Origin of the sequence: Bradyrhizobium sp. SSBR45G (genome assembly GCF_030159255.1) — a bacterium.
Classification (GTDB): Bacteria; Pseudomonadota; Alphaproteobacteria; order Rhizobiales; family Xanthobacteraceae; genus Bradyrhizobium.
Window position 1 is genome coordinate 1 of the sequence record NZ_BSCT01000030.1, and the last position, 57,671, is coordinate 57,671.

Genomic DNA, 57,671 nt, shown 5'->3' on the forward strand with positions numbered 1-57,671 from the left:
CATGTTGGAATCACAACTGATTCTTCGCCGCAAGTCTATTTTAGCGCCTATGGGCCTTGAGCCGGGACCCATACCCACAGGGAGTGGTTTGAGGCACGCTGGTCATTGGCATTTTGCCCATCACGACGCCCGCGGCGTATGGGTCGCGGATCGGCACCGCGCCGCGCTGGATTATGGTGACAGTGCTGGACTGCACACCTCAAGTGAGACGCGATAATTTCTGTGATTGGTGTTGCCGGCTTGCCAGATTTTCTGGTTCACAACGATCTTAAGAGCGGACGACCTGTGGTGATCGGCGAGCATCAATCTTGCGCCAAAGCCGAGATATATTGTGTGGCCACGTCACAAATCAAGCTCACCACGTATGCGGGCCCTTCGAGAGTTTCTCGAAGATGCTCTTGGCGAAAGCCCCGGCGTTTAGTTGGCGTAGGCGAGTTCTGCCTCAGAACCCAGTCTCATACATCGGTCAATTTCACCTTGACGACGAAATCTATCAGATGATAGACTTTTTATATCGGGCGATAGGTATTGGGAGCTGCCGATGTCATTCCTTGATAGCGTGCCCACGCATCTTCGACAGAAGATCGAGGGCCAAGTTAATCTGGTTCCCGGTATTTATTCTCATGTTGATTTCTCGATTGCGCCTGAGAGGTTTGCCGAAGAGCCCGCGGCTGACACCGCGATGCGTCGCGCCTTCAAGGGCAGACGTGCTGAGCTTTTGCGCAATCGGGAAAGAGTAGAGCTTATCAAAGCCTATACAATGATAGGCGATGCCGTCGCCGACGCTTATGCGGCTCTGATGCCCAAATACGGTTTTAAGGGATTGGTCGGCATGCTGGACAAAGCCTGCGAGGGGGGCATTGGGGCAGTAGCTGACGCGCCGCAGGAATTGAATGAGCTTATTCGGGACATGGAACGCGTGCCTGACTGGCTCAACATGAAGCTAGTCCGCGAGGGGGCTCGCCTTGAGCGCAATTCTTACGCGCATCTGGCGCCTCTCGTTATCAGAGGTGGTCTCCTTGCCACGTTCATGAACAAGTACTCTGCTTTGCCCATGGCGCTGACGGGAACGTTCTCTAATTCAACGGCCGCGAAACGGGTGTTGGAGACGGCGACGTTTTTTACGACAACGGTTCAACCTGGAGCCCTCGAGCGCAACGGCGAGGGATTCAAGGCAGCCGCCAAGGTCAGGCTTATGCATTCAATGGTCCGCTTTAATATCATGCGCCATGGAACGCACTGGGATGCGAAGGTGTTTGGAGTTCCCATTCCGCAGGTGGATCAGATGCCCGCGGGCCTGGTGTCCTGTTTTCTAATGTCGATTCAGGTGCTGAAGAAGGGCCGCACGTCATTCAACGAGACGGAAAGTGCTCGTGTAGAGCTTGCGCGCTACCGGTGCTTCCTTCTTGGCTTACCCGAAGAACTGCTGGCAAATAACCCGCGTGATATCATCGATTTGATGCTGACCCGCCACGCGACCCTGCGCAAGGGATTCGACGACGCCACCTGCGGAGCGCTCATTCGCGCAACGCTAAATGCCAAGCTTTCATCTGACGATGGTGTTTGGGGCCGCATCCGCCAGCGAATGGAGCAAGGTTTTTCGAAGCTGTTCTTCGTCAGGAATTTCGCGGACAGTGACTTCGAGTTCGCCGCCCGGCTTGGTATCAAAATCAGCGTAAGCGACCGACTGTGGGGGGCTACGGCTGCGCTGCTTGCGTTCGTCCAAATGAGCGCATATGCGATCGCCGCCAAGTTGCCAGGGCTTCGCCAAGCGGTAGACGCTGCGCTGGTCAGGAAGGTTGATAGACTTCTGAGATCCTACGGAAAGGCGGAATTTACTACGGATGCCGCCGCCTATCGGCCGGCCCACACGACCTAAGGACAGCGTTTCTGATGCTTAAAGATAAAGTTAGCGGAACGACGCGCAATCGGCATTCGCAGCGCTATTCTAAAGGCGCTGATACGCGGCGCCAACTGCTGGAGGTCGCAATTATCGCCTTTGGAGAATCTGGATATGCCTCGGTAACTACACGGCAGATCGCGGATACGGCCGGCGTCGCGCTCCCCGCGATACAGTATTATTTCGGGAGCAAGGAAGGCCTTTATCTCGCCTGCGCCGAAGAAATCGTGGGGCGTTATAAGACCACAACATCTGAGACTGCTCAGTTCGCATATACGCTGCTCAAGCGCTCGGTTGCACCTTCCGAAGCGCGCGATCTACTGAAACGCATCTTTTCGGGACTGACGACGCTTCTGGTCACGTCCGAAAACTCCCAGTTATGGGCGACGTTCGTGGCTAGGGAAATCAGAGAGCCTGGTCCTGCCTTCGAGATTCTTTTTAACAATCTTTGGAAGCCCGGAACGCAGCTCGTTGCAGAACTCGTCGCTAGGGCTAAGGGCCAGCAGCAGGCGGACGAAGAAGCAACGATTGACGCATTACTTTTGATTGCAGCTCTTGTACCGTTTCAGACGGGTCGCCCAATTGCAACGAGGACTTTGAAGTGGCGCCAGATTGGCGATGCGCAGCGGGAGAAGATCTTAGCAGCAATCAATCGCCAGATCGACCGGATCGCAGCCAGCAAGGCGAGCGCCGCCTGATGCCGAAGATCGTCATGTGCCGCGAGCTCGGCTCGCCCGAGTCCTTGCGGCTGGAAGAAATTCCGTCGGTGCCGTTGAAGGCCGGGGAAGTGCGCGTCGCCATCCGCGCCGCCGGCATCAATTTTCCTGATGTGCTGATGGTGGCCGGCGAGTACCAGCTGAAGCCGCCGCTGCCGTTCACGCCGGGCGTCGAAGCTGCGGGTGATGTCGTGGAAGCGGACGCTGCCGCAAGGGGCGTCGTGGTCGGCGACAAGGTTATCGTCAAGATGCGTCATGGCGCCTATTGCAGCGAGGCGGTGGTGACGCCGGCGCAACTGACGCCGATGCCCTCGACGTTCGACTATGCGGAAGCCGCGACCTTTCTCGCTGGCCACGGCACCGCCTATCATGCGCTGGTTGATCGCGGCCAGGTCAAGCCTGGCGAAGTGCTGCTGGTGCATGGTGGAGGCGGCGGGGTCGGGCTTGCCGCCGTCGAGATGGGCAAGATGCTGGGCGCGACGGTCATCGCGACTGCGTCGAGCGACGAGAAACTCGCGATCGCGAAATCGCGCGGCGCCGATCATCTCATCCGTTACGACCGCGAGCCGTTCCGCGACGCCGTCAAGCGCATCACCGACGGCCACGGTGCGGATGTGGTGTTCGATCCCGTCGGCGGCGAGGTGTTCGAGAACTCGATGCGCTGCATCAACTGGGGCGCGCGGCTGCTGGTGATCGGCTTTACCGGCGGCATCGGCCAGGCGAAGACCAATCTCCTGCTGATCAAGGGCGCCAGCGTGCTCGGCGTGCGCGCGGGCGAGACGGTGCGCAGGGATCCCGCGCTCGGTGCAAGGCGGCTGAAGGATCTGCTGGCATGGGCGGAGGCGGGGAAGCTGCGGCCCAACGTGTCGCACCGTCTGCCGCTGGAGGAGTACGCCAAGGCGATGCGGCTGTTGATCGAGCGCAAGGCGATCGGGCGCGTGGCGCTCGTGATGAATTGATGCGAGAATCGTAGGGTGGGCAAGGGGTGCGCCAGGAAGCTGGTGCGATCGGCTGGTGGAAGTCCAGCCCAGGTAAGGTGCAGCACACCGCCTGGAAACGAGTGTTGCACTTCAAGCTGGAATCCGCCGGGCTCATCTCGCCTTCGCACGTCCTGGCGCGCCGCCGAGTTCGCGGCCGGTTTCCAGCATCAAGGTGCGTAGCCAGATCGAGCCCGGTTCGACCTGCGCCCTGGTCGGATAGAACATGTATTGTTCGTCGATGCCGGGATCGAGCGGCGGCGCGACGGTCGACAGCGACAGGGGCTGCGCCAGCGCCGCGATCAGGCGGCGCGGCACGAAGGCGACGAGATCGGTGCGGGCAGTGACATGCAGCGCCTCGATGTAGCTCGGCACGACCAGCGCGATCCGCCGCTCCCAGCCCTTGCTGCGCAGCCAGCCGTCGATCAGGTCCTCAGCTTGGCCGCGCAAGACCACCGCGACATGCCGGGCGGCCAGGAAGCCGTCCTGCCGGCTCAGTCGCCGGCCGATCGGGTGACCGCGCCGCACCGCCAGCGCATCGCTGTCGGTGTAGAGCAGCTGGCGATGGAAGCCCTTGAAGGCGTTGCCGATCGAGATCACCATGTCGATGGTGCGGGCGAACTCGGCGTGGAAGATCGCGGGTCCCCGCCACGGCACGACGTCGATGCGGAGGTTGGGCGCGGCACGCGTCACCTTGGCCATCAAGGAAGGCATCAGCAGCTCGACTGCGAGATCAGGCATCATCAGGCGAAACTGGCGATCGCTGCGCTCAGCGTCGAACGCGTCGGGCGTGAACAGGCCGCGCACCTGGTCCAGCGCCTGGGCGAGCGGGGCCTGCAGCGCAAGGGCGCGCGGGGTCAGCTCCATCCGCGCGCCGGTACGCACCAGCAGCGGATCGCCGAGCAGGTCGCGCAGCCGCTGCAGCGCGTGGCTTGTGGCCGGCTGGGACAGCCCGATCCGCAGCGCGGCCCGGCTGACGCTGCTCTCGCGGAGCAGCGCGTCGAGCGCCACCAGCAGATTGAGGTCGAGCGCGGCCAAATTCATGAGATGAATTGATATCATATCCGATATCGATTGGAAGAATGCGCCGCCGACGGTCATGCTTTGTCCATCGCAGAAGAGATCGGGAGACGGATGTCATGACCGCAAGCGCCAACAAGCAATTGATGCAGGAGCTGCTCGCCAAGGCCGTTGTCGGCGACCGCGCGGCCTATGTCGCGGCCACCGCCGACGACGTCACAATGGTGATCACGGGACACTATTCGTGGTCGCAGACGATCAGGGGCAAGGAGGCGTTGCTGCGCGATCTCCACGGCCGTCTCGCCAGCCTGCTGGCGGAGGGACGCCGCGCCATTCCGCTGCGCTTCATCGCGGAGGACGACCTCGTCGTGGTCGAGGCCAAGGGCGAGATGCGGACCAGGTCCGGCCAGCCCTACAACAACGACTACTGCCTGATCTATCGGCTGCGCGAGGGCCGCATCGTCGAGATCCGCGAATATTGCGATTCGGTGCTGACGGAAGCGGTGCTGGGACCTTATCCGGCTGCGCTCAGGCAGGCGGGTTGACGCGACGATGACCGAAGTCAAGGAGGATTTGCCGATGAGCGCCTTAGAAGCCAAGGGGCATGACAACAAGCGGATCGTGCAGCATATGTTCGACGAGTTGGCGAAGAGCAATCCGCAGCCGCTGCTCGATCATCTCGCGGATGATTTCCGCTTCGTCATCATGGGCAGCGGATCCTGGTCGCGCAGCTATGACGGCAAGGCGACGGTTCTCGCCGAGTTGTTCGCGCCGCTGCGGGCGCGGCTCGGCCGCATCACCACCATCCCGATCCGGCTGACGGCCGAGGACGACCGCGTCGTGGTCGAGGCGCGTGGCCGCAACACCACGAGCGACGGCAAGGACTACAGCAACAACTATTGCAACGTCCTTCGTCTCAGGGACGGTTGCATCATCGAATGGATCGAATATTGCGACACGCTGCTGATCGAGACCGCACTCGGTCCGCCGCCGACGTCATGAGACGGTCGGGCCTGCGACGTCCGGGGAGACTCGGGTGGTCCGTAGGGTGGGCAAAGGCGCGCCACGCTGCTCATGAGTTCAGCGAGAGATGTCTCCCGCGCCGTGCCCACCATCGCGACAACGCGTCCGCAGTGAGACGGTGGCGCGCCGCCGTCTGCGGCGGCCGCTTTGCCCACTCTACGACGACTCATGATCAAACCGCCTTGATCTGGTGGTGCTTGGGAATGCGCAAGCCGTGCCTGGCAATCTCCGCCTGCAAGTCGTCGGAGAAGAGAACGTTGGGGCGGCTCAGCCGGCGTTCGCGCCAGAGATGGGCGCCGGCGGCAGCACTGTTGGAAACCGTCAGATTGCTGCAGTCCTTTTTTGTTGGACCCTTCGCATAGTAGAGATCGAAGACCTCTCCCTCCGCCCCCGTTGCCTGACGGACATCGCTGTGCTCCGGCAGAAAGCTATCGAGGAATCGACCGATGATCATGCCATGATGCTGCCCGGGGAAGTCCTGGCCTTTCGGCAGGGTGATGCGCAGTGGCCAGAACTGGTGCACGCCCGGTTCCAGCGCCTCGATGATCTCCTTCAACGTCGCATCGACGGCGAGCAGACGATTGGTCAAGACAATGAGCGAGCCGAGCGACTTGCGCGCTTCACTCATCCTGAACTCCGATGGGCGCTCATGCGGCGCGATCGGTCCCAGGTCTTCGGTGAACTTGCGGGACAATTCGCACCTGTAGACGATATGCGAGTTGCGGAATGCCTGCCTTTCCTCGGCCGCCATGGTCTCCCAGAAATATCGCTGGGTTCCTTCCTCCCAGCCGACATAGTCGCCGTTCGGGAAGAAGTCGCCGAAACTGTTTGGCTCGATCAATCCCCACACTATCCTAACGTCCTCTTGCGTCTCGACGCTCCACCCCGTCGACCGCCGCATCGCCATCTCCTTCAGCGACCCGGCTGTCTTACAATCGTCGATCTCAATCGAATACAGCCAACGAATTGACTTAGAGTGAAACTTCTTCGCTGTGCTCGTCCAGGTCGAATTCGTTAGCCTTCGTTCTTGCATCATGCCGTTTCCGTTTTTTAGAAATTTTGTTGACTCTCCCCCCAAATCAGGTGTCTTATCCGCTCCGTTCCGTCCCAACAGGAGGGCGTACGCGTCGTCACGACACGCGGGGCGGGATGCGGTGGCTGCGACGGCGTCGTCTGGACGAGCGGCGTCGACCGGTCTTGTGCAGGGCTGCGGCGGCTTGCCGTCGTGGTTCGGGTGCGGGGTCTTTCGCGGGCGTTGAAATCGTGTGGTCCTGGCATCCCGACGCTGATGCCAAGCTGGTGGTGATGATGATCCGCCGGTGACGGGGGCAAGACAGCCGGTCCCCGGGGAGATCACGTATAAGACGGAAGCCCATCGCGCAGGGAATGCCGGATGTCCGGCTGGACCTGTGGTGACTGCCGCCTGCTTTTCTTTCTGCAGGCGGGCCATGGGTTGCGGCCAGCACCCGGCATTCCCTGCGCCCTCTTCTTCGTGAGGGTTCTTCTCGGCATCACCTCGGGCGCGCCGCGCCGCGAGAGCGGTGAGGTCATGTCTGACGTCATCTCGCGATCGATCGTTGGGGCGCGTGTCCGCATCCGCGCGGGTCAGGCGCGCAGCATGAACCATCAGGCTCTTGCAAATGGAACCCGCGCCGCCGGCTGCGCGATCGAATTTGCAGACGGTCACGGGCAATGCACGCAGCTTCGCGCCTGCAGCGCTGAATCCTTTCGCTCGGGTTGTCTTTTACGTTGCGACTGCCTTGCGGATGTAGATAATCTAAGATTGTGTCTGATGGTCGCGCTCTTGGAGCGCGCAGATCTATTCCGAACTGCTGACCCTCACCCTGAGGAGCCCGCCGCAGGCGGGCGTCTCGAAGGGCGAGGCCTGGGTCTTGGCCTCATGGTTCGAGACGGCGCTGTGCGCCTCCTCACCATGAGGATCAGGCGCCGAGCGCGGCGCCGCACACCGGACGACGAACACGCCGAGGGGCGTGTTCGTGGAGAGGGTTGAATGGGCGCTGAACATCGTCATGAGCAGGGGGCTCATCGAGAGGGGAAGGCTCGGCAACTCGGCGAACTAACGACAACATTCTCAATAGCTCGGACCAACGCGAGCGTAGATCGATTTGGGGAGGCGTAGATGACGAAGTTTGAGGGATTTTCACGTCGTTCGATGCTCGGCCTTGGTGCCGCCGCAGGACTCTACGGACTGTCCGGCATGTCGAGCCCGGTGCTCGCCAAGGGCCCGTTCCTGAACACGCAGGCGCCGACCTTCTTCCGCTTCAAGCTCGGCTCGGCCGAGGCCACCATCATCTCCGACGGCGTGCTGCCGCTCGGTGATCCCCATGCGGCGTTCCTCGGCATCTCCCCCGGCGACCTCGATTCGATGCTGACGAACAACTTCCTGCCGGTCGGCGCGGCGACGCTCGAGCAGAACATTCTCGTGCTCAACACCGGCGACAAGATCATCATCTTCGACAACGGCATGGGCGTCTCGAAACTGTTCGGCGACACCACCGGCAAGATGCTGCTGACCTTGAAGCAGGCCGGCATCGATGCCAAGGACGTCGATGCTCTGGTGATGACGCATGCGCATATCGATCATTGCGGCGGCGTCATCGGCCCGGATGGCAAGCCGAGCTTCCCCAATGCCGAGCTGTTCATCTCCGAGGCCGATTTCACCTTCTGGACCGACGAGGCCAAGGTCGGCCCCAATTACAAGGCCTTCTACGAGCAGGCGGTGCGCAATCTCCTCCCCGTGAAGGACCGCATCACCTTCTTCAAGGACGGCCAGGAGTTTTTGCCGGGCGTGCAGGCGATGTTCACGCCTGGCCATACGGTCGGGCATACGATCTTCCTGATCCAGTCCGGCAAGGATCAGCTCGCCTATATCGGCGACATCTCGCATCATCCGGTGCTGCTGATCGAGAAGCCGCTGATCGAGTTCGCCTACGACACCGATCCGAAGCAGGCCGCCAAGACCCGCGTCCGCGTGCTCGACATGCTCGCGACCAACCGGACGCGCATCCTCGGCTATCACTTCCCATGGCCGGGCATCGGCCACATCGGCAAGCTCGGCGACGGTTTCCGCTACTACCCGACAGCGGTGCACACGATGGATGTCGCGCCGATCTGAGTTGTCTCACCCGTATCTGAAACCAGGTGGCTCGCGACCAGGCCGCGCGCTCGCGCATTTCGGGCGCTCGCGTCAGCCATGGGCTGTCGGAGCGAGCACCGCTGCAAAGCAGGAGGGGATCATGCGCGTCGCGGAGAAGTCTCGTCACAGCGGCCGATCGGTCCGCACCGCAGCTCTCGCCGGGCTCGGCCTGCTGATGCAGGCGACGCTGGCGCAGGCCGGGTCAGGCGTCGATTGGCCGGCCTACAACAACGACCATCTCGGCCAGCGCTATCAGCGGCTCAAGCAGATCACCACCAAGAACGTGGCGGACCTCAAGGAGGTCTGCCGGGTGCAGCTGCAGGAGGGCGGCTCGTTCCAGACCGGGCCGGTGGTGATCGACGGCGTCATCTATCTGACGACGGCGCGGCTGACGTTCGCGCTCGATGCCGCCACCTGCAAGGAGAAATGGCGGCATACTTACGAGTCCGCGCGCGAGGATGTCTGGCCGGTCAATCGCGGCGTCGCCGTCATCAATGGCCGCATCATCCGCGGCACACCGGACGGCCATCTGCTCGCGCTGGACGCGCAGACCGGCGCGCTGATTTGGCAGAACATGGTCGGCGATTCCCTGCGCGGCGAGTTCCTGTCGGGCGCGCCGGTCGGCTGGAACGGCCTCGTCTTCACCGCAACCGCCGGCTCCGACTGGGGCGTGCGTGGCCGCGTGATGGCGTTCGACGTGCTGACCGGGCGCGAGGTCTGGCGCTTCGAGACGATTCCGACCGGCGATCAGCCGGGCGCCGAGACCTGGCAGAACAAGAAGTCGGCGCTGACCGGCGGTGGCGGCTCGTGGTCGACGCTGTCGCTCGACATCGCCACCGGTGAGCTGTTCGTGCCCGTCGGCAATCCGGCGCCGGACATGTTCCCGGAATATCGGCCGGGCGACAATCTCTACACCGACTCGCTCGTGGTGCTCGATGCGCGGACCGGCGCGCTGAAATGGTATCATCAGGTCAAGGCCAATGACGGCATCGACCACGATCTCGGCGCTGCGCCGACGTTGTTCCGCTCGCCGGATATCCAGGACATCGTCGTGTTCGGCGGCAAGGACGGCTTCGTTACCGCAATTGATCGCGCGACGCGCAAGCCGATCTACCGCGTGCCGGTGACGACGATCGACAATGTCACCGCGCGGCCGACCGAGGCCGGCGTGCATGTCTGTCCGGGCCTGCTCGGCGGCGTCGAATGGAACGGCGGCAGCTACGACCCGGTCAACGGCTCCCTGTATTTCGGCGCGGTCGACTGGTGCGGCACCTTCAAGAAGGGCGACGCCAAATACGTCGCCGGCGAGTTCTTCTTCGGCGGCGAGCCGACGCTCGATCCTCCGGATCAGGCCGCCGGCTGGGTGACCAGCCTGAACGCGGTCAGCGGCGAGGTGAAGTGGAAATACAAGACGGCCAAGCCGGTCGTCAGCGGCATCACGGCGACATCGGGCGGCGTGGTATTCGGCGGCGACACCGCGGGCAATTTCTTCGCCCTCGACAGCCAGACCGGCAAGCCGCTCTACACGCTGGCGACGCAAGGCATGATCGCCGGCGGCGTCGTCACCTACCAGGCCGGCGGCCAGCAATATGTCGCGCTGACCTCGGGCAACGTCTCGCGCTTCACCTTCGGCGAGCTCGGCAATCCCACGCTGATCATTCTGGGGTTGCCGAATTGAGCGAGCACGTTGGAGCAAGGGCTTTGACCTCTCCGATGTCGTTCCGGGGCGCGCGGAGCGCGAGCCCGGAACCCATACTCCCAGGACGCGGTGTGAGGCAGGCGCGTGGGCTGGCATCTCGGCCTCCCACATCGTTTCGTGGTTATGGATTCCGGGCTCATTCGCGCTGCTTCAAAATGGCCTCGCCATTTTGCGCGCGAATGCCCCGGAATGACGAAACGACCTGGACGTCTCGGTCTCTCAATGGGCCATCGCGTCAACATCGCAGTGAGGCAGCGTGAGCCGTCGATCTCGAATGCTGGTCACCATCGTCTGTTTGATCGTGTCCGGGTTCGCCGTCATGGCCGCTCGCGAACCCGCGTCCGCAGGTCCAGCCTCCGACCTCGGCGAAGCCCAGTTCAAGAAGTTCTGCGCGATGTGCCATTCGCTCGAGCCCGGCCGCAACAAGCTCGGGCCGTCGCTGTTCGGCGTGCTCGACCGCAAGGCCGGCACGGTGGCCGGGTTCAACTACTCCTCCGCCAACAGGGCCTCGGGCCTGGTCTGGACGCGCGAGACGCTCGATGCCTATCTGGCCGATCCGCAGAAGATGGTGCCGGGCACGCTGATGGCCTTTCCCGGCGTCAAGAACGCAGGCGACCGCGAGGCGCTGGTCGAATTCCTGGCGGGCCAGCATGAGTGACGAGGCCGGTGTGCGCGCGCAGGGGTGGACGGCCAGAAGCGGCGTCGCTACGGTCCGGCGTCATTCGTCAGGGGGGACCATGTTGAAATTCTACACCGCGCCAGGGACCTGCGCCCTCGCCACGCACATCACGCTCGCCGAGGCCGGCGCCGCCTATGTTGCCGAGAAGCTCAGCTTCAAGACCAACCAGCAGAACAGCCCCGACTATCTCGCGATCAATCCAAAAGGTCGCGTGCCGGCGCTGGTGACGGAGCAGGGCGTCCTGACCGAGACGCCGGCGATGCTCGCCTATCTCGCGCAGCGCTTTCCCGACGCGCGGCTCGCGCCGCTCGACGATGCCTTCGCCTTTGCCGAGGTGCAGTCGTTTACCAGCTACCTGTGCTCGACCGTCCACATCGCCCACGCCCACAAGATGCGCGGCTATCGCTGGGCCACCGAGGAGTCGTCCTTCGCCGACATGAAGCGCAAGATCCCGGAGACGATGGGCGCCTGCTTCGCGCTGATCGAGCAGAAGATGCTGCGCGGCCCCTGGGTGATGGGCGAGCAGTACACGATCTGCGATCCCTATCTGTTCACCATCGCGCAATGGCTCGACGGCGACGGCGTCGACATCAACGCCTTCCCCAAGGTGGCCGACCACTTCAGGCGCATGTCCGAGCGGCCGGCCGTGCTGAAGGCGCTCGCCGAGCTGGCGGCCTGACGGAGGACGCCGTACGGCGCCCAGTAAGGGAGCGGCCGGAACCAGGCTCACTGCGAGAGCCGCGGCATCATGTCGGAAAAAGGAGCTGAAGCGGGAACTCACGGCGTCGAGCAACGTTGCATGAAGCCGTGGCGTGCCTGCGTCCGACCTCTCTTTTCCGAGCCTCTTGATGCCGCTGGCTGCCATGTCCGACGACCAACTTTTCGCTGGTAGCACCAACGGCCTGCGTGACAGATTGAAGGCCGCGACCGCTGCGGCCCACCATGCGCTGGATGAGCGCCTCAGCCAGTTCGATCTCACCACGACCCCGCATTATCGCCGCTTCCTTCAAGCCAGCGCGGCCGCCGTGTTGCCGCTCGAGCAGGTGCTCGAGCAGGCCGGCGTCGGCGAGATGCTCTGCGACTGGGCCGGGCGTCGTCGTGCCGAGGCGATCACGACCGACCTTGCCGACCTCAACGGCAGCGTCGTTCCGATCGAGCTGCCGACGCCGCCTCTCGACCGTCCATTCGTATTCGGCACGCTCTATGTCCTGGAAGGATCGCGGCTCGGAGCGGTCTATCTGTTGCGGGTCGTGACCGCTTCGGCTGATCCCCGCGCGCGACGCGCGACGCGCTATCTCCGTCATGGTGCAGGCCAGGGGCTGTGGCGCAGTTTCCTGGAACGGCTCGCACGAGAGCCGCTGACGCCGGACGATGAAGTCAGGATGATTGCGAGTGCACGCGCGGCGTTCGCGGTATTTGCGAAGGCGGTGGAATCAGCATGAACGAGCCGGTCAATCTCACCAATTGCGATCGGGAGCCGATTCACGTTCCGGGCCACGTCCAGCCGTTCGGCTTCCTGCTCGCGCTGGTGTCGGACTTCACGATCTGCATGGCCTCGGAGAACGCGCCGGACTACCTCGGCGGCGATCTCGGCGCGCTGCTGCAGCGGCCGCTCGCCGCGGTGTTTTCGGCGGCAGGGATCGCCGCGATCCGCGCGCGCGTCGACTATCTGAGCGGCCCCGACGCGGTCGAGCGCGTGTTCGGCGTCGATCTGCAGGGCCAGGGCCGGCTGTTCGATCTCGCCATCCACTTTTCCGGGGCCTATCTCGTCGTCGAGGCTGAGCCGAGCCTGATCGAGCCGGGCGTCAATTCGGGCGAACTGGTCCGCCTGATGCTCGGCCGCATCCGCAAGACGGCCGGCATCATCGATCTTGCGCAGGAGGCCGCGCGCCAGCTCAAGCTGCTGACCGGCTTCGACCGCGTGATGGTCTACCGCTTCCATCCGGACGGATCGGGCGAGGTCATCGCCGAAACCGCGGGGATGGGCCTCGAGCCGTTCCTCGGGCTGCATTATCCGGCCTCGGACATACCGCGCCAGGCGCGCCAGCTCTATCAGCGCAACTGGCTGCGCATCATCGCCGATATCAACGCCGCGCCGTCGCCGCTGCTCTCGATGCCGGCGTACAATGCCGGTCTGCTCGACCTGTCGATGAGCGTGTTGCGCGCAGTCTCGCCGATTCACATCGAGTATCTTCGCAACATGGGCGTCGGCGCGTCGATGTCGGTCTCGATCCTGCGCGACGGCAAGCTGTGGGGGCTGTTCGCCTGCCACCATTATTCACCGCGCCATTTGTCGTTCGAGACGCGCACCGCCGCCGAGCTGTTCGGCCAGATGTATTCCTGGCTGCTCGAGGCGCGCGAGCGCGAGACCGACGTGAGCTATGAGACGCGGGCGCATCAGATCCAGGAACGCCTGATCGAGCGTGCTGCTGCGCAGGCGCACAGCAAGCGCGCCATCCTCGGTTTCGTCGCCGACTATCGCCAGATGATCGAATGCGACGGGATCGCCGTGTGGTCGGACGACGAGATCACGCTGGACGGCGAGACGCCGACCGAGGAGGAGGTGCACGATCTCATCGGCTTCATCAACCGCACCACGCCGGGGCGCATCTGCGCCAGCGCCGAGATCGCCAAGATCTATGCGGCCGGTGAATCGTTTCGCGACCGCGCCGCGGGCTTCCTGGTGATCCCGATTTCGCGCACGCCGCGCGACTGCCTGATCTTCTTCCGGCGCGAGGTGCTGCGCTCGGTCAATTGGGCCGGTGATCCCAACAAGACCTACGCCGAAGGTCCGCTCGGCGCGCGGCTGACGCCACGCAAGAGTTTCGAGCTGTGGCAGCAGACGGTGGCCGGCCAATCGAAGCCGTGGAGTGCGGCTGACCTGCGCATTGCGGAGAGTCTGCGCGTTACGCTACTCGAGGTCATCCTGCAATTGTCGGAGCTCGCCGCGCGCGAGCGCCGCGGCGCGCAGGAACGGCAGGAGCTGATGATCGCGGAGCTCAATCATCGCGTCCGCAACATCCTGAGCCTCGTGCGCGGCCTGGTCGCGCAGAGCAAGGACACGGCGACCTCGGTTGAGGAGTTCGCGTCCGTGCTCGGCGGGCGGATCCAGGCGCTGGCGCGGGCGCACGACCAGATCACCAACCTCAATTGGGCGCCGGTCGCGCTGCGTCATCTGCTCGAGTCGGAGGCGGGGGCCTATCTCGGCGCGCGGGCGGGGCGGGTGCGCATGGAGGGGCCCGACGTCGCGCTCGATCCCAAGGCGTTCGCGACGCTCGCGCTCGTCGTACATGAGATGATGACGAACTCGGCGAAATACGGCGCGCTCGCCGACTCCACGGGTCAGGTTGAGGTGGTGTGGCGCCTCGATCCCGGTGCAAGCCTCGTGATCGACTGGAAGGAAAGCGGCGGGCCGCCGGTGCAGCCGCCATCGCGGCGCGGCTTCGGCACCACGATCATCGAGCGCTCGGTGCCGTTCGATCTCAAGGGCGACGCAGAGATCCGCTTCGACCTGCTCGGCGTGCAGGCACGCTTCGTCATCCCCGCCAATTTCGTCCAGGTCGTACCAGCCATCGCAGGCGCTCCATCGCGTCAACAGGTGAAGCAGGAGCAGACCCAGCGCCTCGCCGGCACCGCGCTGATCGTCGAGGACAATCTGATCATCGCGATGGGCGCGGAAGTGATCCTGCTCGAGCTCGGCGCGCGACACATCGACACGGCCGCGTCGGTCAACCAGGCGCTCAAGGCGATCGAGCGCGCTGTGCCGAGCTTCGCGCTGCTCGACATCAACCTCGGCGCGGAGAGCAGCCTTGCTGTAGGACACAGGTTGAAGGAGCTCGGTGTCCCCTTCATTTTCGCCACCGGCTACGGCGAGCGCGCGCCGATTCCGACCGAATTATCGGACGCGCCGGTGATTCAAAAGCCCTACACGCGCGAGCTGGTCGAGAAAGCGCTGTCGAAGCTGAAATGATTCGGCGCAGATGCGCATCGCCTTGTTGGTCGCGATGATTGGCATGAAAAATTTCAGTCGCCGTATTTTTCACATCCACGTGTTGTCGCGAACGAGACGCTCCGCGATGAAGCCGCTACTTCGGTGAAAATTCCACGTGTTGCTGCGGCAAAACAGCCCGAAAAAATTAGAACGCATCCAAAGGACACCGCTGTTCTAACATTGTTTCGACAAATGGAACCCTCGCAGCCTTATTCCGAACGAAGTCATCGCCGAAACGGCGCATCGGGGGCGCGTTGAATCGTCGGAGGTCTGATGACGAATCGAACGACGAGTTTGTTGCCGTGTGTTGCTGTCGCCGTGCTGGCGGGAGCGGCGACGGTGGCAATCGAGTTTAAACCGGCATCGGCTGCTGACGAATGCCTGACGAAGCCTGCGGGGACGCCGGCGGGGAAGCACTGGTTCTATCGCGTCGATCGGACGACGAAGAAGCAGTGCTGGTATCTTCGCGACGATGATCGCGGGTCACAGGGCGCGTCCCTCGTGACACGAAAGCTCGCGTCGCATCGGGATCGCGAGACGCTGTCGTCGTCTGCGGCCGATGCGCGTGCGGAGATCCAATCCGCACCGACACCCGGCGACGAGTTGAAGGCCGCGCCGTCGCTCCCGAGCGCGGCCGCCCGGCCGACGATGATGTTCCCGCCGGTCGCTGCGTTTCCGTCCGCGCCGGTGGCTGCCCCGTCCGTGACGGCAGCTCCTGCGCCGGCGAGCACTGCACCCGCTGCTGATACGGCCGAGGCCGCCGCGAGCGATTCTGCTGTCGCGACGCGCTGGCCCGATTCGTCGGGCACGCTTCAGGCGCAGCCGGCGCCGGCACCGCGTCCGTCATCCTTGACACTCGCTGCGGCATCCAGCGATGCTGCGCCGGCCGAAGCCGCGGCGCCCGCCGCGACGTCAGAGATGGTGGCGGATACGGCTTCGGTGACGTCCGTCGGTGGCACGAGCGACGACGCGGCACGGACGCGGCTCTTCGCCTTTCTTGGCGCGGTCGCTGTGGCTGGCTTCTCGACCAGCGTTCTGCTGGCACGGGCGCGGGCCAAGCGGCAATTGCGGATCGAGCCTGTGACTGCCGCACGTCGCGTGGCGCGCTGGCCTGCCGAACCTGAGCTCGACAGCATGCATCTGCCATCGGTCGACAGTTTTCGCCCGGCCGCGGCGATGCGCCGCGAACCGCAGCGCGCGACGCAGGTGTCGGTGGTGCCGCGCGACGACGTTCGCTACGACGAGGAGTACGAGGTCGAGGACCTTCTGGCACGCTATTCTGGACAGGGACGGCGCAGGTCGTGAGCGTCAGGCGGCGCTCATCTCGGAGCGGATCTCCGCGCGCAACTCGTCGATCAGCCTGAGGCCGCCCTTGGTCTCGACATGCCAGAACGTCCAGCCATTGCACGCCGGCAGCCCTTGGGCGACGGCGCCGATGCGATGGATCGAGCCGACCTTGTCGCCGAGCATGATGGCCCCATCGGCGCGCACCAGCGCGCCGTAGCGCCGCTTGGAATCGACGAGCTTGGCGCCGGGCGCGATCATGCCGCGCTCGATCAACTCGGAAAACGCCACCCGCGGCGCCTCGCGCGCCGTCATGAACGGCGCGAGCGTGGCTTCCGGCAGCGGTTCGACCGCGGCGATGCGACGCTCGGCCGCATCGGCATAAACCTTGTCGCGCTCGAAGCCGATGTAGCGGCGGCCGAGGCGTTTTGCCACGGCGCCCGTCGTGCCGGTGCCGTTGAACGGGTCGATCACCAGATCGCCCGGCTTTGATGACGACAGCAGCACCCGCGCCAGCAGGCCTTCCGGCTTCTGCGTCGGATGGACCTTCTTGCCGTCGCCGTCCTTGAGCCGCTCCTCGCCGGTGCACAGCGGGATCAGCCAGTCGGAGCGCGCCTGGACGTCCTCGTTTGAGGCTTTCAGCGCTTCATAGTTGAAGGTGTAGCCCTTCGCCTTTTCATCCCGCGCGGCCCAGATCATGGTCTCGTGCGCGTTGGTGAAGCGGCGGCCGCGGAAATTCGGCATCGGGTTCGACTTGCGCCATACGATGTCGTTGAGGATCCAGAAGCCGAGATCCTGCATGATCGCGCCGACGCGGAAGATGTTGTGATAGGAGCCGATCACCCAGATCGTCGCGCTCGGCTTCATCGCCCGGCGCGCGGCGAGCAGCCAGGCGCGCGTGAAGTCGTCATAGGCGGCGAATGATGAGAACTTGTCCCAATCGTCGTCGACCGCATCGACCTGCGATTCGTCGGGACGCTTGAGCTCACCCTTGAGCTGCAGATTGTAGGGCGGATCTGCAAACACCAGGTCGACGGATGCGCCTGGCAGTTTCGACATCTCGGCGACGCAGTCGCCGACGATGATTCGTTGCTCTTCAAGAGCCTGAAATTTAGTGCGGGGCGCCCTTGCAGACGCCCCGCGACGCGACTCAACCATGACTCAAGAACTCTGACTCAGGCGACGCTGTCGGCGACGCGGGACCTAACAACCGACTGCCCACACTTTGACCCGGCAAAGTAAAAATGGACTTAATCGGGAAAATTTTTCGCATCGATGTGCGCATGTTCATCACGCGCACCGGCGATCACGCGCCGCGCGTCGATGCGCGGCGCTGTCTGCGCAACGTGGCGATTGTGATGGGGTTTTCGCGCTGGCGCGCGCGAGCGCGGGTTGCGAGGGAGCGGCGTGCGTGGCGGTTTTTCTGCTCGCGCTAGGCAAAATTTGCCGGCCGGGCTATTGTTTAACACTGTGGAAATTTTACCTGTTTGCCGCGTTGGGCATTTCGCGCAGAGCCGCGCAAGATCATGAGGAAAGGCCGCCATGCGTTACGATGATTTCCGTCGCAGCGACGACATCGACGACCGTCGCGACGAAGGCGGCGGGATGGGCGGTGGTATGGGCCTGCCGATCGGCGGCGGTGGGCTCGGCATCGGCACCATCATCGTGCTCGGCCTGATCGGCTATGCCTTCGGCATCGACCCGCGCATCCTGATCGGCGGCGCCGAGATGATCACCCACGGCGGCGCGCCGACGCAGCAGGCCGACCGCCGTTCACCCGGCAAGACCGGTGCGCCCAAGGACGAGATGGGCGACATGATCTCCGGCGTGCTCGGCGAGATCGACGACCGCTGGACCGAGATCTTCCAGGCCAGCGGCCAGAGCTATACCGGCCCGAAGATCGTGCTGTTCCGCAACAGCACCAATGGCGGCCGCTGCGGCATGGCGCAGTCGGCGATGGGGCCGTTCTACTGTCCGCCGGACCGGCAGATCTTCCTCGACACCAGCTTCTTCCGCGAGGTCGAAACCCGCTTCCGCGGCTGCTCGGGCAGCGCCTGCAAGTTCACCGCGGCCTACATCATCGCGCACGAGGCCGGCCACCACGTTCAGAACCTGCTCGGCATCCTGCCGCGCGTGACGCGGATGCAGCAGCAGGTCGGCAGCAAGGCCGAAGCCAACGCGCTGCAGGTCAAGGTCGAGCTGCAGGCCGACTGCCTGTCCGGCGTCTGGGTCAATCGCGAGGCCAAGAAGCGTCCGGGCTTCCTGGAGGAGGGCGACATCGACTCCGCGCTGACCACGGCGTCGGCGATCGGCGATGACACCCTGCAGCGGCAGGCGACGGGACGCGTGGTGCCGGATTCGTTCACTCACGGCTCGGCCGCCCAGCGCAAGCGCTGGTTCATGGTCGGCTATCAGCAGGGCAGCGTGCAGGCGTGCAACACGTTCGGCGCCAATACGCTGTAAGGAGATGCGATCATGGCGATCGACGAGAGCAAGAGCTTCGTTCCCCTCAACATCGCCGTGCTGACGGTGTCCGATACGCGCGTGCTCGCCGACGACAAGTCCGGCAATACCCTGAGCGACCGCCTGACGTCAGCCGGTCACAGACTGGCGGCGCGCGACATCGTCACCGACGACGTCGAGAAGATTCGCGCCGTGGTGAGGTCGTGGATCGCCGATCCCGGCGTTGACGTCGTGATCACGACCGGCGGCACCGGCTTCACCGGCCGCGACGTCACCCCGGAGGCGATCGAGCCGCTGTTCGAGAAGCGCATGGACGGCTTCTCGATCGCCTTCCACATGCTGAGCCACGCCAAGATCGGGACGTCGACGATTCAGAGTCGGGCGACGGCCGGCGTTGCCGGCGCGACCTACATCTTCTGCCTGCCGGGATCACCCGGTGCCTGCCGCGACGCCTGGGACGGCATCCTCTCGGCCCAGCTCGACTACCGCACGCGACCCTGCAACTTCGTCGAGATCATGCCGCGGCTGGACGAGCATCTGCGCCGGCCCAAGGCCCAGGGCGCGACGGCGTAGTGCGACGTGACGCGCGCCTCAGCCGCGCGTCACTTCGTCGGAACGATCTCGAATGCCCCGCCGCCCTCGATCGCCGCGCCGATCAGGCCACCGACCATGCTGGCCGCGAAATTCTGTCCGCGGGGGCCGACGACCATCCGATAGGTCTTTCCAGGCACGGCGGTGAAACGAATGCTCGAGGAGCCCGGCGACGACCAGGTCGACACGGTGATGGCGACCGGGCCGGGCGCGATCGGGCCGTTATAGCTCTCGCCGCGGCCGAGGCTTGCGACCTTGGTGCCGTTGATCTCGATGGCGGCCGGTGCGGCCAGATACAGGAAATCGGTCGTCCTGGTGATCGCGACCGTCGCGCGGCCCTTTGGCGCGGCGTGAGCCGCCGGAGCGGTCGCTCCCTGAAATCCCAATGCGCCGGCAAGGGCAAGACACGCGGCAAGCTTCGATCGACACGCCAAACTGATCACTGATGACACCCGTTCTGTTTCGGCGGGATACTACCGATGCTCGGGAACTCCGCAATCGGCCCGTTTTGCGTGTTGCAGGGGCTGAGTGAATCTACTGTCGGTTGTTGTTGCGTGCGGCCGAAGCGGCTCGTGCGCTTGCGGGCTACAGATCCAGCCGCCACGTCTCGCCCGTGAGCTGAACGCCGAAAGAGGCGTGCGGCTGCTCCGCGATCTTGCGAAACCCGGCGCGCGCGTAGATGTCACGCGCCGCGGTCAGGATGCTCTGCGTCCACAGCTCGACCGTCTTGTAGTTCTTCTCCCGCGCGAAGCGGATGCATTGTTCGGTCAATGCCCGGCCAACGCCCATGCCGCGGGCCTTCTTCTCGACCAGCAGCAGACGGAGCTTGCCGACATCGTCGCTGCCCTTGACCAGGAAGATCGAGCCGACGGGCTCGCCACCGAGCTCGGCGATCCAGCAATGCTCGCGGGCCGCATCGTAGTTTCGGATGAACTGCGCGCCGATCTCCGCGACCAGCGCCTCGAACGAGATGTCCCAGCCATACTCCTCGGCATAGACGGCGCCGTGCCGTGATATGATCCAGCCGATGTCGCCGGGGCGATGGCTGCGCAGCAGGACCGGAGAACGCTCGGATGGCTTTGGCTCTAGTGCCGTCTCGATGGCGTTCATCGCGCCAACCAGCCGCTCGCGGACTGGTGCTGCGAGCGGGGCGAGCATCGCCGCGATTTCCTTCTGCGAGCTGCGATCGAGCCTGGCATAGGCCTGCCGGCCTTTCGCGGTGAGGCTGAGCTGCTGCTGCCTGCGATCCGACGGCAACGGCGTGCGGCTGATCAGGCCCTTCTCGTCGAAGTTCTGCACGATGCGGCTGAGATAGCCGGCATCGATGCCGAGAAGGCCGCCGATCTCCTTGGCCGAGACCGCGTCACGGTGCGCGAGCTCATACAGCACCCGCGCCTCGGCCAGTGAAAACGGGCTGTCGAGCAAATGCTGGTCGAGTGCGCCGAGCTTTCGGGTGTAGAAGCGGTTGAAGGCGCGGACAGCGGCGACGTCGCTGTCGGACGGCGATGGGGTCATGGGGCGGTCTCCGATGCTTGCCATTGTCAATCAATTGGTTGATTTTGGCAAGTATATCGAGCGCCCTACACCATGACGATCCGGCTGCGCAGGACGATCCGGGAGGAGCGGCCGAGCTGGCGCAACAGCCGCGTTTCGGCCCGCTTGGCGTCCGGCCGGTAGCCGCCGACCTGCCGGTAATGATCCCGGGCGATCAAGAGACCCTGGTCGCCCAGCGGTCCGACCACCGCGCGCGCGACCGAGCGAAGGCGGTCGCGCAGGCTCACGGCGGCATAAGGCGACCGGGCATACCGGAACACGCCGGCGCGTGGCCGGCCTCCCGCGCCGACGCTCTGGACGAACTGCATGGTCTCGTCGATCCAGCCGGGATCGAGCACGGCGCCCGCGGGCAGGAACATCAGCCAGGGCGCGCGGGCCTGGGCGGCGCCTGCCGCCAGCGCTGCGGCGTGCGAGCCTTCGAATTTCATGAAGTTGCAGCCGGCGACGTCGGCCACGCGTTCGATGACGCTGGAATCGGGAGAGCGATCGACCAGCAACACCTCGCTGACGACGCCCGCTGCAGCGCCCGGCACCAGCGCGGACAGGGTGGCCACGGCGGTCGGCTCGACACCTTCGGTCGGGATGATCACGCTCAGCATGAACCTGGCATCTTCGTTTGCAGCGCCTCCAGTTCCATTGTTATCACTTTGATATAGCCAAATCAGCCCGCTGCGCTGCGGAATTTTGCAGCAGGCTGCCCGGCTTGCCGCGTTCGGGCAGCGCCCGAACGGCAGGTTTTGATGGCAGGCCCTAATGGCAGGTCTTGCGGGACCTCGTTTGCGACAGGCTCGTCCCGGCAGGCTCAACCGCTCGCCTGGGCCGGCGTCGTCCCGCTCGCAAGCTTCGGCCAGACCCAGTCGCGGATCTCCGGCATGTCCTCGCCATGCGCTCGGATGTAGCGGGCATGCTCGATCAGCGCGTCGCGGAATGTCTGCTTCACATGAGCCGCCGACACGCTGAGGCCGGGCACGCGCTCGATCGCCTCGATGGCCAGGTGGAAACGATCGAGCTCGTTGAGGACGACCATGTCGAACGGCGTCGTCGTGGTGCCTTCCTCGATGAAGCCGCGCACATGCATGCCGGCATGGTTGGTGCGGCTGTAGGTGAGACGATGGATGAGATGCGGATAGCCATGATAGGCGAAGATCACCGGCTTGTCGGTCGTAAACAAGCTGTCGAAATCGCGATCGCTCAGACCGTGCGGATGCTCGGTCTCGGGCTGCAGCGTCATGAGATCGACGACGTTGACGACGCGGATCTTCAGATCAGGCAGCGCCTTGCGCAGCAGATCGACCGCGGCCAGCGTCTCCAGCGTCGGCACGTCGCCGGCGCAGGCCATCACGACATCGGGCTCGGCGCCGGCAGGGCCGGTGCCGGCCCATGACCAGATGCCGATGCCGGCATCACAATGCGTCGCTGCGTCCTTCATCGACAGCCATTGCGGTGAAGGCTGCTTGCCCGCGACGATGACGTTGACGCGGTCGTAGGTGCGGAGACAGTGGTCGGCGATCCACAGCAGCGTGTTGGCGTCCGGCGGGAAATAGATGCGAACGACGTCCGCCTTCTTGTTGGCGACGAAGTCGACGAAGCCGGGATCCTGATGGCTGAAGCCGTTATGGTCCTGCCGCCAGACATGCGAGGTCAAGAGATAGTTCAGCGACGCGATCGGGCGCCGCCACGGCAGCTCGCGCGACACCTTCAGCCATTTGGCATGCTGGTTGAACATCGAATCCACGATGTGGATGAAGGCCTCGTAGCAGGAGAAGAAGCCGTGCCGTCCGGTGAGCAGATAGCCTTCGAGCCAGCCCTGGCAGAGATGCTCGCTCAGCACCTCCATGACGCGGCCGTCCTGGGCGAGGTGGACGTCGTAGGGCTCGATGCCTTCCATCCAGACGCGCTCGGTGACGTCGAACACGGCGTCGAGCCGGTTCGAGGCGGTCTCGTCAGGACCCATGATGCGGAAGTTTCTCGACGTCGCATTGAGCGTGATCACCTCGCGCAAGAACTTGCCGAGCTCGCGCGTGGCTTCGGCGGTAGTCTGGCCGGGTGAGCTCACCTCGACCGCAAAGGCGCGATAGTCGGGCAGCTTCAGCTCGCGCTTCAGGAGGCCGCCATTGGCATGCGGGTTGGCGCCCATGCGCCGCTGCCCTTGCGGAGCCAGCGCCTGCAACTCCGGCACCAGCCGGCCCTGCGCGTCGAACAGCTGGTCCGGCTCGTAGCTTTTCATCCAGGCCTCGAGCAGTGCGAGATGCTCGGGCTTGCCGCGCGGATTTGAGATCGGCACCTGATGGGCGCGCCAGAAGCCTTCCACCTTGAGGCCATCGACCTCCTTCGGTCCCGTCCAGCCCTTCGGGCTGCGCAGCACGATCATCGGCCATCTTGGTCGTTGGAACGCCGCATCCGGCTGACGCGCGTTCTGCTGGATCGAGCGGATGCTGGCAAGCGCGACGTCGAGTGCGTCCGCCATCTGCCGGTGCATCGCCGTCGGTTCGGTGCCTTCGACGAACAGCGGCTGATAGCCATAGCCTTCGAACAGGCTCTTGATCTCAACATCGCTCATGCGGCCGAGCACGGTGGGATTGGCGATCTTGTAGCCGTTGAGATGCAGGATCGGCAGCACCGCGCCGTCATGCGCCGGGTTCAGGAACTTGTTCGAATGCCAGGAGGCGGCGAGCGGGCCGGTCTCGGCCTCGCCGTCGCCGACGACGCAGGCGACGATCAGATCGGGATTGTCGAACGCTGCGCCATAGGCATGGACCAGCGCGTAGCCGAGCTCGCCGCCTTCGTGGATCGAGCCCGGCGTTTCCGGCGCCGCGTGGCTCGGAATGCCGCCGGGGAAGGAGAACTGCCGGAACAGCTTGCGCAGGCCGTCGGCGTCGCGCGTGATGTCCGGATAGATCTCGCTGTAGCTGCCTTCGAGATAGGTGTTGGCGACCATGCCCGGCCCGCCATGGCCGGGGCCGCAGATGTAGATGACGTTGAGATCCTGCGTCCGGATGGCGCGGTTGAGATGGGCGTAGATGAAGTTCAGCCCGGGCGTGGTGCCCCAATGGCCGAGCAGGCGCGGCTTGATGTGCTCCGGCTTCAGCGGCTCGCGCAGCAGCGGGTTGTCCAGCAGGTAGATTTGCCCGACCGAGAGGTAATTTGCTGCGCGCCAATAGCGGTCAAGCAGGTCGAGATCGTCGGCCGAATTGATCTGGTGGGGAGAACTGATCTGCATGGGACCTCGCTTGGCTTTCCGCTTCGCACCGGCGGGACGGAGCATAGAGTAACACCGCACCGTCCCGTTCCAGCGCTGCTGCAGCATAGATCAGGAATGTGATGGCCGGCCTTGCGCCACCGCAGAGATCGCGTGCGCTTTTGTTCTATTTTGTTCTTGTATTGTTCTTTGTGCGTGCTATGTCTTGCCCATGAGCCGAGCATCTTCACATGCCCTCAAGCGCCCGCCGGTCAAGGTGCCCTCCGAGCCGGCGGGCGCGCCTTCTGCGGGTCTTGAAAAAAGCGGTCCCGAGAAGGACTTTCCCGAACTCGCCGTCGCCATCGAACGGGGCCGGCGCCGCGGACGCGGTGCCCAATCCAACGCGAGCGGCCGCTACGAGGCCGAGGCGCGCGTCGTCTTCGACGACGGTTGGCAGAGCCTCGAGGAGCTGCCGCCGTTCAAGACGACGGTCGCGACCGACACCTCGCGCAAGGTCATCACCCGCAACGACTCGCCCGACATCGGCTTCGATCGCTCGATCAATCCGTATCGGGGCTGCGAGCATGGCTGCGTCTACTGCTTCGCGCGGCCGACCCACGCCTTTCTCGGCCTGTCGCCGGGCCTCGACTTCGAATCCAAGCTGTTCGTGAAGCCGGACGCACCGGCCTTGCTCGAAAAGGAGCTCGCAGCCAGTGGCTACGAGCCGAAGATGATCGCGATCGGCACCAACACCGATCCCTATCAGCCGATCGAGCGTGAGCGGAAGATCATGCGCGGCATCCTCGAGGTGCTGGAAAAGGTTGGTCATCCCGTCGGAATCGTCACCAAGTCGGCGCTGGTGATGCGTGATGCCGACATTCTGGCGCGGATGGCCAAGAAGAACCTGGCGAAGGTCGCGATATCAGTGACCACGCTGGACCCGAAGCTGGCCCGCACCATGGAGCCGCGGGCCTCGACGCCGGCGAAGCGCCTGGAGGCGCTGCAGGCGCTGTCGAAGGCCGGCATTCCGACCACGGTGATGGTGGCGCCGGTGATCCCGGCGCTCAATGACAGCGAGATCGAGCGCATCTTGGATGCGGCCGCCCATGCCGGCGTCAAGGAAGCTGCTTACGTTCTGCTGCGGCTGCCGCTGGAGGTGCGCGACCTGTTCCGCGAATGGCTGCTGGAGCATTATCCCGACCGCTACCGCCACGTCTTCACCCTGATCCGCGACATGCGCGGCGGCCGCGACTACGACTCGCAATGGGGCACGCGGATGAAGGGCACCGGGCCGATGGCCTGGATGATCGGCCGCCGCTTCGAGATCGCCTGCGAGAAGCTCGGGCTGAACAAGCGCCGCACCAAGCTGACGACGGATCATTTCGTCCGGCCGAAGGGCGGCGGCCAGCAGCTCAGCCTGTTCTGAGACCCGTGGAGAGAGCGATGGGTGCAGAGGTCGTGGTCCCGCGCTTCACCGTCATCACCCTCGGCGTGTCCGAGATGCGGCGGAGCATCGCCTTCTATGCTTCGCTTGGGTTCGTCCGGAAGTTTCGGGCGACCGGCGAGGCGGTGGCGTTCTTCGACACCGGCGGGACGGTGCTGGCGCTGTACCCGTGGGAGGCGCTCGCACATGATGCTGGCGTGCCAGACGCGCCGCGGCCCCAGGCTTTTCGCGGCGTGACGCTGGCCTGGAACTGTCGCTCGGAGGCCGAAGTGGACGCCGCGTTGGCGTCGGCGGTGGAGAAGGGAGCGACGCTGCTGAAGCCAGCGCAGCCAACCGATTATGGCGGTTATTGCGGCTATTTCGCTGATCCCGACGGCCATGTCTGGGAGGCCGTCGTGGCGCCGGGGATCGAGGTTGGCGAGGATCATCGGGTGCATCTGCCGGCCTAGTCTCGGCCCCGCATCTTGGTGGGAATAGCGGGGAATTGAGGCCGGTCGCGGGTTGCGCTGGCGCGGCCCGTTCCGCACCATGCCGGCCATGATTCGAGACCAAGCGAAAAAGCCGGGCAGGGCGAAAGCCGCGCCCGGAGCGGCGGCGAAGAGGTCCGGTGCCAACGGCGCTGCCAAGCCGGCTGCTGCCACCGGCGCGGGCAGGACGAGCACCAGGCTCGGCAAGGGTGTCATCGCCGTGGCGCCGCCGAGCTTTCGCCGCGAGCGGGCGCTGCTGAAGCAGGGGATCTGGCCGGTCGCCGGCTGCGACGAGGCGGGCCGGGGGCCGCTTGCCGGCCCCGTGGTGGCTGCGGCCGTCATTCTCGATCCCGCGCGCATCCCCAAAGGGCTCGACGATTCCAAGCGGCTGAGCGCAGAGGCGCGCGAGGCGCTGTTCGAGAAGATCTGCAGGACGTCGGCATTCGCCGTGGCCTTTGCCTCGCCGGCGCGAATCGATCGCGACAACATCCTGCGGGCGTCGCTGTGGGCGCTGTCGCGCGCCGTGAGGGCACTGCCCGAGGCCCCGAAGCATGTCTTCGTCGACGGCCGCGACCGAATCGATGTCGATTGTGGCTGCGACGCGGTGATCGGCGGCGATGGTCTGGTGATGTCGATCGCGGCCGCCTCGATCGTCGCCAAAGTCACGCGCGACCGGCTGATGTGCGCGCTGGCGCAGGATTGTCCCGGCTACGGCTTCGAGCAGCACAAGGGCTACGGCGTGCCGGAGCATCTCGCCGCGCTCGACCGTCTCGGCCCCTCGGTGCATCACCGCAGCATGTTCGCGCCCGTCGTCGCGGCGCGGCGCAAGCATCAGCCCTGCACCGATCGGCCGGAGCCGGACCTGTTCGCCGAGGTGACGGTGGTGACGTCCAGCGAAATTTCCATCGGCGCCTGATGCCGGTTGCCTCGACGGCGCCGCGGTCTTAATAGCTTTAGTCAGCCAACCAGCACGAATTGTCACTCCTCGCAGCGGAGGCGGTCCTGTGCGCCTCGATCATGCGGTATCGATTGCGGGCGTCGGACAGCGCGGCTGCTGCGGATGAGGGACGGTCCTGCCGGACATTCTCGACGTCCTCAGCGATCAAGCTAAGCGATCCAGCCGTTCATGCGTTTCACGTCACTGGTTGTCGAACTGATCCGCGCAAGGCCGCGGCTGGTCGTCGTCATCGTGGTGCTGTGCCAGGCCCTGATGTGGCTCGGCACAGCCGTGCTGTTCTATCGCAGCCCGCCCGGCCAGCTCGCCACCACCGTCGCATTCGGGCGCGAGTATCAGGTCGGCAGCGATCTGGGACCGCCGCTCTCGTTCTGGCTGTCCGACATCGCCTATCGATTGGCCGGCAACCATCTGCTCGGCGTGTATGTCATCGCCGTGCTGTGTTCGGCCTTGAGCCTCTGGGTCATCTATCTCCTGGCGCGCGCCATCGTCGGCGGTCAGCAGGCCGTTCTCGCCGTGCTGCTGACCATGACCATCACGGCGTTCGGCGCTCCGACGCTGGAGTTCGGTCCCGACGTGCTGGCGCGCCCGCTGTGGGCGCTGCTGTTGCTGCATAGCTGGCAGATCCTCGGCCGCGGACGGCGCAATGCCTGGTTCGCCTGGTCGATCGAGGCCGGCCTGCTGCTGCTCACCACGCCGGCCGCCGCGGGCCTGCTGCTGCTGATCGCCGGCTTCGCGGTCTCGACCGTCCAGGGCCGCCGCGTGCTCAGGTCGTTCGATCCGCTGTTCGCACTGCTCGTGGTGCTGGCACTGGCGCTGCCCTATCTGATCTTCGTGGTGCGTTCCGACAGCGTCGGGCTGCCCGCGCTGCCCCTGCTCGCGGAGCTTTCGGCGCGCGCCTGGCAATGGCTCGCGCTGGCCGGCGGGTTGCTGCTGGCGAGCGCGGCGATGCTGCTGCTGGTTGTGCTCGACGCCAGCACCGGCCGCAGCGAGGCCGATGCCCCGATCATCTACCGGCGGACGGTCGCGCCGCTCGCCCGCGACTTCGTGTATTGTTTTGCGATCGCCCCGGCTCTGGCCGGCAGCCTGATCGCCGGCCTGTTCGGGTTGCCGACGGTGTTTGGCGGCGCGGCCGTCACCCTGAGCATGGTCGGCCTGGCGCTGGTGGTCGCCTCGGGCGATCTGATCTATCTGCGGCGGCAGCGGCTGCTTCGCATGGTATGGGCCGCCGCAGTCGCCGCGCCGGCCGTGCTGGTTGCCGGCAGCGCGGTCGTGCTGCCCCTGATCGGCGACGGCGAGGTCGCGACCTCGATGCCGGCCCGCGACATCTCCCGCTTCTTTGTCGAGAGCTTCGAGCGCCGCACCAACCAGCGGCTGCAGGCGGTCGCCGGCGATCCGCAGCTCGCCAGCCTGGTCGCACTTGGCCGCCGCCGCGCGCATCTGTTCCTCGACGCCACGCCGCAGCGAACCCCATGGATCACCGCAGCCCAATTCGCCGACAGCGGCGGCATCGTGGTGTGGCGCGCGTCGGATACGGCCGGCACTCCGCCGCCGGAGCTCGCCCGCCGGTTTCCCGGCCTCGTGCCGGAGGTGCCGCGCAGCTTCGACCGGCTGATCAACGGCCGCCAGCCGCTGCTGCGCATCGGCTGGGCGATCGTGCGGCCGAAAGGGCCATGATTTTAGTCGTTGGAGAGAATGTTGGGGAGTGGCGGCCATGGATCTAGCGCCTCCTGATGGCTCACAGATCAAGATCGCCCGCGACGGGCTGCACCCGGTCATCAGCATCCCCCAGTCCGGCAGCCCGACACGCTATTTCGGCGGCTTGTTCCTGCTGTTCTGGCTCGGCGGGTGGACGATGGGGTTCAAGTCGGCCCTGTCCCAGATCTTGTCCGGCGGAGGCTCGGCCTTCCTCGTGTTCTGGCTCGGCGGCTGGACCATCGGCGCGGTCATGGCTGCCTGGACGGCCTACCGGTCGTTTCGTCCGACCGTGCCGGAGACCCTCGTGCTCGGACGCGCCAGCATCGTCTACGATGCTGGCGTCGCCCCGTTCGAGTTCAACCAGCGCGGCCAATCGAAGTCGATCCGGGATGGCTGGAAGGCGATGTTTCCGAAGCGGATCAGGGCCGAGCTGACCGCGCGGCAGCTGCAATCGTTGCGCCTGCGGGAAACCGATCTCGGCAACCGTCTGACCGTCGATGTCGACACTGAGCGCATCGAGATTGCGAAGGGCGCTAGCGAGATCGAGCGCGAGTGGCTCGCCCGCTACCTGGCGCGCCGCTACGGTCTCTCGCAGATCACGGCGCCCGCGGCCGGGACCTGACCACGCGGCGCGGCCGGCGTCAGACCGTAATCATCTTCGCGATCGATCGCAGGTCCTGCCACGCCAGCCGCTTGTAGGACGGTGAGCGCAGCAGATAGGCCGGGTGGAAGGTCGCGATCGCGCGGATCGTCCGCTTGCCGGTGTCGTAGTCGCGCCATTTGCCGCGCACGCGCATGATGCCCTCGGTGGTGCCGAGCAGCGACTGGGTCGAGGGATTGCCGAGCGTCACCAGCACGTCGGGATCGACCAGCTCGATCTGGCGGCGGATGAAGGGCAGGCAGATTTGGGTCTCCTGCGGCGTCGGCGTGCGGTTGCCCGGCGGCCGCCACGGAATCACGTTGGCGATGTAGACCTTGCTGCGATCGAGCCCGATGGCGCTGATCATGCGGTCGAGCAGTTTTCCCGAGCGGCCGACGAACGGCAGCCCCTCGATGTCCTCGTCGCGGCCGGGCGCCTCGCCGACCAGCATGATGCGCGCCTGCGGATTGCCATCGGCAAACACCAGCCGCGACGCCGTCTGCTTCAGCGCGCAGCCGTCGAAGTTCTCCAGCAGCTCGCGCAGCGCCTCCAGCGTCGGCGCGGTCCGCGCGGCCTCGCGGGCGGAGGCGATCGCGGCGTCCGGCGGGGGCGGCGGTTCGCCGCGCGGTGCAATGATCGCCGGTGCGGCCGGCCGGCCGCCTTGCGGCGCCACGGCCTGGCGCGGCGCAGCGGCGGCGGGCGCAGCTTCGGGCTCGACCAGCCGGTTGATCGGCTCGTCGGCGAGCGCGCAGTCGACGCCGGCCTCCAGATAGAAGGCGAGCAACTGGCGGACGTCGGGGAGGGGCTCAGGGGTCATCATGATCGATCGGTACGACAGTCTACGCCGCCCCGGCGCATGGCGGAATGCATTTCCGTGGTTGTCCTGCCCCGAAAAATCGGAAACAAGAGCTTGGAATAACCCAAAAAAGGGACGGAACGCCCTAGTGTTCCGGCGCCAGCCTTCGCTCCCCCCGCAGGACCCGCCTCTCAGCGAATGCAAGACGCCCAAGAACTCTAGTTAAGTCATTGTTGCTATTGCAGCTTCGGGTTTGATCTCTACCTGCGCCAGGGGGGTGCAGAGGTCGGATCCACTGCAACCAGCCGGGCCTGAGATCGAGAGACATGAGCACCGAAGAATTACCCGAGCGCGAATCCATGGAGTTCGACGTCGTCATCGTCGGCGCAGGCCCCTCGGGGTTGACCGCCGCGATCCGGCTGAAACAGCTCAATGCCGACCTCAACATCGTCGTGGTCGAGAAGGGCTCCGAGGTCGGTGCGCACATCCTGTCCGGTGCGGTGATCGATCCGATCGCGCTGGACAAGCTCATTCCCGACTGGCGCTCGGACGACGACTGTCCGCTGAAGACGCAGGTCAAGGACGACAAGTTCTTCTGGATGACCGAGAGCAGCGCGATCAAGCTGCCGGGCTTCGCGATGCCGCCGTTCATGGACAATCATCATTGCTTCGTCGGCTCGCTCGGCAATGTCTGTCGCTGGCTGTCGCGCAAGGCCGAGGCGCTGGGCGTCGAGATCTATCCGGGCTTCGCGGCGACCGAAGTGCTGTATGACGAGCACGGCGCGGTGCGCGGCATCGCCACCGGCGACATGGGCATCGGCAAGGACGGCAAGCCGAAAGCCTCGTTCACCCGCGGCATGGAGCTGCTCGGCAAGTACACGCTGTTCGCCGAGGGCGCACGCGGCAGCCTGTCCAAGCAACTGATCGCAAAGTACGCGCTGGACGCCAAGAGCGAGCCGCCGAAATTCGGCATCGGCCTCAAGGAAGTCTGGCAGATCGATCCCGCCAAGCATCAGAAGGGCCTGATCCAGCACTCGTTCGGCTGGCCGCTCGACATGAAGACCGGCGGCGGCTCGTTCCTCTACCATTACGACGACAACCTCGTCGCCGTCGGCTTTGTCGTGCATCTGAACTACGACGATCCGTATCTGTCGCCGTTCGAGGAATTCCAGCGCTTCAAGACGCATCCCTCCATCAGGAGTGTGTTGGAAGGCGGCAAGCGCCTTGCCTATGGCGCGCGCGCCATCACCGAGGGCGGCTATCAGTCGGTGCCGCGGCTGTCGTTCGCCGGCGGCGCGCTGATCGGCTGCGCCGCGGGCTTCGTCAACGTGCCGCGCATCAAGGGCGTGCACAATGCGATGGGCACCGCGATGCTCGCGGCCGAGCATGTCAATGCCGCGCTCGCGGCGGGTCGCGCCAATGACGAGCTGGTGACTTACGAGAACGCCTGGCGCTCCTCGCCGGTCGGCGAGGATCTGTTCAAGGTCCGCAACGTCAAGCCGCTGTGGTCGAAGTTCGGCACCGTGCTCGGCGTCATGCTCGGCGGCTTCGACATGTGGTGCAACACGCTCGGCTTCTCGCTGTTCGGCACCCAGTCGCACGCCAAGCCCGATCGGGCCACGCTCGATCCCGCCAAGGCGCATCAGCCCAAGCCCGCGATGAAGCCGGACGGCAAGCTTACCTTCGACCGGTTGTCCTCGGTGTTCCTGTCGAACACCAATCACGAGGAAGACCAGCCGGTGCATCTGAAGGTCGCCGACATGGCGCTGCAGAAGAGCTCCGAGCACGACGTCTACGCCGGCCCGTCCAACCGCTACTGCCCGGCCGGCGTCTACGAATGGGTCGAGGACGGCACCAGCCCGCGCTTCGTGATCAACGCGCAGAACTGCGTCCACTGCAAGACCTGCGACGTCAAGGACCCCAACGGCAACATCACCTGGGTTCCGCCGGAAGGCGGCGGCGGGCCGAACTACGAGGCGATGTAATCTCAAGCTTAACGCACGATTGCGTGAGATGGTCGTCCCAGCAGGGGCGACCGGCCACGATACGGCCATACTGGCACGGTTTGTCGCAGGTCACCTTTGCCAAAGGGGCCTGCGGCTGACCCGAATATCCTGCAAATCCTTGCGGTTGGCCGCCAAACGCGGCATTGTCGGCACCTTAAGCGGCCGACCGGGTTCGTGTCCGATACGACCAATCCTTTCCAACAACCAGAGCGCACCGTGATGTTATCAATTCGCAATCGCTGGACCGCAATTGCCGTTGCCGCCTTGCTGCTCCCCGGTACCGTCCTGGCCCAGACGCCGGATCACCCGTCGGATAACACCGCGAAGTTTCCCTCCGGCGTCGATCTAAAGGCGCTCACCACCTCGGGCAGCTATCTTGCGGCCCGCCACGCCAGCGTCGAACGTGATGCCGCCTCGGCCGCCGCGTTCTACCGTTCGGCGCTGCGCACCGATCCGAAGAACAATGAGCTGCTCGATCGCGCCTTCATCTCCTCGGTCGCCGATGGCGATATCGACGAGGCCGTGAAGCTCGCCGAGCGCGTGCTCTCGGTCGACAAGTCGAACCGCATCGCGCGCCTCGTGATGGGCGTGCAGGACATCAAGCAGAAGAAATACGCGGCGGCGCAGAACAACATCAATCAGTCGGTGCGCGGTCCGATCACCGACCTCGTCGCGACGTTGCTGTCGGCCTGGGCCACGGCGGGCGCGGGCGACGCCAAGGCGGCGGTTGCCAACATCGACAAGCTGACCGGCCCGGAATGGTATCCGCTGTTCAAGGATCTGCATGCCGGCATGATCCTGGAGCTCGCCGGCAAGGACAAGGAAGCCGGCACGCGCTTCGAGCGCGCCTACAAGCTCGACGATTCGATGCTGCGCATCACCGAGGCCTATGCGCATTGGCTGTCGCGCAACAAGGACGCGGCGGCGGCGACGGCGATCTATGAGGCGTTCGACAAGAAGCTCGCGCGTCACCCGCTGGTGCAGGAAGGTTTGCGCGACACCAAGGCCGGCAAGAAGATGCCGCCGCTGGTCGATTCGCCGCAGGCCGGCGCCGCCGAGGCTCTCTATGGCATCGGTGCGACCTTGAGCCGCCGCGGTGGCGAGGATCTCGCGCTGGTCTATCTGCAGCTCGCGCTGCACCTGCAGCCGAACCATCCGCTGGCGCTGCTGTCGCTTGCCGATCTCTACGAGACGGTGAAGAAGCCGCAGATGGCGATCAAGGTCTATGAGCGCGTGCCGGCGAGCTCGCCGCTGAAGCGCAACGCGCAGATCCAGCTCGCGACCGATCTCGACAGTGCCGACCGCAGCGACGACGCGATCAAGATCCTCAAGGACGTGATCGCCCAGGATCCGAAGGATCTCGAAGCGATCATGGCGCTCGGCAACATCGAGCGCGGCCGCAAGAAGTTCGCCGATTGCGGCAAGACCTATTCGCTCGGCGTCGACTCGCTGCCGGCGAACAACGACAAGGCCAACAGCGTCTATTACTACTATCGCGGCATCTGCCTGGAGCGCTCCAAGCAGTGGCCGAAGGCCGAGGCCGACATGCGCAAGGCGCTCGAGCTGCAGCCCGACCAGCCGCACGTGCTGAACTATCTCGGCTATTCCTGGATCGACCAGGGCGTCAATCTCGACGAAGGCATGAAGATGATCAAGCGCGCCGTCGAGCAGCGGCCCGACGACGGCTACATCGTCGATTCGCTCGGCTGGGCCTATTACCGCATCGGCAATTACGAGGAGGCGGTGAAGAACCTCGAGCGCGCGATCGATCTGAAGCCCGAGGATCCGACCATCAACGACCATCTCGGCGATGCCTATTGGAAGATCGGCCGCAAGCTGGAAGCCAAATTCCAGTGGGCCCATGCCCGCGACCTGAAGCCCGAGCCCGAGGAGCTGCCGAAGATCGAGGCCAAGATCCAGGGCGGCCTGACCGACGATCCGGCGCCGGCTGCGGCCAGCAACGACACCAAGGACACGCCGTCCGACGCCAAGAAGGACGACGGCAAGGGCGGCTAGTTCGTCCCGATCATGGTTCGAGCGTGATTGCGGGCTCCTCGGTTTGCCGGGGAGCCCGGATGATTTTGATGAAGGGTGTGGCGGTGCCGGCCACGTTCGTTTCGGCCGCGGGCTGATAGCGACACCGGTCCCCCGCCACCGAAGAGCTTGGGGGCATTGCGCCGATGTTGGCGTCCACGGTCACCGGCGCGCTGCAGGAGCAGGGCCGCGCCAAGGTCAATCTGACCCTGCGGGTCGTCGGCCGCCGCGCCGACGGCTATCATGATCTCGAAAGCGTCGTCGCCTTTGCCGACTGCGCGGACCAGCTCAGCCTCGTGCCGGGGCCGGAGCTGACGCTGACCACGACCGGGCCGCTCGCTGAAGCCTGCGGCAACACCTCCGACAATCTGGTGCTGAAGGCGGCCCGGCTGCTCGCCGAGGCCGTTCCCGGCCTCGAGCTCGGTGCCTTCAGCCTGGAGAAGGTGCTGCCGGTGGCTGCCGGCATCGGCGGCGGCTCGGCGGATGCGGCCGCGGCGCTGCGGCTGCTCGCGAGGCTGAACGGCCTGTCGCTCGATGATCCACGTCTGCAGGCGGTGGCGTTGAAGACCGGCGCCGACGTGCCGGTCTGCGTGCCCTCGATCGCCTGCACCATGACCGGCGTCGGAGAGAATTTGCAGCCGCTGGCGCTGCCCATCCTGCCCTGCGTGATGATCAATCCGCACGTGCCGGTGGCGACCAAGGACGTGTTCCAGAAGCTCGGCCTCAAACCGGGTGATCTCCTCGTCGGGGTGACCGATGTCCTTACGGCGCCGTCCTGGCCTGCGGCCGGGGCCTCGATCGGCGACTGGGTCGATGCTCTCGATCAGGTGCGCAACGATCTCGAGCCGCCGGCGCTGCAGGTGCAGCCGATCATCGGCACCGTGCTCGACGCGCTGCGATCCAGCACCGGCGTGCTGCTGGCGCGCATGTCCGGCTCCGGCGCGACGTGCTTCGCGATCTATGGCAGCGAGGCCGATGCAAAGGCCGCCGGTGCTGCGATCGCAGCCGCGCACCCCGAATGGTGGGTGCATGCGGGGACGCTGAGTTAGCTAACTAATAGCTGTGCAACCACTGCGAAATACAGCGCCCTCTCCCCTTGCGGGAGAGGGCATCTCCGGCTCATCCACGCACTCGCTCGGGTGAGGGGTTCTCTCCGCAAACGAAGCTCGTGGAGGCATACCCCTCACCCAACCGCGTTTGCGGCGCTATCTTGCATGCCCTCTCCCGCAAGGGGAGAGGGCGCATTCATGAGCACCGCTGAGAACTAAATGCCCCGCTTTCGCGGGACATAACCCAATGAGCGGGACAACGGGGCGGACGAACTAATGCGACCGCGCCAAGCAGAACGCCACGACCTGCTCGAGCGCGGTCTTCATCGGTGAGGCCGGGAACAGTGCCAGCGCGTCGACGGCCATGGCGCCGTAGTGATGAGCGCGGCTGATCGTGTCCTCCAGCGCCCGGTGCTTGTTCATCAGTCCGATCGCATGGTCGAGATCGCTGTCGCCGATCTCGCCGCGCTCCAGCGACTTGATCCAGAATGCGCGCTCGCTGTCGCTGCCGCGGCGGAACGCGAGCACCACCGGCAGCGTGATCTTGCCTTCGCGGAAATCGTCGCCGACGTTCTTGCCGAGCTTGGCGGCCTTGCCGCCATAGTCGAGCACATCGTCGACGAGCTGGAAGGCGATGCCGAGGTTCATGCCGAACGAACGCGATGCGGTCTGCTCCGCCTTGGGACGGTCGGCGAGCACGGGGCCGACCTCGCAGGCGGCAGCGAACAGCTCGGCGGTCTTGCCGCGGATCACGGCGAGATATTCGTCCTCGGTGGTCGCGGTGTTCTTGGCGGCGGCGAGCTGCATCACCTCGCCTTCGGCGATGGTCGCCGCGGCCGCGGAGAGAATGTCGAGCGCGCGCAGCGAGCCGACCTCGACCATCATGCGGAACGCCTGGCCGAGCAGGAAGTCGCCGACCAGCACGCTGGCCTCGTTGCCCCACAGCATCCGCGCGGACAATTTGCCGCGGCGCATCTCGCTCTCGTCGACCACGTCGTCATGCAGTAAGGTGGCCGTGTGCATGAACTCGACGGCCGCGGCGAGCTTGACGTGACCGTCCCCGGTGTAGTCCGTGAGATGCGCCATCGCGAGCGTCAGCATCGGACGCAGCCGCTTGCCGCCGGAGGAGATCAAATGGTTGGCGACCTCCGGGATCATCGTCACGTCCGAGCCGGTGCGCGACAGAATCGTAGCGTTGACTCGTTCCATGTCGGCTGTGACCAGCCCGACCAGCCCATCGATGGAGGCGCCCGATGGACTCTCGAAAGGTACGATAACCGCCACTCTGGTCTCCGATTTTGCTATGCTCATAACGACAATAGAAACTGCGGCCGCGGGCGGCAAGGGCAGACACGGAACCTTGACCCGGCCGTGCCTGGCCGAGCCTTGACCCAAGCCCGCACGGAGACATAACGATTGAAGGAATTGGTTCGGACCAACGACATCGTGCTGGTTTCGGCGATCGCGGCGCTGCTCGACGGCGCCGACATCCATCATCTCGTGCTCGACCAGAACATGAGCATCATCGAGGGCTCACTCGGCATCCTGCCGCGCCGGATCCTCGTGCACGAGGACGACAATCTCCAGGCGCGGCGGCTGCTCACCGAGGCCGGGCTGGCGCACGAACTGCGCGATGAGTGACGCCATCGCCATCTCCGAGGATGCCGTTCTCGGCGGCCGGCTGCGGCTGCGACAACCGACCTCGGGCCACCGCGCCGGCCACGACGCGATCCTGCTGGCGGCGGCAACGGCTGCGCGGCCCGGTGATCGCGCCGTCGATCTCGGGGCGGGGGTCGGCACCGCCGGGCTGGCGCTGGCGCGGCGTGTCGAGGGTCTCGCACTGGTGCTGGTGGAGCGCGAGCCGCAGCTGGCGGAGCTGGCCCGTGACAATGCGCACGCGAATGCCTTGCAGGCCGATGTGATCATGCTGGACGTCGCCGCGGAGGCCGCAGCGTTTGCCGCGGCTGGGCTGGGGCCGGACAGCGTCGATGTCGTGCTGATGAATCCGCCCTTCCATGACGCGGCGCGCCACCGCGCCTCGCCTGACGCGGCGCGCGCCAGCGCGCATCTGGCGACGTCGACGACGCTGGAGCTGTGGACGCATGCCGCGCGCCGGATGCTGAGATCCGGTGGCGTGCTCACCATGATCTGGCGGGCCGATGGTCTGGGCGAGGTGCTGGCGGCGCTGGCGCGGGGCTTCGGCAGCCTGGCGCTGCAGCCGGTTCACGGGCAGGCCGGGAAGCCGGCGATCCGTATCCTGGTGAGGGCCGTTAAGGGAGGACGGGCACCGACCCAGATCTTGCCGGCGGTTGTGCTGAATGAGGCGGCAGGTATGCCGAGTAAAGATGTTGTACGGGTGCTGGAGGGGCAGGGGGCGCTGGCCTTGGCGTCGGTCTCGACGCCGGTCTTGGGCGCCCCCTGAACGGTTGATCGGGGTCGAGCGTTATTGCGGCTGCGCTTCGGATCGGCGTTCGGCTACCGATGTGAAACGGATTGCCGTCAGGATGGTACCGATCAGCAGCATCAACAGGTAGGCCTTCATGAATTCCTCCGCCGCACTTTGCAACTTGGCTCGCCGTGCAATTGCCCTGGCCATTGCAAGGCTTGTTCCAGCCCTTTGAATGGCAGCGGCGCGATAAAAAGTGGTTAATCCGAGGTAACAGGATGGTGGACAATTTGACACAACCCAGCGATGCAGCAGGGCCTTTCGATCGGTTGAAGGCGCTGCTTCCGGCGCGGCTGCGCGGCGCACCGGTCGTGCCAGTGGTTCGCCTGTCCGGCGTGATCGGCGCGGTGACGCCGCTGCGTCCGGGGCTGACGCTCGCCGGTGTCGCCAAGATGCTGGAGCGCGCGTTCTCGATGCGCAACGCCAAGGCGGTGGCGCTGGTGATCAACTCGCCCGGCGGCTCGCCGGTGCAGTCGCGGCAGATCTACTTGCGCATCCGCCAGCTCGCCGCCGAGAAGAAGCTGCCGGTGCTGGTGTTCGTCGAGGACGTCGCGGCGTCCGGCGGCTACATGATCGCCTGTGCCGGCGATGAGATCTTCTGTGATCCCTCCTCGATCCTCGGCTCGATCGGCGTGGTCGGCGGCTCGTTCGGGCTGCAGGAGCTGATCCGGAAGGTCGGCATCGAGCGCCGGCTCTATACGGCGGGCGAGCACAAGGCGATGCTCGATCCCTTCCTGCCGGAAAATCCCGACGACGTGGCGCGGCTGAAGCAGATCCAGCGCGAGATCCACGCGCTGTTCATCTCGCTCGTCAAGGACAGCCGCAAGACGCGGCTGAAGGGCGCGGATGACGTGCTGTTCACCGGCGAATACTGGGCCGGCGATACCGCCGTGACGCTCGGCCTCGCCGATGCCATCGGTGACCTCCGGGCCGTGCTGCGCGCCAGGTTCGGCGACAAGGTCGCGACGCCCGTGGTGGCGCCGGCAGGGGGGCTGCTGTCCGGCCTGCTCGGCCGCCGCTCCGCGGGGGCCGGCAGCCTCGCGGCAGGGGGCGGTTGGGCGGGGCTGGCCGAGGAGCTGATCTCGGCCGTCGAAACCCGGGCCATCTGGGCCCGATTCGGCTTCTGAACCCCGGCTCCGCGCCGTTTTGCCCCTCGCAATCCGGATTGCGGGGGGAACCTCGATCGGCAAGAATACGAATCGGGGTGGCTCTCCTCTTGAAGAAGGATCGACCAATGCCGCCGTTCGTCGCTTTCGCGGGTATGCTGGGCGGGCTTGCCGCGGTTCGCTGGGTTTACAAGACCGCACAGAGGATCAACCGCGAGCTCGAGGAGGCGCGGCTGTCGCGCGTCGCCGAGGCCACGCAGACCGCCGAGATCAAGACCTTGCGTCGCGATCCCGTGACGGGCGCCTACCGGCCGGGCTGACGCCGTTGCGGCTCTGCGCCCCGGCGTGGGCCGGTTGACCCGGCCCTATTGCCTTGATTCCTGGTGTCCTCGCCGATACGGTCCGCGCGCTTTTCAGACCCTTGTCAGACCTCGCGCGAAAGACCGATATCGACGATGGACTCGCTGCCTCAGCACATGCGCCCCGAACGTTCGTTCCAGGGCTTCATCCTGGCCCTGCAACGGTTCTGGGCCGAGCAGGGCTGCGTGATCCTGCAGCCCTACGACATGGAGATGGGCGCCGGCACCTTCCATCCCGCGACCACCCTGCGTGCGCTCGGGCCGAAGCCGTGGAATGCCGCCTATGTGCAGCCCTCGCGCCGGCCGAAGGACGGCCGCTACGGCGAGAACCCGAACCGGATGCAGCACTACTACCAGTTCCAGGTGATCATGAAGCCGTCGCCGCCGAACCTTCAGGAGCTGTACCTGAAGTCGCTCGGCGCGATCGGCATCGACGCCGCCGTGCACGACATCCGCTTCGTCGAGGACGATTGGGAGAGCCCGACGCTGGGCGCCTGGGGCTTGGGTTGGGAGTGCTGGTGCGACGGCATGGAGGTGTCGCAGTTCACCTATTTCCAGCAGGTCGCGGGCTTCGAATGCGCCCCGGTCGCGGGCGAGCTCACCTACGGGCTCGAGCGCCTGGCGATGTATGTGCAGGGCGTCGACCGCGTCTATGACCTCAACTTCAACGGCCGCGACGGTGATCAGAAGGTCACCTATGGCGACGTCTTCCTGCAGGCCGAGCGCGAATATTCGCGGCACAATTTCGAGCATGCGGACACCGACATGCTGTTCGAGCAGTTCAAGATGGCCGAGGGCGCCTGCCGGAAGTATCTCGCCGCCGGCTGGCAAGACAATTCAAAGCTGGGCAATCGCAAAGAGCACCAGATGGCGCTGCCGGCCTACGACCAGTGCATCAAGGCCAGCCACGTCTTCAACCTGCTCGACGCCCGCGGCGTCATCTCCGTCACCGAGCGCCAGAGCTACATCCTGCGCGTGCGCGAGCTCGCCAAGGCCTGCGGCGAGGCCTGGCTGCACACGGAAGCGGGCGGGGCGGGGGCTGCGACAGCCGGTTGAGCGGCACCGTTCCGCTCAGGCATCCCTACCTCATTCAGATCGAGACTCGTTTTGTATCTCAACGTCGCAACACACGCGGTGCCTCTGCCCCCCTCCCCCTTGCGGGGAGGGGTCGGGGGTGGGGGTCCCCGGGCGATATGCCTGATGGGTCAACAAAGCCTCGTGCATGAGCTCCGACGATCGATGACTCACAACGCTGTCCTTACCGATCCGGACGACGTTCCTCACGTCCTTCAGCGCGCGCCGACCCCCACCCCCGACCCCTCCCCGCAAGGGGGAGGGGAGCGCAGCAGCGCCAGCCCTGCCAACGAGTTCTGACAATGCCTGACCTCCTCCTCGAACTGTTCTCCGAAGAAATCCCGGCGCGCATGCAGGCCAAGGCGGCCGAGGATCTGCGCCGCATGGTCACCGACAAGCTCGTCGCCGAGGGCCTGGTCTATGAGGGCGCCAAGGCGTTCGCGACGCCGCGCCGGCTGGCGCTGACCGTGCACGGCATCCCGGCGCGGCAGGCGGACCTCAAGGAGGAGCGCAAGGGCCCGCGCGTCGGCGGCGCCGACGCGGCGATCCAGGGCTTCCTCAAGGCCACCGGCCTGTCCTCGATCGAGGAGGCGACGATCCAGCGCGACCCGAAGAAGGGCGACTTCTACGTCGCGCTGATCGAGAAGCCCGGCCGCGCCACGCTCGACGTGCTCGCCGAGATGCTGCCGGTGATCGTCCGTACCTTCCCGTGGCCGAAATCGATGCGCTGGGGCAAGCGCTCGGAAAAGCCGGGCGCGCTGAACTGGGTGCGGCCGCTGCACGCGATCACCGCGACCTTCGGCCTGGAGACCGAGGACCCTGACGTCGTCAGCTTCGCCGTCGACGGCATCGAGGCGGGACAGACGACCTATGGCCACCGCTTCATGGCGCCCGCCGCTTTCAATGTCCGCCGCTTCGAGGACTATGAGGCGAAGCTGCTCGACGCCAAGGTCGTGCTCGATCCGCAGCGCCGCAAGGACACCATCGTCACCGACGCCAAGCAGCTCGCCTTCGCGCAAGGCTATGAGCTGGTCGAGGACCCCGTGCTGCTCGACGAGGTCTCAGGCCTCGTCGAATGGCCGGTCGTGCTGATGGGCTCGTTCGATCCGGAGTACCTGAAGGTTCCGGCTGAGGTGATCCGCGCAACCATCCGCAACAACCAGAAATGCTTCGTGGTGCGCGATCCCAAGACGGGTGGCTTGGCGCCGAAGTTCATCCTCACCGCGAACATCGAGGCAACCGACGGCGGCAAGACCATCATCGCCGGCAACGAGCGCGTCATCCGCGCCCGGCTGTCGGACGCCAAGTTCTTCTATGAGACCGACCTGAAGACAAAGCTCGAGGACCGGCTGCCGAAGTTCGAGCAGATCGTATTCCACGAGAAGCTGGGCACGCAGGCTGCGCGGATTGACCGCATTATATCGCTTGCAAATGTAGTGGCTGAGATACTCGAACCTCAGCTTGAGGTCGGTCGAAAACTCTACAAGGGAAGTATGGCGACATACTTCAATAACGTTCGGCGCGCGGCTCAGCTTGCCAAGACGGATCTCTTAACCGAGGTGGTCGGCGAGTTTCCGGAAGTGCAGGGCCTGATGGGCAAGTACTACGCGCTGGCCCAGGGCGAGGATGCCTCCGTCGCCGCGGCCTGCGAGGAGCACTACAAGCCGCAGGGGCCGGGCGATCGCGTGCCGACCGATCCGGTGTCAGTCGCCGTGGCGCTCGCCGACAAGCTCGACACGCTTGTAGGCTTCTGGGCGATCGACGAGAAGCCGACGGGCTCGAAGGACCCGTATGCGCTGCGCCGTGCTGCGCTGGGCGTGATCAGGCTGATCATCGAGAATTCGCTGCGGCTGTCGCTGCTGAAGGTGGCGACCTCCGCCCTGGCTGGTTTGGATGTGAAGAGCGCGCATGAGCCGGACAAGCTCGCGTCCGATCTGCTCGCCTTCTTCGCCGACCGCCTGAAGGTCCAGCTGCGCGAGCAGGGGGCGCGCCACGATCTCGTCGACGCGGTGTTCGCGCTCGGCGGCCAGGATGATCTCCTGATGGTCGTCCGCCGCGTCGAGGCGCTCGGAAAATTCCTCGAGACCGATGACGGCAAGAACCTGCTCGCCGGCACCAAGCGTGCGTCCAATATCCTGTCGATCGAGGAGAAGAAGGACAAGCGCAAGTTCGACGGCACGCCGGATGCCGCGCTCTACAAGCTCGACGAGGAGAAGGCGTTGGCGAAGGCGATCGGCGAGGTTGCCGCCGAAGCCGGCGCTGCCGTCGCGAAGGAGGACTTTGCCGCGGCGATGCACGCGATGGCCAAGCTGCGCCCGGCGGTCGATGCCTTCTTCGACAAGGTCAAGGTCAACGACGACGACGCGAGCATTCGCGAGAACCGGCTCAAGCTGTTGAACGAGATCCGCAGCGCGACCCGTGCGGTCGCCGACTTCTCCAAGATCGAGGGCTGAGTCACGCGGTACCGCTGCCAGATGCAGTGCCCTCGCCCCTTGCGGGAGAGGGCATGTACGGCGTATGCGCAAACGCGGTTGGGTGAGGGGTATTTCTCCGCGAGCGACCCGTGTCGAGAGAGACCCCTCACCCAATCGAGTTCGCGGTCCTTTACTACATGCCCTCTCCCGCAAGGGGCGAGGGCGCAGCCATCGGCACTGCGCTCGCTGCAGCACCAAAAGTGGTGCGACGATGCTCTGATCGGCGTGAGTCTGAAAACACCAGCTCAAGCTCTGGGGCCAAAAAATTAGCCCTACCCGGTGGGGGGAACCGGGCAGGGCCTTTTTACATCTGGCCGCTTGCGGGGGCGTTGGCGACCAAATGCATCTCGATAACTACTCGACGACCTGAATGATCCGCCGCGTCCTGGGTTCGACCAACACGGTTTCGCCATTGACGACTGTGTAGCGATAAGGCGTCGCACCGAAGCGCTGCGGAACGTCGTAGTATGTAACACCTTGCTCCGGCAGGACGGTCCCAACAATCACGCGATCGGGGATCACATAGTTGGGAACTCGTTCGCGAACCACGTATTCGCGGAATTCCGGACGACGCTCGACCGTGATCATGGGCGCATCCTCCTCGACGACGACGCTGCGACCCACGCCGGTGGTGTATGATTGCGCCTGTGCCGCCGCCGGGATCACGAGCGCGGCCACGAGGGTCGCAAGGGGGAGATGGTTTCGCATGGACGGAGCTCCTTGCCGTTGATCCGCTGAAGACAGAGACCGGCGCATGGCCGTGACCTGCATCCAATCCCGGCGCATGCGCATCGTTCCGCGCGACGGCCGGTGGAACCGGCGGCATTTTTGCGGCAGTTCCTCCGTCGCGGGAACCGGCACCCGCGCCATGCGTCTCCTATTCCGCCACGATGAGCCGGGATAAGGTCCGGCCGGATCGAATCGCCCACCTCTCGTTGTCCACTTCATTCAGAGCTCGCGATGCACCTGACCGTTGCCCACATCTCGCCGATCATGTCCGTGATTGCCGGCGTCCTCATCCTGATCATGCCCTGCCTGTTGAACTTCATCGTTGCGATCTTCCTCATCCTGAACGGCCTGATCGGTATGGGCCTGCTGAAGTGGATCCATCTCTAGTCCCGGGCCCTTCTCCTCCCAAGGTCGGGAACCTCTGTGCTTGCGCCGCAGCGCCCAAAGTGGTGTAAGGCGCGCGATTTCTCCTCCCCATTTGCGGATCGAAGCATCTCATGGCCAAAGCGGTAGCGAAGTCTAAGAAAGTTACAGCGAAATCAAAGGCTTCCAAGGCGAGCAAGGCCAAGGCCGCGCCGCTCGCTCCGCCGCGCAAGGCGCTGAAGACGGCGCCGAAGCCCGCTGCCAAGGCTCCGGCCAAGGTTGCTGCGAAGCCGGCAGCGAAGGCGCCGGTGAAAACCGCTCCGAAGAAGCCGGCCAAAGCTGCCGTCAAGCCGGCTGCGAAGCCGGTCGCCAAATCTGCCAAGACCTCGGCTGCGAAAGCCCCGGCCAAGAGCACGGTCACCGCGATCAAGCCGAACAAGTGGGTCTACACCTTCGGCGACGGCAAGGCGGAGGGGAAGGCCGGCCTGCGCGACCTGCTCGGCGGCAAGGGCGCCAATCTGGCCGAGATGGCCAATCTGGGCCTGCCGGTGCCTCCCGGCTTCACCATCCCGACCTCGGTCTGCACCTACTTCTACGCCAACGACAAGACCTATCCGAAGGAGCTGCAGTCGCAGGTCGACAAGGCGCTCGACTACATCGGCAAGCTGACCGACAAGACCTTCGGCGATCCGGAAAACCCGCTGCTGGTCTCGGTGCGCTCCGGCGGCCGCGCCTCGATGCCGGGCATGATGGACACCGTGCTCAATCTCGGCCTCAACGACCGGACGGTGGAAGCGCTGGCACGGCTGTCCGGCGACCGCCGCTTTGCCTTCGACAGCTACCGCCGCTTCATCACGATGTATTCGGATGTCGTGCTCGGTTTCGAGCACCATCATTTCGAGGATATCCTCGACAGCTTCAAGGATACCCAGGGCTATCAGCTGGATACCGATCTCTCCTCGGAGGATTGGGAGATGCTGGTCGGCAAGTACAAGGAAGCCGTCGCCACCGAGACCGGCAAGGAATTCCCGCAGGATCCGCATGATCAGCTGTGGGGCGCGATCGGCGCGGTGTTCTCATCCTGGATGAACGCGCGCGCGGTGACCTACCGCAGGCTCCACGACATTCCGGAATCCTGGGGTACCGCCGTCAACGTCCAGGCCATGGTGTTCGGCAACATGGGCGACACCTCGGCCACCGGCGTTGCCTTCACCCGCAATCCGTCGACCGGCGAGAGCAAGCTCTATGGCGAGTTCCTGATCAATGCGCAGGGCGAGGACGTCGTCGCCGGCATCCGCACCCCGCAGGACATCACCGAGGATGCGCGCCAGGAGTCCGGCTCCGACAAGCCGTCGATGGAAGTCGCGATGCCCGACGCCTTCCACGAGCTGACCCGCATCTACACGCTGCTCGAGAAGCACTACCGCGACATGCAGGACATGGAGTTCACGGTCGAGCGCGGCAAGCTGTGGATGCTGCAGACCCGCAGCGGCAAGCGCACCGCCAAGGCGGCGCTGCGCATCGCGGTCGAGCTCGCCCATGAGGGCCTGATCTCGCAGAACGACGCCGTGCTGCGCGTCGACCCGGCCTCGCTCGATCAGCTCCTGCATCCGACCATCGATCCCTCCGCCAAGCGCGACGTGGTCGCGACCGGCCTGCCGGCCTCGCCCGGTGCGGCCTCCGGCGAGATCGTGTTCTCCTCGGATGAGGCCACCAAGCTGCAGGCCGACGGCCGCAAGGTCATCCTGGTCCGCATCGAGACCTCGCCGGAGGATATCCACGGCATGCATGCCGCCGAAGGCATTCTCACCACCCGCGGCGGCATGACCTCGCACGCCGCCGTGGTCGCGCGCGGCATGGGCAAGCCCTGCGTCTCCGGCTGCGGCACCATCCGCGTCGATTACGGCCGCGGCACGATGAGCATCGGCGGGCGCACCTTCAAGACCGGCGACGTCATCACCATCGACGGCTCCGTCGGCCAGGTGCTGGCCGGCCGTATGCCGATGATCGAGCCGGAGCTGTCCGGCGAGTTCGGCACCCTGATGGGCTGGGCGGACGCGGTGCGCGAGACTGGCGTGCGCGTCAATGCCGACACGCCGGAGGATGCCCGCACTGCGATCAAGTTCGGCGCCGAGGGCATCGGCCTGTGCCGCACCGAGCACATGTTCTTCGAGGAGACGCGCATCCGCACGGTGCGCGAGATGATCCTCTCCGAGGACGAGCAGGAGCGCCGCGCCGCGCTGGCCAAGCTGCTGCCGATGCAGCGCGCCGACTTCGTCGAGCTGTTCGAGATCATGAAGGGCCTGCCGGTCACGATCCGTCTGCTCGATCCGCCGCTGCACGAGTTCCTGCCGCACACCCAGGCCGAGGTCGAGGAAGTCGCGCGGGCGATGAACACCGATCCGCGCCGGCTGGCCGATCGCGCCCGCGAGCTCAGCGAGTTCAACCCGATGCTGGGCTTCCGCGGCTGCCGTCTCGCGATCGCGTATCCGGAGATCGCCGAGATGCAGGCGCGCGCGATCTTCGAGGCCGCGGTCGAGGCCGAGAAGCGCACCGGCGAGGCCGTCGGTCTCGAGGTGATGGTGCCGCTGATCGCGACCAAGGCCGAGTTCGATCTGGTCAAGGCGCGCATCGACGCGATGGCGCAGGCGGTGATCCGCGAGACCGGCGCCAAGCTGGAGTACCAGGTCGGTACCATGATCGAGCTGCCGCGCGCGGTGCTGATGGCTGGCCAGATCGCCGAAGCCGCCGAGTTCTTCTCGTTCGGCACCAACGACCTCACCCAGACCACCTACGGCATCAGCCGCGACGACGCCGGCAGCTTCCTCGGCGCCTATGTCGCCAAGGGCATCCTCGAGATCGATCCGTTCATCTCGATCGACCGCGAGGGCGTCGGCGAATTGGTCAAGATCGGCGTCGAGCGCGGCCGCGCCACGCGGCCGAACCTCAAGGTCGGCATCTGCGGCGAGCATGGCGGCGATCCCGCGTCGGTGGCGTTCTGCCACCAGGTCGGCATGAACTACGTCTCGTGCTCACCCTACCGCGTCCCGATCGCCCGTCTCGCCGCCGCGCAGTCCGCGCTCGGCAAGGAGATCTCGAGCCAGGCGTGAGCCGGCTGCGAGCGATTGTTGTGATGAAGGCCGGCACAGGTTGCCGGCCTTTTTCATTTGGCTCGTGCACCGACCGCGCGGCGCGCTCGGTGCACCTCTCCCCGCCCTTTGCGGGGAGAGGTCGGATTGCGCAGCAATCCGGGTGAGGGGCATGGCACAAGCTCGGCCAGGCGGCAGGTCCTTCGGACGGGCAGTGCCCATCCGCTCGGACGCAACATGCGCTGGAGAATATCTCGTCTCGCAGACGGGTCGCTTTGCTTCGTTGCAGCTGAGCGGCACCTCCCGCGCCGCTGCTCCTCATCCCACCCCTCTCCCCGTGAAGAACGGGGAGAGGGAGCGCACCTTTCGCTCAGCGCGCGCTCGCTCAGCAATGCGCAGGCTTAAATCAACGAAGAAGTCCCGCCTCGACACATTGTCATGATCGACTCGGCCAACGCTGCCGCGCCTTGTTCCACCGACGAACATCTCGCATCGCCGCTTCGAAGAAATCAGCTCTCAAAAATTCATTCACCGCGTTCGTTGACCGAATGTTCACCCTTCTCATAACGCCGCCGTTTACCACGCACATCGTTCGCACACCGCCGCACAACTTCGCCGCTTGCCTGTTTCGATCGTGCAACGCGGATTAACTCCTCGGCAACCTAAACCCGTTACGAAGAGCAAAGATCGAATTGCACGGAAGCACTGTCGTTCGGTCGATGTGAGTTGCGTAGCGTTGCGTTGAGCGTATCGATGTTAGTTCTGCGTCCCGGTCCGAAGGGCGCGCGTCTTGCGTCCTTCGGACTCGGTCTCTGCGTCTTCGCTCTGATGCCGACAGAGACCGGGTATCAAGACATCGCTTCTCGGCTCGCCCGCCAGCCGGGCGTCGCCGAACGCTGGCAGAAGCGCGTCTCCTCGGCCGCGGCCTCCGTTCAGGTCGCCACCTACAGTTTCGGTCTGCCGATCGGTACCTCGTCGCCGCAGGCTGCGGGCTTTCGCCTGGCGAGCCTGAATGCGCGCGACCTCGACATCACCGGCAGCACACCGCCGCGCAATCCGGCGCTGCAGGTGCCGCCGCGCTACCGCGCCTCGGATTTTCCCACCGTCGACCGCACGCTGAAGGGCGACCGGCTCGTGGTCCGTCCGGCCGTGCCGCCGCCGCCATCGACCGAGGCGGCCGAGCCGGTCGAATCCGCGCCGAGCGAGCCCGCGCCGGCGACACCGCCTCATCCTGATTCGAATTCCTCGGTGTTCGGCGCCAAGACCAGCGAAGCGCCGGCCGTCACGCCAGTCCCGCCGCGCGCGGCACTTGATCCCGAATTGCAAGAGGCGCTGAGCGCGCCGCCGCTCGCGCAGTATGGATCATCGCCGCCCGACGCGCGTCCATCCGGCGAGCCCAGGCCCGCAACCGAGCCGTCGGCCGCGGACAGCGGCGCGACGACCGACGGCCTGACCGTCAAGACCGCGAATCTCTATTTCGGCACGACATCGCTGGGCGGCGCGGCCGGAACCATGGAAACCTGGCAGCCCGGCGAAGCGCCGCTCATCGTCATGCCTGATCCCGAGCTCAAGCCGATGGCCGTGCTGTTGCCACCGGCGGACGATTTGGCCAAGGCCGGCGACGGGGGCGAGAGCATCGCCCCCAAGGGCGAGGTCAACGCCGACAATCAGCACGCGCGGACGCCGGCCGAGCGGCTTCGTCTTTCGGACGAGAAGTCGCGCTTCAAATCCGAGAAGTGCCTTGCCGAAGCGATCTATTTCGAAGCGCGCGGGGAGGCCGTGCGCGGCCAGATGGCGGTGGCGCAGGTGGTGCTGAACCGGGCGTTCTCCGGCTATTATCCGACCACGGTGTGCGGCGTCGTCTATCAGAACAAATACCGCCACTTCGCCTGTCAGTTCACCTTCGCCTGCGACAACAATGCGGACGTGATCCGCGAGCCCGAGATGTGGGATCGCGCCAGGAAGATCGCCAAGGCCATGCTCGATGGGCAGATCTGGCTGCCCGAGGTCGGCAAATCGACGCACTACCACGCCTATTGGGTGCGGCCGTCCTGGGTCGCCGAGATGAAGCGCATGTACAAGTTCGGCGTCCACACCTTCTATCGGCCGAAGCGGTGGGGCGACGGCAGCGAGGCGCCGAGCTGGGGCACGCCGCAGCAGACCGCGGCGATTTCCGCCGAACTCACGGAAGCGGCCAAGAGCGAGGCCGAAATCAATCCGAACTGGACGCGGCGCTGAGATCCCGGTCCAGGCTTCTGACCGGCGACGACGTCCTGCGCCGTGTCCCGCGGGGGGACGATGAGGACGTCGAGGCCGGAGCAGGCGAGATCAGCGGCGCGCCGCATTCCACTCCATGAAGCGGCGGTACAGTTCCGTTTGCTTACCCGGCGCGGGCGGCTTCGCGGCGACGGGCGCGCGCGGCGACGGCACGGCGGCTGCGACCGGCTTCGCCGGGCCAACGCTGGCCGGAGCGGCTGCCGCAGGCGCGGACGTCCGTGTCGTCCCATCGAGCCATTCCTGCGCGGTGCGAAAGCGGGTCCAGCCGGCGACCGGCGCCCGCGGCGCCATCTCCCGCCATTTCGGATGGAAGGGAGGCCGCTGCAGCTGCGACATGCGCGAGAACAGCGAGTCCACCAGCAGCGACAGCCGGCGATAGCGGTCGCTTCCCGGCTGCCAATTATACGACGCCAGCACGGCTTCCGCGGCGATGGTGTCCACCGGCTCGGACTTGGCGATCAAGTTGGGGTAGTCGTCCGCGGTGAGCTTGGATGGAAGGTAGTCCTCGCGCAGGGGCTTGTCGTAGCCGACCGGGACGAGATGCAGATTGGCATCCGTGATCTGGCTGAGCCAGGGCACCGGCTTGCCGTCGACCGCAATCATCGCGTCGATCTCTCCCTTGCGCAACATTTCGAGCGCGATGCGCGGCTCGATATAGAGCAGATGCGGCTTGATCTCGAGTCGCTCGAACACGTTGATCGCGGTCACGAAGGTGCTGCCATCCGGCAGGTCGACCGCAACGGTCTTGCCGTCGAGGTCCCGCATGGTGCGGATCGACCGCGGCGCCAGAACATGCATTTCCTCGTTGAACATCTTGGTGACGTAGACGAGCTGATTGCGGATGTTGCTCGCGAAGTCCTTGCGTTCGAGATAGGACAGCGTGTCCTTGCGCACGATTCCCACGTCGACGCCCTTGAGCATGAGGATGTCGGCCACCGCCTGAACCGAGCCGCTACCCAGGACCGGCATGATCCGCAGGTTGATGCCGTCATTGAGGACCGAGGCGACGTCGGCGCCCATCTGGGAATAGGTGCTGCCATACGAGCCGGTCATCAGGCTCACCGTGTTGGCGTTGAGCTGACCTGCGAGGTCCCGCTTGGCGGACGCGTAGCGGAAGATCGCCTTGAAGGAATCGCTGACGGTACCCGGGTCGATGCCGCTGCGCACCGGTCCGAACCGTTCCCAATGGCCGTCGACGAAACGCTTCATCTGCATCTGCTCGATCGGCGCGTGGTCGCTGGCGCTGGTACTGGCGACGATCCCGGGAATCAGCATGGGAAGTGGCGTCCCCTTCAAGGACCGCGCCTGCTTCATGATGTTGTCGCGGGAGAAGTCGTCGCCGCAATTGCGCAGGACCGCAACCATCAGGTTGGCAAGCGCGTAGCCGACGATTCCCAAGCTGTTGTTCTTGCTGATTGCGGGCGCGTAGCGATCCATGAACGCGGACCACTCGGCGAAGCCGGGATCGCCGCCCTGCACACCGCCCTCGTACAGGATGGTGGCGGAAAGCAGTCCTTCCGCGTTCTGCAGGCCTGCAGGCTGCAGCACGGTGGCCACCGAATCCGAAATCGTGGGGATGATGTGCTCGGGTCTCCAGCCGAGCTCGGCGAGGCGGCGGATTGCGAGCACCGTGAATTTCGGGGTGCTGACGTCGACCAGGACGTTGGCTCCCGCGGCCTTCAGCTTCGCGATCTGCTGATTGATGTCGGGATCGGTGACCGCGTAAGCCGCTTCCGCGACGATCGGCAGCTTGCCGCCGAGCCCGTCCTTCAAGCCCTTCAGATAGTCCTTGCCGAACTCGTCGTCTTGGTAAAGCACACCGATGCGCGTGCCACCGGCATGTTGCTCGAGCAGATATTGCGCGTGGATATGAGCTTCGATCTGGTAGCTGGGTTGCGCTCCCATGGTCCAAGGATAGTCGCGAGGCTGATCCCAGATCGAGGCGCCGGAGCCGACGAACAATTGCGGTATCTTGTTCGCGTTGAGATAAGGCCGCACCGCCGCGCTGGTCGCCGTTCCAACGCTCGCAAAGATGACGTCGACCTTGTCTTCCTCCACGAGCCGTCGTGTCAGTTCCACCGTCTTCTGCGGATTATAACCGTCGTCATAGGAGATGTAGGTGATCTTGCGGCCCCTGATCCCGCCCTCGTCATTCACCTTCTGGAAATAGGCGGAGATGACCTTGCCCACGCTGCCGTAGGCGGCCGCCGGCCCGCTGTAGGGCGTCGTATTGCCGATCCGGATCTCGCCCTCGGCGGCGCGCGCCGAGCCTGGCACGGCGGCAAGCGCGAGGAGCAACGCCACGGTCCAAGAAGCCGGCGCGCGACGCCGCGGACCACGGGGCGCCGACGACCAGGCCGGCTGCGACAGACGATCAAACATTCCCATCATCGACCTCATCACGCAACACAACACTTCGCGGGGACGCGCGTCGCCCGCACGACATCATCGAGCAAGGATCCAACGGTCGCGCCCCGCCGCCATTCCTGCGCAGCGACCGGTGCGGGATCGCGCTGGATCCCCCAGTCCCGAAGCTCGGGTCACTCGAGCCGCCGCCGCGCCTCGAGTGACCCGAGTTCGGCCGCTCTCGCGTACCAGGCGCGGGCCTTGGCCGGATCGGGCACGACGCCAACGGCTTTCAAGTTGGACAGGATCGCGGCGTCATAGGTGCCGGCCAGCATCAATGATGCTTCGGCGTCCGCTTCCGCGACATGCGCCAGGATCAGGCGGGCACTCGCAACGTCGCCTGCGTCGATGAGATCGCGTCCGCGGTTCAGCATTTCGCTGATCTCGTTCCTGGTCAGCGCAGACGCGGCCGCCGGTGCAGGGCTTCCGGTCGCGGTCGCCCGAGATGCTTTCGGCAGAACCAGCTGCTGGGTCTCGCCTCCGTCCGGAGCCGGCTTGACGATCGGGATCGACGCCACGCTCGAATCGGCCCGTCCGATCGTCTGCGCCGCGGCGTCCGCCGATGCCTGGCCCTCATCGAACTGCGATTTCTCCGCGGTCCCGATGTTTCGGGGAGACGATGAAGCGGTCGTTGCCGGCTTCGCGACTGTTTCAATCGTTGGAGCCTGCATGATGCGCACCGCAAGGAACGCGAGGCACGCAACCGCGGCCACCGCGGCACCGAACCGGAAAACGGAATCGAATTCGATCGGTTGGGGCGGAGGTGGAGGCATCACGACGGGATCGAGTGATGGGATCTGCCGGGATCGGTCCGCTTCTGCTGACGCCATTGGCATCTCTGCGTCGTCAATCGCTGATGCGGTTTGCCACCACGGCGGAGGGAGATCGGTGGCCGCGTCCTCATCAGGCGCAGACGTCGCATGCGCGAAGCTGTTGGACGAAGCGGCAGACTTTGCCGGGTGCCAACGCTCGCTCTGCGCATCACCCGCGGCGACCCGCAGTCCGCTACTCCGTAATACGGAACTCATCCTCAACTACTCCTGCGGCCACGCGACATCGCGTCGCTCCGCATCGCTCCCTGGACCGTTTGCCGCGTTTCCGTGCGGCGACCTGGCTTCCAAACCGGCCGCGAGACCGACGACCACATCTACGAACATGCCAAGCGGAGAATCGGCGATCCGGCAGCCGCGGCTTCCCATTTCCTCGTCATCAGGACGGGCGGAAATCCTGCGCTACTACTTGAGCACCGCTAAAGTCCGACCATCTCTTTTTCTTATTTGTAAACGTTCTGCGGCTCTTTTGCCCAAATCACGGCGAGGCTGTCCAGCCATTTAGTTCGTGCTGGTAAATGCCGCCGGCGATGGCGCGCACGAGACAGTGCGGCGGGCGTCTGGCCGATTGCGATCTGAAGCCGCGGCGCGTGGCGTATCTGGCTCTCACAGCTCGATGCGAGTTAGTCGCGCCCGTGAAGGATGTGCCTGATTTGTGCGGCGAGCCGCATCGGCGTCAGCCGGTGATCGGTTTCGATGAAAGGCCTCGCCCAATTCATTGGCGAGGTCCGCTCAGATCGTGCACGTCATGACGACGAGGGCCGGCGCAACCGCACGGCCCGTTTGTTCGCCCAGCGCCCGCGGATCAACGGATGTCCATGACCGAGACGGCACGCACGAACGACATCGCGCCTCGTCCTCAACTAACTGCAAAGCAGCAAACAACAACGAGTAGCAATTAGCTGTATTTGGGAGGCAAGGCCCCAGGCCCTGCACCCAGAATGACGGTGATCGTGAACGACGGTGAAAACGCGACTGCCGAGCTCCGTCGTAACGCAGTCGGATCAGCTCTTGCTACGCGCTCAACGGCCGCGACTGCCGCGCCGTCGGCCGCGCCGCGAGGTCGTCGGCGATCTCGCGCGCAGCGGCCAATGTGGTCATCGTCCTCTGTGCGAAGCTGGGATTCTCCGCCGGGCAGTCGGCCCGGCAATGCGCGCCGCGGCTCTCGCGCCGGCTCCAGGCCGCGGTCGCGATCAGCAGCGCTGCGCTCGCCATGTTGCGCACGTTCGGACTGCCGCCGTCGCGCTCCATCCTGGCAATCGCAACGATCGCTTCGGCCAGTCGCTCTTCTTCGCGGATGACGCCGACCTGGCTGGTCATGATCTCGCGCAGCGTCCTCTCGCTCGGCGTCGCATCGGCGCCGGCGGGCGCGGCGAACGCGACGTCATGCAGTCCAGGGGCGCCTGCGAAGGTGCGGCCGGAAAGATCTTCGGCAATCCGGCCGGCGAACACCAGGGCTGCGAGCAGCGCGTTGCCGGCGATATGATTCGCGCCATCGGTGGCGGTCGCGGCCACTTCGCCGGCCGCCCACAGCCCCTCGATCGAGGTGCGGCCGCGCGCATCGACCGCGATGCCGCCCATGTGGAAATGCGCTGCCGGCGCGACCGGAATCGGCTGCCGGGTCGGATCGAGCCCGGCGGCGACGCAGGCGCGATGCAGCACCGGATAGCGCTCGGCGACATCCTCGTCGAGCACGTCGCGGGCGTCGAGGAAGGCGCCGCGTCCGGCCATGATCTCAGCCATGATGCCGCGCGCGACCGTATCGCGCGGGGCGAGATCGACCAGCGGGTGGCGTGGCAGCATGAAGCGCTGGCCGCGCCGGTTGATCAGGATCGCACCCAGGCCGCGCAGGCTCTCGCTGACGACGGGCGCGGGATCGTGGCCTGTCATCATCGCGGTCGGATGGAACTGCACGAATTCCGGATCGGCGATCACGGCGCCGGCGCGCGCGGCGATCGCAAGGCCGATGCCGTTGGCATGATCAGGGTTGGTGGTTGCAGCGAACAGATGACCGATGCCGCCCGTGGCAAGCACGACCGCGGGCGCTGCGAGCAGCACCGCTGCGGCGGCGGGGTCATCCGTCCGCCGCAGTTGCAGGCCGCGCACGGCGCCGTTCCCGGTCAAGAGCGCGTCGGCGACATGGCCCTCGATCAGCCGGATCGAGGGGGTTGCGCGCACAGCCTGGACAAGGGCGGCCACGATCGCCTGCCCGGTGAAGTCGCCGCGGACGCTCAGGATGCGCCGCGCGGAGTGGGCGGCCGCGCGCGACGTCGCCAGTGCGCCCTTGTGGTCGCGATCGAACGCGAGCCCGAGGCGCAGCAGATCCTCGATTGCCGCGGCCGCGTCACGCGCCAGCGCGCGCGCCGCGTCTTCGTCCACGAGGCCGCCACCGGCTGCAATCATGTCGGCGGCATGGCTTTCGGGGCTGTCGCCAGGAGCCACGGCCGCCGCGATGTCGGCCTGCATCGTCGCGCCGAAGGCCTCCTCGCCGAGCGGCGTAGCGGAGATCAAGGTGACTGGACGCGGTGCAAGCTTCAGCGCGCAGAACAGTCCCGCAACGCCGGCACCGACGATCACGACTTGGCCCGAGGTTTCGATCTGGTCGTGGTCCATCTGCTATCCAAATTCCATATGCGGTGCGCATATGTATCAAGCTACCAGTTAGTTCTTCTTCAGAGACATCTCTCGCTGTTTAGCGGTGTTTGGCGACAAATCGCGGCCGTTCTGAAAGTCGCTCTCGTGCAGCGTGAATCTCTGTCAGTCACTCGCGTCTCAGGATCGATCGCGCCAGGACAATTCGGCCTCCCATGAGTTCTTTCGATGGAACCCGCTTCGGATGACGCCCGCTCATGGATGCGACGCGACATCGATTTTTTTTCATGGCTGAGTTCCCGCTTTTGAGCTTGGGGGGTGAATGCAAATGCATTAATCCGTGACGAGCGGCCGAACGAATGCGGGCGCACCGGGGAGGACACTCATGTCGACACAGGCAGGCGATCTCGGCACGGCCCCCCGCGCGCAGGGCTGGCGCACGCCGCTCGTCATCATCATCTGCGGCTGCGCCATTGCGCTGCTGAGCTTTGGTCCGCGCTCGACCATCGGCTTCTTCGTGCAGCCGATGAGCCGTGAATTCGCCTGGGGCCGCGACGTGTTCGGGCTGGCGATCGCCGTTCAGAACCTGCTGTGGGGCCTCGGCCAGCCACTCGCGGGCGCGATCGCCGACCGCTTCGGCGTCATGCGCGTGATCTGGGTCGGCGCGCTGCTCTATGCCGGCGGCCTGCTGATGATGCGCTATGCGGACTCGCCGCTGTCACTGGACATCGGCGCCGGCGTGCTGGTCGGCTTTGGCCTGTCGGGCTGCTCGTTCAACCTGATCCTGTCCGCCTTCAGCAAGCTGCTGCCGCCGGAGCGGCGTGGCCTCGCGCTCGGCGCCGGCACGGCCGCGGGGTCGCTCGGCCAGTTCCTGTTCGCGCCCTTCGGCGTGGCGCTGATCGATCAGTTCGGCTGGCAGAGCGCGCTGATGGTGTTCGCGACTTTGATGCTGTTCATCCTGCCGCTGTCGCTTGCGGTCGCCACGCCGCCGGCCGCCGAAGCCAAGCCGTCCGAGGCCGAGCAGCAATCGTTCACGACGGCGCTGATGGAAGCGTTCGGCCATCGCTCCTATGTGCTGCTGGTGCTCGGCTTCTTCACCTGCGGATTCCAGCTCGCCTTCATCACGGTGCATCTGCCGGCATTCCTGGTCGATCGCGGCCTGTCGGCGCAGACCGGCGGCTGGGTGATCGCGGCGATCGGCCTGTTCAACATCATCGGCTCGCTCAGCGTCGGCTGGCTGCAGAGCCGGCTGCCGAAGCGCTACATCCTGTCCTTCATCTATTTCACCCGCGCGCTGGCGACGCTCGCCTTCATCTCGTTCCCGATCACCCCGGCCTCCGCCATCGCCTTCGGCGCGGTGTCGGGGCTGGCCTGGCTGTCCACCGTGCCGCCGACCTCGTCGCTGGTCGCGATCATGTTCGGCACCCGCTGGCTCGCCACCCTCTACGGCTTCGCCTTCGTTAGCCATCAGGTCGGCGGTTTCCTCGGCGTCTGGCTCGGCGGCATCGTGTTCGAGCGCTACGGCTCCTATACGCCGATCTGGTGGCTCTCGATCCTGTTCGGCGTGTTGTCGGCACTGATCAACCTGCCGATCGTCGAGAAGCCGGTCGCACGCGCGGTCCCTGCCACCTGAGTTGCGCGGCCGACCCGATCGGCTAAACATGGGGCGAAACGAAGAAAGCGCAGGGAGTGCCGCTGTGGGAACGTTCAAGGCGATCCGGATCGACAAGGCCGACAAGGGAACGACCGCCGCACTGACCCAGTTCGACGAAACCGAGCTGATGGACGGCGACGTCACCGTCAAGGTCGAGTGGTCTGACCTGAACTACAAGGACGGTCTGGCGCTGACCGGCAAGGCGCCGGTCGTACGGCGCTTCCCGATGATCGCCGGCATCGATTTCGCCGGCACCGTCGAGCAATCCAGCCATCCCGCATGGAAGCCGGGCGATGCCGTCATCTGCACCGGCTGGGGCATGGGCGAGACCCACCTCGGCGCTTATGCCGAGAAGGCGCGGGTCAAGGGCGACTGGCTGGTCGGCCTGCCACAGGGCCTGTTGGCCCGCGACGCCATGGCGATCGGCACGGCGGGCTTCACGGCCATGCTCGCGGTCCTGGCCCTCGAGAAGCAAGGGCTGACGCCGGCCAGCGGTCCGGTGGTGGTGACGGGCGCCGCGGGCGGCGTCGGCTCGGTTGCGATCGCAGTGCTCGCCAAGCTCGGCTACCAGGTGATCGCCTCGACCGGCCGCCTGGCGGAGGCCGACTATCTCAAATCCCTCGGCGCTGCCGAGATCATCGACCGCAACGAGCTCTCCGGGCCGGCCAAGCCGCTGGCCAAAGAGCGCTGGGCGGGGGGCGTCGACAGCGTCGGCTCCAACACGCTCGCCAACCTGCTGTCGATGACGAGATATGGCGGCGCGATCGCGGCCTGCGGCCTGGCCGCCGGCATGGACCTGCCGTCCTCGGTCGCCCCGTTCATTCTGCGCGGCGTGTGCCTTCTGGGCATCGATTCCGTGATGTGTCCGCTGCCCGCGCGCAAAATCGCCTGGGCCCGTCTCGCGAGCGACCTGGATCGCTCAAAACTGTCTGAAATTACTCATGAAATCGA

The 57,671-nt window shown here is 65.5% G+C and carries 46 protein-coding genes (1 of these 46 running past the window's edge); 33 read left to right on the forward strand and 13 right to left on the reverse strand.

The window, feature by feature from the left end:
• The first annotated feature begins 541 nt into the window (after positions 1–541).
• From QQL87_RS27370 to QQL87_RS27380, 3 genes are read left to right on the forward strand one after another with little or no spacing between them, the layout of a single operon-like run.
• Positions 542–1,879, forward strand: a complete 1,338-nt coding sequence (locus QQL87_RS27370) for an oxygenase MpaB family protein (protein WP_284419523.1) — start codon at positions 542–544, stop codon at positions 1,877–1,879.
• A 14-nt stretch (positions 1,880–1,893) separates the two neighbouring features.
• Entirely contained in the window at positions 1,894–2,598 is a 705-nt protein-coding gene (locus QQL87_RS27375) for a CerR family C-terminal domain-containing protein (protein ID WP_284419524.1), read from the forward strand.
• A complete protein-coding gene (locus QQL87_RS27380) occupies positions 2,598–3,575 on the forward strand; it encodes an NADPH:quinone oxidoreductase family protein (RefSeq protein ID WP_284419525.1) in 978 nt (325 codons plus the stop codon). Before QQL87_RS27375 ends, QQL87_RS27380 begins: the two co-directional genes overlap by 1 nt.
• 132 nt (positions 3,576–3,707) lie before the next feature.
• Here the strand turns inward: QQL87_RS27380 and QQL87_RS27385 are convergent, their stop codons facing one another.
• On the reverse strand, positions 3,708–4,637 hold the full coding sequence (locus QQL87_RS27385) for a LysR family transcriptional regulator (protein WP_284419527.1): 930 nt from the start codon (positions 4,635–4,637) through the stop codon (positions 3,708–3,710).
• A gap of 95 nt (positions 4,638–4,732) precedes the next feature.
• On the opposite strand from QQL87_RS27385, the gene QQL87_RS27390 reads away from it, so the two are divergent.
• Both QQL87_RS27390 and QQL87_RS27395 read left to right on the forward strand, forming a co-directional pair.
• Positions 4,733–5,158 (forward strand): nuclear transport factor 2 family protein, encoded by a 426-nt coding sequence (locus QQL87_RS27390; protein ID WP_284419528.1) that lies wholly within the window; start codon positions 4,733–4,735, stop codon positions 5,156–5,158.
• A 34-nt stretch (positions 5,159–5,192) separates the two neighbouring features.
• A complete protein-coding gene (locus QQL87_RS27395; protein WP_284419529.1) occupies positions 5,193–5,615 on the forward strand; it encodes a nuclear transport factor 2 family protein in 423 nt (140 codons plus the stop codon).
• Positions 5,616–5,808: 193 nt separating this feature from the next.
• Here the strand turns inward: QQL87_RS27395 and QQL87_RS27400 are convergent, their stop codons facing one another.
• Positions 5,809–6,477 (reverse strand): imm11 family protein, encoded by a 669-nt coding sequence (locus QQL87_RS27400; RefSeq protein ID WP_284419530.1) that lies wholly within the window; start codon positions 6,475–6,477, stop codon positions 5,809–5,811.
• A 1,299-nt stretch (positions 6,478–7,776) separates the two neighbouring features.
• Between QQL87_RS27400 and QQL87_RS27405 the strand changes: the two genes are divergently transcribed.
• The 7 genes from QQL87_RS27405 to QQL87_RS27435 all read left to right on the forward strand — a co-directional run bounded on the left by QQL87_RS27405 (position 7,777) and on the right by QQL87_RS27435 (position 16,467).
• Entirely contained in the window at positions 7,777–8,772 is a 996-nt protein-coding gene (locus QQL87_RS27405) for an MBL fold metallo-hydrolase (protein WP_284419531.1), read from the forward strand.
• A gap of 121 nt (positions 8,773–8,893) precedes the next feature.
• Positions 8,894–10,471 carry a pyrroloquinoline quinone-dependent dehydrogenase gene (locus tag QQL87_RS27410; RefSeq protein WP_284419532.1) on the forward strand — a complete coding sequence of 526 codons (1,578 nt, stop codon included), beginning with the start codon at positions 8,894–8,896 and terminating at the stop codon, positions 10,469–10,471.
• A 340-nt stretch (positions 10,472–10,811) separates the two neighbouring features.
• Positions 10,812–11,150 (forward strand): c-type cytochrome, encoded by a 339-nt coding sequence (locus QQL87_RS27415; protein WP_284419533.1) that lies wholly within the window; start codon positions 10,812–10,814, stop codon positions 11,148–11,150.
• A 79-nt stretch (positions 11,151–11,229) separates the two neighbouring features.
• Complete coding sequence (locus QQL87_RS27420; protein WP_284419535.1) at positions 11,230–11,850, forward strand: glutathione S-transferase family protein; 621 nt, start codon at positions 11,230–11,232, stop codon at positions 11,848–11,850.
• A gap of 169 nt (positions 11,851–12,019) precedes the next feature.
• Positions 12,020–12,613: a biliverdin-producing heme oxygenase gene (locus QQL87_RS27425; protein WP_284419536.1), complete on the forward strand. Its 594-nt coding sequence runs from the start codon at positions 12,020–12,022 to the stop codon at positions 12,611–12,613.
• Entirely contained in the window at positions 12,610–15,141 is a 2,532-nt protein-coding gene (locus QQL87_RS27430; protein ID WP_284419537.1) for an HWE histidine kinase domain-containing protein, read from the forward strand. The genes QQL87_RS27425 and QQL87_RS27430 overlap by 4 nt, the downstream gene beginning before the upstream one ends.
• Positions 15,142–15,435: 294 nt before the next feature.
• Positions 15,436–16,467: a hypothetical protein gene (locus tag QQL87_RS27435; protein ID WP_284419538.1), complete on the forward strand. Its 1,032-nt coding sequence runs from the start codon at positions 15,436–15,438 to the stop codon at positions 16,465–16,467.
• A gap of 3 nt (positions 16,468–16,470) precedes the next feature.
• On the opposite strand, the gene QQL87_RS27440 is transcribed toward QQL87_RS27435, so the two are convergent.
• Positions 16,471–17,604, reverse strand: coding sequence for a site-specific DNA-methyltransferase (locus QQL87_RS27440; RefSeq protein ID WP_284419539.1), 1,134 nt, complete (start codon positions 17,602–17,604; stop codon positions 16,471–16,473).
• Between the two features lie 384 nt (positions 17,605–17,988).
• Between QQL87_RS27440 and ypfJ the strand changes: the two genes are divergently transcribed.
• Both ypfJ and moaB read left to right on the forward strand, forming a co-directional pair.
• A complete protein-coding gene (gene ypfJ, locus QQL87_RS27445; protein ID WP_284419540.1) occupies positions 17,989–18,909 on the forward strand; it encodes a KPN_02809 family neutral zinc metallopeptidase in 921 nt (306 codons plus the stop codon).
• Positions 18,910–18,921: 12 nt separating this feature from the next.
• Complete coding sequence (gene moaB / locus QQL87_RS27450) at positions 18,922–19,482, forward strand: molybdenum cofactor biosynthesis protein B (RefSeq protein ID WP_284419541.1); 561 nt, start codon at positions 18,922–18,924, stop codon at positions 19,480–19,482.
• 29 nt (positions 19,483–19,511) lie between these two features.
• Here moaB and QQL87_RS27455 read toward each other — a convergent pair whose 3' ends face one another.
• The 4 genes from QQL87_RS27455 to QQL87_RS27470 form a co-directional block, all read right to left on the reverse strand.
• Positions 19,512–19,886, reverse strand: a complete 375-nt coding sequence (locus QQL87_RS27455) for a hypothetical protein (RefSeq protein WP_284419545.1) — start codon at positions 19,884–19,886, stop codon at positions 19,512–19,514.
• A gap of 199 nt (positions 19,887–20,085) precedes the next feature.
• Entirely contained in the window at positions 20,086–21,015 is a 930-nt protein-coding gene (locus tag QQL87_RS27460) for a bifunctional helix-turn-helix transcriptional regulator/GNAT family N-acetyltransferase (protein WP_284419546.1), read from the reverse strand.
• A 65-nt stretch (positions 21,016–21,080) separates the two neighbouring features.
• The gene (locus tag QQL87_RS27465; RefSeq protein ID WP_284419548.1) at positions 21,081–21,653 is read right to left on the reverse strand and encodes a glycosyl transferase; all 573 of its coding nucleotides are present in this window, start codon (positions 21,651–21,653) and stop codon (positions 21,081–21,083) included.
• Positions 21,654–21,856: 203 nt separating this feature from the next.
• Positions 21,857–24,274, reverse strand: a complete 2,418-nt coding sequence (locus QQL87_RS27470; protein WP_284419550.1) for a phosphoketolase family protein — start codon at positions 24,272–24,274, stop codon at positions 21,857–21,859.
• Positions 24,275–24,464: 190 nt separating this feature from the next.
• Here QQL87_RS27470 and QQL87_RS27475 point away from each other — a divergent pair, with 190 nt between their 5' ends.
• The 5 genes from QQL87_RS27475 (at position 24,465) to QQL87_RS27495 (ending at position 29,418) form a co-directional block, all read left to right on the forward strand.
• Positions 24,465–25,658 carry a PA0069 family radical SAM protein gene (locus QQL87_RS27475; RefSeq protein WP_284419551.1) on the forward strand — a complete coding sequence of 398 codons (1,194 nt, stop codon included), beginning with the start codon at positions 24,465–24,467 and terminating at the stop codon, positions 25,656–25,658.
• A gap of 17 nt (positions 25,659–25,675) precedes the next feature.
• On the forward strand, positions 25,676–26,125 hold the full coding sequence (locus tag QQL87_RS27480) for a VOC family protein (RefSeq protein WP_284419552.1): 450 nt from the start codon (positions 25,676–25,678) through the stop codon (positions 26,123–26,125).
• Positions 26,126–26,204: 79 nt separating this feature from the next.
• Positions 26,205–27,059, forward strand: coding sequence for a ribonuclease HII (rnhB, locus tag QQL87_RS27485; protein ID WP_284419553.1), 855 nt, complete (start codon positions 26,205–26,207; stop codon positions 27,057–27,059).
• 210 nt (positions 27,060–27,269) lie between these two features.
• Positions 27,270–28,775, forward strand: coding sequence for a glycosyltransferase family 39 protein (locus QQL87_RS27490; protein ID WP_284419554.1), 1,506 nt, complete (start codon positions 27,270–27,272; stop codon positions 28,773–28,775).
• Positions 28,776–28,812: 37 nt separating this feature from the next.
• Positions 28,813–29,418 carry a hypothetical protein gene (locus QQL87_RS27495; protein ID WP_284419555.1) on the forward strand — a complete coding sequence of 202 codons (606 nt, stop codon included), beginning with the start codon at positions 28,813–28,815 and terminating at the stop codon, positions 29,416–29,418.
• Positions 29,419–29,437: 19 nt separating this feature from the next.
• Here QQL87_RS27495 and QQL87_RS27500 read toward each other — a convergent pair whose 3' ends face one another.
• Positions 29,438–30,253 carry a uracil-DNA glycosylase gene (locus QQL87_RS27500; protein ID WP_284419556.1) on the reverse strand — a complete coding sequence of 272 codons (816 nt, stop codon included), beginning with the start codon at positions 30,251–30,253 and terminating at the stop codon, positions 29,438–29,440.
• A gap of 305 nt (positions 30,254–30,558) precedes the next feature.
• Here QQL87_RS27500 and QQL87_RS27505 point away from each other — a divergent pair, with 305 nt between their 5' ends.
• The 3 genes from QQL87_RS27505 to QQL87_RS27515 all read left to right on the forward strand — a co-directional run bounded on the left by QQL87_RS27505 (position 30,559) and on the right by QQL87_RS27515 (position 35,321).
• Entirely contained in the window at positions 30,559–32,217 is a 1,659-nt protein-coding gene (locus QQL87_RS27505; protein ID WP_284419557.1) for an electron transfer flavoprotein-ubiquinone oxidoreductase, read from the forward strand.
• A 240-nt stretch (positions 32,218–32,457) separates the two neighbouring features.
• Positions 32,458–34,254, forward strand: a complete 1,797-nt coding sequence (locus QQL87_RS27510; protein ID WP_284419718.1) for a tetratricopeptide repeat protein — start codon at positions 32,458–32,460, stop codon at positions 34,252–34,254.
• Positions 34,255–34,418: 164 nt separating this feature from the next.
• The gene (locus QQL87_RS27515) at positions 34,419–35,321 is read left to right on the forward strand and encodes a 4-(cytidine 5'-diphospho)-2-C-methyl-D-erythritol kinase (protein ID WP_284419558.1); all 903 of its coding nucleotides are present in this window, start codon (positions 34,419–34,421) and stop codon (positions 35,319–35,321) included.
• Positions 35,322–35,594: 273 nt separating this feature from the next.
• Here QQL87_RS27515 and QQL87_RS27520 read toward each other — a convergent pair whose 3' ends face one another.
• Complete coding sequence (locus QQL87_RS27520; protein WP_284419560.1) at positions 35,595–36,605, reverse strand: polyprenyl synthetase family protein; 1,011 nt, start codon at positions 36,603–36,605, stop codon at positions 35,595–35,597.
• A gap of 132 nt (positions 36,606–36,737) precedes the next feature.
• Between QQL87_RS27520 and QQL87_RS27525 the strand changes: the two genes are divergently transcribed.
• From QQL87_RS27525 to glyS, 6 genes are all read left to right on the forward strand, one after another.
• Positions 36,738–36,962 (forward strand): putative signal transducing protein, encoded by a 225-nt coding sequence (locus tag QQL87_RS27525; RefSeq protein ID WP_284419562.1) that lies wholly within the window; start codon positions 36,738–36,740, stop codon positions 36,960–36,962.
• Complete coding sequence (locus tag QQL87_RS27530; protein ID WP_284419563.1) at positions 36,955–37,743, forward strand: tRNA1(Val) (adenine(37)-N6)-methyltransferase; 789 nt, start codon at positions 36,955–36,957, stop codon at positions 37,741–37,743. The genes QQL87_RS27525 and QQL87_RS27530 overlap by 8 nt, the downstream gene beginning before the upstream one ends.
• A 242-nt stretch (positions 37,744–37,985) precedes the next feature.
• Positions 37,986–38,894, forward strand: a complete 909-nt coding sequence (locus QQL87_RS27535; protein ID WP_284419564.1) for a S49 family peptidase — start codon at positions 37,986–37,988, stop codon at positions 38,892–38,894.
• Between the two features lie 107 nt (positions 38,895–39,001).
• The gene (locus QQL87_RS27540; RefSeq protein WP_284419565.1) at positions 39,002–39,193 is read left to right on the forward strand and encodes a hypothetical protein; all 192 of its coding nucleotides are present in this window, start codon (positions 39,002–39,004) and stop codon (positions 39,191–39,193) included.
• A gap of 135 nt (positions 39,194–39,328) precedes the next feature.
• The gene (locus QQL87_RS27545; protein WP_284419566.1) at positions 39,329–40,288 is read left to right on the forward strand and encodes a glycine--tRNA ligase subunit alpha; all 960 of its coding nucleotides are present in this window, start codon (positions 39,329–39,331) and stop codon (positions 40,286–40,288) included.
• A 320-nt stretch (positions 40,289–40,608) separates the two neighbouring features.
• The gene (gene glyS, locus QQL87_RS27550; protein ID WP_284419567.1) at positions 40,609–42,759 is read left to right on the forward strand and encodes a glycine--tRNA ligase subunit beta; all 2,151 of its coding nucleotides are present in this window, start codon (positions 40,609–40,611) and stop codon (positions 42,757–42,759) included.
• Positions 42,760–43,134: 375 nt separating this feature from the next.
• Here glyS and QQL87_RS27555 read toward each other — a convergent pair whose 3' ends face one another.
• Positions 43,135–43,488 (reverse strand): DUF1236 domain-containing protein, encoded by a 354-nt coding sequence (locus QQL87_RS27555; protein ID WP_284419568.1) that lies wholly within the window; start codon positions 43,486–43,488, stop codon positions 43,135–43,137.
• Positions 43,489–43,740: 252 nt separating this feature from the next.
• Here QQL87_RS27555 and QQL87_RS27560 point away from each other — a divergent pair, with 252 nt between their 5' ends.
• The 3 genes from QQL87_RS27560 (at position 43,741) to QQL87_RS27570 (ending at position 49,199) form a co-directional block, all read left to right on the forward strand.
• Positions 43,741–43,896 (forward strand): DUF3096 domain-containing protein, encoded by a 156-nt coding sequence (locus tag QQL87_RS27560; RefSeq protein ID WP_284419570.1) that lies wholly within the window; start codon positions 43,741–43,743, stop codon positions 43,894–43,896.
• A 110-nt stretch (positions 43,897–44,006) separates the two neighbouring features.
• Positions 44,007–46,982, forward strand: a complete 2,976-nt coding sequence (ppdK, locus tag QQL87_RS27565; RefSeq protein ID WP_284419571.1) for a pyruvate, phosphate dikinase — start codon at positions 44,007–44,009, stop codon at positions 46,980–46,982.
• Between the two features lie 732 nt (positions 46,983–47,714).
• Positions 47,715–49,199: a cell wall hydrolase gene (locus QQL87_RS27570; protein WP_284419572.1), complete on the forward strand. Its 1,485-nt coding sequence runs from the start codon at positions 47,715–47,717 to the stop codon at positions 49,197–49,199.
• A 90-nt stretch (positions 49,200–49,289) separates the two neighbouring features.
• On the opposite strand, the gene QQL87_RS27575 is transcribed toward QQL87_RS27570, so the two are convergent.
• From QQL87_RS27575 to QQL87_RS27585, 3 genes are all read right to left on the reverse strand, one after another.
• A complete protein-coding gene (locus tag QQL87_RS27575) occupies positions 49,290–51,626 on the reverse strand; it encodes an ABC transporter substrate-binding protein (RefSeq protein ID WP_284419719.1) in 2,337 nt (778 codons plus the stop codon).
• Positions 51,627–51,778: 152 nt separating this feature from the next.
• Entirely contained in the window at positions 51,779–52,678 is a 900-nt protein-coding gene (locus tag QQL87_RS27580) for an SEL1-like repeat protein (protein ID WP_284419573.1), read from the reverse strand.
• Between the two features lie 810 nt (positions 52,679–53,488).
• Positions 53,489–55,087, reverse strand: a complete 1,599-nt coding sequence (locus QQL87_RS27585; protein ID WP_284419574.1) for an L-aspartate oxidase — start codon at positions 55,085–55,087, stop codon at positions 53,489–53,491.
• A 364-nt stretch (positions 55,088–55,451) separates the two neighbouring features.
• On the opposite strand from QQL87_RS27585, the gene QQL87_RS27590 reads away from it, so the two are divergent.
• Both QQL87_RS27590 and acuI read left to right on the forward strand, forming a co-directional pair.
• Positions 55,452–56,699, forward strand: a complete 1,248-nt coding sequence (locus tag QQL87_RS27590; protein WP_284419575.1) for an MFS transporter — start codon at positions 55,452–55,454, stop codon at positions 56,697–56,699.
• A gap of 64 nt (positions 56,700–56,763) precedes the next feature.
• Positions 56,764–57,671: the 5' portion of an acrylyl-CoA reductase (NADPH) gene (acuI, locus tag QQL87_RS27595; RefSeq protein WP_284419576.1), read on the forward strand. It continues 79 nt past the right edge of the window; 908 of the gene's 987 nt are visible here — the first part of the coding sequence; it begins with the start codon at positions 56,764–56,766; its stop codon lies beyond the right edge, outside the window.

What these genes read in the sequence shown, in the direction of transcription:
- QQL87_RS27425 (WP_284419536.1), top strand. Translation starts at nt 12,020, where the DNA reads ATGCCGCTGGCTGCCATGTCCGACGACCAACTTTTCGCTGGTAGCACC.
- QQL87_RS27500 (WP_284419556.1), bottom strand. Translation starts at nt 30,253, where the DNA reads ATGACCCCTGAGCCCCTCCCCGACGTCCGCCAGTTGCTCGCCTTCTAT.
- QQL87_RS27480 (WP_284419552.1), top strand. Translation starts at nt 25,676, where the DNA reads ATGGGTGCAGAGGTCGTGGTCCCGCGCTTCACCGTCATCACCCTCGGC.
- QQL87_RS27545 (WP_284419566.1), top strand. Translation starts at nt 39,329, where the DNA reads ATGGACTCGCTGCCTCAGCACATGCGCCCCGAACGTTCGTTCCAGGGC.
- QQL87_RS27440 (WP_284419539.1), bottom strand. Translation starts at nt 17,604, where the DNA reads ATGGTTGAGTCGCGTCGCGGGGCGTCTGCAAGGGCGCCCCGCACTAAA.
- ppdK (WP_284419571.1), top strand. Translation starts at nt 44,007, where the DNA reads ATGGCCAAAGCGGTAGCGAAGTCTAAGAAAGTTACAGCGAAATCAAAG.
- QQL87_RS27490 (WP_284419554.1), top strand. Translation starts at nt 27,270, where the DNA reads ATGCGTTTCACGTCACTGGTTGTCGAACTGATCCGCGCAAGGCCGCGG.
- QQL87_RS27540 (WP_284419565.1), top strand. Translation starts at nt 39,002, where the DNA reads ATGCCGCCGTTCGTCGCTTTCGCGGGTATGCTGGGCGGGCTTGCCGCG.
- QQL87_RS27515 (WP_284419558.1), top strand. Translation starts at nt 34,419, where the DNA reads ATGTTGGCGTCCACGGTCACCGGCGCGCTGCAGGAGCAGGGCCGCGCC.
- moaB (WP_284419541.1), top strand. Translation starts at nt 18,922, where the DNA reads ATGGCGATCGACGAGAGCAAGAGCTTCGTTCCCCTCAACATCGCCGTG.
- QQL87_RS27420 (WP_284419535.1), top strand. Translation starts at nt 11,230, where the DNA reads ATGTTGAAATTCTACACCGCGCCAGGGACCTGCGCCCTCGCCACGCAC.
- QQL87_RS27390 (WP_284419528.1), top strand. Translation starts at nt 4,733, where the DNA reads ATGACCGCAAGCGCCAACAAGCAATTGATGCAGGAGCTGCTCGCCAAG.
- QQL87_RS27555 (WP_284419568.1), bottom strand. Translation starts at nt 43,488, where the DNA reads ATGCGAAACCATCTCCCCCTTGCGACCCTCGTGGCCGCGCTCGTGATC.
- ypfJ (WP_284419540.1), top strand. Translation starts at nt 17,989, where the DNA reads ATGCGTTACGATGATTTCCGTCGCAGCGACGACATCGACGACCGTCGC.
- QQL87_RS27385 (WP_284419527.1), bottom strand. Translation starts at nt 4,637, where the DNA reads ATGAATTTGGCCGCGCTCGACCTCAATCTGCTGGTGGCGCTCGACGCG.
- QQL87_RS27475 (WP_284419551.1), top strand. Translation starts at nt 24,465, where the DNA reads ATGAGCCGAGCATCTTCACATGCCCTCAAGCGCCCGCCGGTCAAGGTG.
- QQL87_RS27585 (WP_284419574.1), bottom strand. Translation starts at nt 55,087, where the DNA reads ATGGACCACGACCAGATCGAAACCTCGGGCCAAGTCGTGATCGTCGGT.
- QQL87_RS27395 (WP_284419529.1), top strand. Translation starts at nt 5,193, where the DNA reads ATGAGCGCCTTAGAAGCCAAGGGGCATGACAACAAGCGGATCGTGCAG.
- glyS (WP_284419567.1), top strand. Translation starts at nt 40,609, where the DNA reads ATGCCTGACCTCCTCCTCGAACTGTTCTCCGAAGAAATCCCGGCGCGC.
- QQL87_RS27505 (WP_284419557.1), top strand. Translation starts at nt 30,559, where the DNA reads ATGAGCACCGAAGAATTACCCGAGCGCGAATCCATGGAGTTCGACGTC.
- QQL87_RS27410 (WP_284419532.1), top strand. Translation starts at nt 8,894, where the DNA reads ATGCGCGTCGCGGAGAAGTCTCGTCACAGCGGCCGATCGGTCCGCACC.
- QQL87_RS27370 (WP_284419523.1), top strand. Translation starts at nt 542, where the DNA reads ATGTCATTCCTTGATAGCGTGCCCACGCATCTTCGACAGAAGATCGAG.
- QQL87_RS27375 (WP_284419524.1), top strand. Translation starts at nt 1,894, where the DNA reads ATGCTTAAAGATAAAGTTAGCGGAACGACGCGCAATCGGCATTCGCAG.
- QQL87_RS27460 (WP_284419546.1), bottom strand. Translation starts at nt 21,015, where the DNA reads ATGACCCCATCGCCGTCCGACAGCGACGTCGCCGCTGTCCGCGCCTTC.
- QQL87_RS27570 (WP_284419572.1), top strand. Translation starts at nt 47,715, where the DNA reads ATGTTAGTTCTGCGTCCCGGTCCGAAGGGCGCGCGTCTTGCGTCCTTC.
- QQL87_RS27590 (WP_284419575.1), top strand. Translation starts at nt 55,452, where the DNA reads ATGTCGACACAGGCAGGCGATCTCGGCACGGCCCCCCGCGCGCAGGGC.
- QQL87_RS27435 (WP_284419538.1), top strand. Translation starts at nt 15,436, where the DNA reads ATGACGAATCGAACGACGAGTTTGTTGCCGTGTGTTGCTGTCGCCGTG.
- QQL87_RS27405 (WP_284419531.1), top strand. Translation starts at nt 7,777, where the DNA reads ATGACGAAGTTTGAGGGATTTTCACGTCGTTCGATGCTCGGCCTTGGT.
- QQL87_RS27470 (WP_284419550.1), bottom strand. Translation starts at nt 24,274, where the DNA reads ATGCAGATCAGTTCTCCCCACCAGATCAATTCGGCCGACGATCTCGAC.
- QQL87_RS27380 (WP_284419525.1), top strand. Translation starts at nt 2,598, where the DNA reads ATGCCGAAGATCGTCATGTGCCGCGAGCTCGGCTCGCCCGAGTCCTTG.
- QQL87_RS27430 (WP_284419537.1), top strand. Translation starts at nt 12,610, where the DNA reads ATGAACGAGCCGGTCAATCTCACCAATTGCGATCGGGAGCCGATTCAC.
- rnhB (WP_284419553.1), top strand. Translation starts at nt 26,205, where the DNA reads ATGCCGGCCATGATTCGAGACCAAGCGAAAAAGCCGGGCAGGGCGAAA.
- QQL87_RS27415 (WP_284419533.1), top strand. Translation starts at nt 10,812, where the DNA reads ATGGCCGCTCGCGAACCCGCGTCCGCAGGTCCAGCCTCCGACCTCGGC.
- QQL87_RS27560 (WP_284419570.1), top strand. Translation starts at nt 43,741, where the DNA reads ATGCACCTGACCGTTGCCCACATCTCGCCGATCATGTCCGTGATTGCC.
- QQL87_RS27530 (WP_284419563.1), top strand. Translation starts at nt 36,955, where the DNA reads ATGAGTGACGCCATCGCCATCTCCGAGGATGCCGTTCTCGGCGGCCGG.
- QQL87_RS27510 (WP_284419718.1), top strand. Translation starts at nt 32,458, where the DNA reads ATGTTATCAATTCGCAATCGCTGGACCGCAATTGCCGTTGCCGCCTTG.
- QQL87_RS27495 (WP_284419555.1), top strand. Translation starts at nt 28,813, where the DNA reads ATGGATCTAGCGCCTCCTGATGGCTCACAGATCAAGATCGCCCGCGAC.
- QQL87_RS27575 (WP_284419719.1), bottom strand. Translation starts at nt 51,626, where the DNA reads ATGGGAATGTTTGATCGTCTGTCGCAGCCGGCCTGGTCGTCGGCGCCC.
- QQL87_RS27465 (WP_284419548.1), bottom strand. Translation starts at nt 21,653, where the DNA reads ATGCTGAGCGTGATCATCCCGACCGAAGGTGTCGAGCCGACCGCCGTG.
- QQL87_RS27535 (WP_284419564.1), top strand. Translation starts at nt 37,986, where the DNA reads ATGGTGGACAATTTGACACAACCCAGCGATGCAGCAGGGCCTTTCGAT.